A 57,671-nucleotide genomic window follows, 5' to 3' on the forward strand; every position below is an offset into this window, starting at 1 on the left:
ACCGCGGCTGCTGGCACAGAGTTAGCCGGTGCTTATTCTGTCGGTAACGTCAAAACATCAACGTATTAGGTTAATGCCCTTCCTCCCAACTTAAAGTGCTTTACAATCCGAAGACCTTCTTCACACACGCGGCATGGCTGGATCAGGCTTTCGCCCATTGTCCAATATTCCCCACTGCTGCCTCCCGTAGGAGTCTGGACCGTGTCTCAGTTCCAGTGTGACTGATCATCCTCTCAGACCAGTTACGGATCGTCGCCTTGGTGAGCCTTTACCCCACCAACTAGCTAATCCGACCTAGGCTCATCTGATAGCGTGAGGTCCGAAGATCCCCCACTTTCTCCCGTAGGACGTATGCGGTATTAGCGTCCGTTTCCGAACGTTATCCCCCACTATCAGGCAGATTCCTAGGCATTACTCACCCGTCCGCCGCTCGCCACCAGGTACAAGTACCCGTGCTGCCGCTCGACTTGCATGTGTTAGGCCTGCCGCCAGCGTTCAATCTGAGCCATGATCAAACTCTTCAGTTCAATACTGCTTGGGTTTTGAGAAAACCCTAAACTTGGCTCAGCAATCTCAAAATGAACTATATGATTGCTCATGTAGCCACTTGTGATGCTGATAATCTTTCTGACTATCAGTCTGAGCTCACAAGCACCCACACGAATTGCTTGATTCAGTTGTTAAAGAGCGGTTGGTTGATTCTTTCGTCTCAACCGAGGTGCGCATTTTACGCTTTCCTCTGTCTCTGTCAAGCGTTTATTTTCAGAAGTTTTTCGATTTTCTCGTTTAACTTCAAACACTTGACTCGCTTCGATCTCTCGTTGCGGGAGGCGAATTCTACAGCGTTTCAAACCGTTGTCAACGACAAAAATGATGGCGGTTGCCAAGCCCTGCTCTTGCAGCTTCTGCAGCTACTTACTGAAAGCACTCTATATAGTCAGCGTTGCACTGTTCGGTTTAAACCAGGGTCGCGATGTCGCTCGGCTCAAATACTTCTAATCCGCACATGGGCCCCCCTTGGGCAGCATGATCGACTACCATGCCGCCGCCGGTTTCCAAATGGGATTAATAGGGAATCCGTGGTGCTTATGCAGCATCAAACGGAACTGCCCCCGCAACTGTAGGTGCTGAGCCTGCTCCTGAACTGCCACTGGGATTGCTTCCGGGAAGGCTGGAGCCAGGCGATGACGCATCAGTCAGGAGACCTGCCGGCCAAGCAAATCACTAACCGGCGGGGTGTCCGGGAAGGACATCCTTGCCGCGCGCGTCACCTCGGTGACCGGCCTTGCACTGCTCCTGCGGCAGCGTTCGATGATGTGTTTCCAGACTGTACACCCCCGCTCCGCGTACGCTTCAAATGGAGATTGCATCATGCTGCTGCCCCGCTTTGCCGCCCTCATCACGGGTCTGGGTCTGTCCGCCCTCGCCCATGCGGCCCCTACCCACTATCCCCTGACTGTAGAGAACTGCGGCAGCACGCTGACCTTCCAGCACGCACCAGGCCGTGCAGTGACCATCGGCCAGGCCGGCACCGAAATGCTCTATGCCCTGGGGCTCGGCGACAAGCTGGTCGGCACCTCGTTGTGGTTCAACGATGTATTGGCCAAGTACAAGGCACAGAACGACAAGGTCGAACGCCTGGCCGATAACGATCCAAGCTTCGAGGCAGTGATCGGCAAACGTCCGGAGCTGGTGGCAGTGCAGCTGGAGTGGATGGTCGGCCCGCAGGGGGCGGTCGGCACGCGCGAGCAGTTTCACGAACTTAAGATCCCGACCTACCTGATACACCAACTGCCTTGCCCGGTTGATGCCAGCCATGCCCAAAGATGATGCCGATGTGCAGGTGAACACGCAAGTCAACGTTCTGTCCGAAAAAGACGCTGCAATTCGCTTCGCCTTCGCTTTACCCAAGGCAGCGCATGAAGCTGGCATTAGCCCGCAGGAAGCCTGCAAGGCCCCACGCTGGCAGTCGCCGGACACCCTACCCGGACAGCATGCCCCTTGTCCTGCCTGAACCCGTAGACGATCCTGACCGCACCCGCTGGGCAGAAGAGTTATCCCTGACGGATGAGCAAAGGCGCGACAACGCCGTGGTCCGGCAAACCCATAGTGGCAACCTTGAAAGCTATGCCGGCTCAGCCGCCGAGCAGGCGCTGGCGCGTCGTCGTAGAGAGCTACTCTAGGCGTCGCCAGCGAGAACTAGAAAATGCATGAATGGAGTGAGCGTGTGGGATCAAAGCGGACCGTCGCGTACTAACGTGCCGCATAACCGGCTGCCAACTAAGAACAGTATAGTCGGCAGTCCGGGCTGATGTAACTGTTAGGCAGTTACGGTGGGCAATACTTCGCTTTTTGTCACCCCACCTTGGCTACAGTATCTTTTCCAAAGCTTTAGCCTGTTTGATCCAGTCTTTCACCAATTCAAAGGTGGGTGCCCTACCTACCAATTTGATTTTCTTTTGTTCAATCAATTCCTCCAACTCAGAGTGCAATTTTTCTGGCCGTTGCTTGGCAAGATCGGGAATCGCTTTCACTCCATCAATATGCTCTAATAGGTCGGATAAAACTCCTCCGACCCCATGAATACGAGCCAGATCTGCGCGATCGGCCAATGCTAAGAGCTTTGGTCTTGTCAGGCCGCAGTACTTTGCCAGTTCGCTTCTTTCGTGTGGTGTCCGACATGCGTCTAAGAGTTGATCGCTGTCATGGATGTCCTTTTCCTTCAATTTGCCCTCAGTTTCGGGGGTCATGCCTACGATTTTGCTGAGTGGTATAGCCATTTTTATCTCCAATAATGCGTTAGATGATTGTCGACAAGTGTTTGTGACCGGGCATTTCTTGCTTCCTGTCACAACACCTCCTTTCCACACATCTCGTATCACGCGTTTGGGAACGGCTTAACTGCAAAATATAATGTTGCGTTTGCTCACGACATAGACGGCAAGCCAAGGCCGCTCAATCAGCTTAGACGGCAGACCAAGCAACGCTAGCTATTTTCCACCATGCTGACTAGTGGCTCCTTCTGGCCGGACTGGGACGCCCGTGCCCAGTGTCTTATAGACATGGTACAGGTACGAAAACCCCCATAAACGCCTTAGGCCCACATCGCTGCGAGCCTAAGTAATTGATCCTATTGGTTTACCCGGCAAGACCTGAACCTGCGATCAGGGACAGGTGATCCCTGTGGGGGTGATCACCGCACTGGTTGGCGCCCCCGTATTCGCGCTGATCCTGATAGGCCGGAGGAGCTCCCGATGAGCGCCGCGGCGCCCTTTGCTGGCGAATCCGTATTGAGCTGTTCCGGCCTTGGTTTCAATGCCCGCGACGTTGCACTCCTGCACGACATCAACCTGAGCGTTCGTCGCGGCGAGACCCTCGGCATCGTCGGGCCCAACGGTTCGGGAAAATCCACGGTGGTCGAACAGCAGGCCGACACCGACGATGCGATTTGCGTGTTCGATGCCGTTGCCTTGGGCCGAACGCCCTGGCTGTCGGCGCTGAGCCCCTGGTCGGGCAATGACAATGCCATCGTCCACCAGGCTCTCTGCGACGTCGACGCTGCCCACCTGAGCACCCGCAGGTGGCGCAGCCTCTCTGATGGCGAACGCCAGCGCGTGCACATCGCTCGAGCCTTGGCCCAGCGCCCACAGATCCTGTTGCTGGACGAACCGACCAATCACCTGGATATCCAGCACCAGCTCGCAATTCTAAAGGTTGTACAGGCCCTGCCTGTGACGACGCTGATAGCCCTGCAAACGGTAATGACCGCGCGTTTACTGGCTCGAACACTAACGGCAATAGCTAGGCGCGTTGATTCGGGCCTGTTCAATGACTATCCACCAGTAGGTGGCCATGACGAACATCGTCGCCTGCTGGCACGATGGTTCGCAGGTCTAGGCGTGGACGCAGACCCTCGACGCCTGTTGTTGACCGGTGGCGCTCATCACGCGGTGTCTCTCGCGCTATCGGTGGTCTGCAGTCCGGGCGGCACACTGTTCACCGAAGCACAGACCTATCCGGGCGTGATTGCCCTCGCTCGACATCAGCGCACCCCTGTCGTCGGCGTGCGTATGGATGCAGAAGGCATCGTTCCGGAGGCGCTGGATCAAATGCTGGCTGACAGACAACCGGGCCCGGCCGCGCTCTACGTGCCGTCATGGAGCAATGGTTGACCGATGGCACCGCCGAGACCGTCAGCCAGGCGATCCAGGACGAATCGAAGCGACGCGTGGCGCTGGCTCACTCGATGCCAGGCGAGATGATGCGTGACCCGGATCATCGTGGATATCACGTGTGGCTGCCTATGCCCAGTCATGAAGCGCTACACCTAGAGCAGCAAGCCAAGGGACTGGGCCCCCGCCCGCTTCCACCGCTGCTAATCCAGAGGCCTTGGCGAGCGGTGGTGTTCGGTTGTGCCTTGGTGCACCGACGATGGCTGATCTGCGCACGGCACTTTCCTCCATCGCCAAGCTTCGGCCTGAAGGAGCACCGGCAATCTGCCCTCCCGCCCCTGTAGTGGTCAACTAATCCCGGACACGACGTTAAGTTTTTCTTCGGCCTGAGCTGGCGCCAGCCCACCGTTGAATTGATGGGGGCGAATCCAGTTGTACCGATGCATCAAGAAATGGCTGATATCGCGCTGGGCTTCTTGAGCAGTTCGGTAGCCCATGGTCGGTATCCATTCAGTTTTCACGCTGCGAAACACACGCTCCATCGGCGCATTGTCCCAGCAATTACCCCGGCGGCTCATGCTCTGGCGCATGCGATAACGCCACAGCCGCTGGCGAAATAAACGACTCCCATACTGCGACCCTTGATCCGAGTGAAACAGCAGGCCCTGAGGTCTTCCTCGTTGCTCATAGGCCATATCCAGTGCCTTGATAACCAGCTCGGCGTCCGGCTTTTCCGACAATGCCCAACCCACTATCCGGCGCGCGCAAAGATCTAGCACAACAGCCAGATAATGCCATTTCCCTTGGGCCCAAATGTAGGTGATGTCGCCGCACCACACTTGGTTGGGGGCCGAGACATCGAACTCCCGATTCAAGATGTTCGGGATATCCAACCGTTCGACCGTCGCTCGTTTATAGGCATGAGAACCTGGCTGTTTGCTCACGAGGTCAAGCTCACGCATCAAGCTGCGTACCTTAAATCGCCCCAGTTGCTCGCCGTCTTCACGCATGATCGACAAGATGCTGCGGCTGCCCGCAGCACTACGACTTTCTGTGAACAGTTCATTGACCCGACTGCGCAGCCGAAGCCGCTCAATATCAGGAGTCCGGCGCCTGAGACGCTGGGCGTAGTAACACGAGCGGGTGACTTCAAACACTTTGCACAGCCAATCAATCGGCTCGTGGACGCTAAGCTGATTGATCAGCGCGTACGCTCGTGATCTTCCGACATCAAGAGCGCGGTAGCCTTTTTTAGTATCGATTTTTCCCGTTCAAGGCGGGCGATCCGGACTTCCAGTTCCTGGATTTTCTGCTGCTCCGGGGTCAGCGCTTTGCTTAGCGGGGTGACACCTTGGCGCTCCTTCTGAACCTGCTCAACCCAGCGGCGTAGTGCCGACTCGCCGACGCCGAGTGAACGACTGGCTTCGATGTAGCTGTAGTTTTGCTTGAGCACGAGGTCGGCAGCCTCGCGTTTGAATTCAGCGGAAAAGGAACGGCGTTGTTTGGTCATTTGACACCTCGATCTGGCGAGCATTCTCGCCTAAATGGGTGTCCGGTTTCATTAGACCACTACACAGGTCTGCTACGAATATGCGGTGGAAGGTAAGTGGCCGTCACAAGGCCATGACAACGACGCGGACTGGCTGGATCTGAGTGCTTTTGTCGCGACGGGTCGAAGCTATGTTGAGCACTACGGCGCCTCACCGCCCAAGATGCTGGAAAAAACACTGGTGATGGGAGGAATTCGCGCGAGTCTCGATTCCGACAGACCTGATATCGAGGGCATTCCCGCTGCCCTGGAAGGACTCTACTCTGGATTCTTGACCTTGCTGGAGATAGCAATAATGGCTCAGATGAGCGAGAAGTCCGTAAGGAACGCAACGCTCCTGACCGCTCAAGATCGCCTCGTCACCTCAAAGCAAGGCACCCGAACAGTTGTCGAAGTCCCCGAGGCTCTCCGGTGGTTATCCGGTCGCCGAAGTTTCAATCCAACAGTGGTGGTCTGATCATGGAACTGACAAGACAAGCTGAAGCCTATTGCGCTGAGAATCTGAAACGAATTGCTGCCCCCTCCGACAAGATTGCAGGGTTTACCACCGGTACTGGACGTCAGTTGGCTCTGGAGCGGGTTCGAAATGAAATCTATTGCTGGACAGAGCTCTCAGCCCTGGGGACAGCTCCATGCTCCCCCAAACGGCGCTATAAAGCCTCGGAGACACGCAACTCGAACCTAAATCGTAAACACGCTCCACGCCTAATGCTTGGACAGGAAGTTCAGTATTGGACTTTCAATCACCTTGAAGACTTCAAGCGTTTTGTGGACTGGTATGCCTAGAGTTGTTCCCGCCAGGCAGGGGGCGGCAATCACCTCCCTCTCTCGTATGCTGGTGTAAACCAGCTTTGACGGCTCCCAGGATTGTTGGGGAGCCTTTTTTTGATCCGCGTCCGCGTCCCTTTGTCCCGACCTATGCACTCAGACCTACCTCCCCGCTCCCACCAGACAGCGCCAAAAACGGCCCTTCGCACTAGCGCGAGCACCCGCGCTGCCTCTCGAATGGAAATTCAGCTTTAGCCATAGCGGTGCACTGTCGTTGCAGCATAATGTCGCCAAATTTATTTTTAATCGTGCTGCGCACCGCATTAGCATCCGCCAAGCACTACAGGGAATTCCAAATAATGTCGCAAGCCTCTAACAATCTGGCCGCCTACATCTGGTCTTTAGCCGATTTACTCCGTGGTGACTTTAGGCAAAGCCAGTACGGTCGGATCATTCTGCCGTTCACCTTGCTGCGTCGACTCGAGTGCGTGCTGGAGGCAAGCAAGGCGGCGGTGCTGGCGGAGCATGCACGCGTCCAGCAACTCAATATTTCCGAAGAAGCCCAGGAAAAACTGCTCCTGCGTGCCAGCGGTGGGCTGTCGTTTTTCAATACCTCAAAAATGGATCTGTCCAAGCTCGGTGAATCCGGCATCAAGGCCAATCTGGAGTCCTACCTGCAGGGCTTTTCCAAAGATGCACGGGAGATTTTCGAACACTTCAAATTCACCGAATTTCTCGGGCAACTGAACGATGCCAACCTGCTCTACAAGGTTGTGCAGAAGGTACGGAAGACTGACTTAAACCCTGCTGCAGTTTCCAACCACGACATGGGCCTGGTGTTTGAAGAGTTGATTCGCCGATTTGCGGAAAGCTCAAATGACACCGCTGGGGAGCACTTTACTCCGCGTGACATCGTGCGGCTCACCACCTCCCTGGTGTTTATGGAGGACGATGATGCGCTGACCAAGCCCGGCATCATCCGAACCATTTACGACCCAACAGCGGGTACTGGAGGTTTTCTATCTTCAGGCATGGAATACGTACATGAGCTCAACCCGCAGGCCGTGATGCGCGCCTATGGTCAGGAGCTTAACCCCGAGAGTTACGCCATCTGCAAAGCCGACATGCTGATCAAGGGCCAAGACGTCAGCAACATTAAGCTCGGCAACACCCTGTCGAACGATCAGCTGGACGCCACTGAATTTGACTACATGCTTTCCAACCCACCTTTTGGCGTGGACTGGAAAAAGATCGAGCAAGACATCAACGACGAGCACACGCAAAAAGGTTTCAACGGCCGTTTTGGCGCTGGCCTGCCACGGGTTAGCGATGGCTCGTTATTGTTCCTGATGCACCTGATCAGCAAGCTCCGCGACGGCTCCCAGGGCGGCGGTCGAATCGGCATCATCCTCAATGGTTCACCATTGTTTACCGGTGGTGCTGGCTCTGGCGAATCAGAAATCCGCCGCTACATTCTAGAATCCGACTTGCTCGAGGCCATCATCGCCCTACCTACCGACATGTTCTACAACACCGGAATCTCGACCTATGTCTGGGTGCTGTCGAACAAAAAAGCCCAGGAACGTAAGGGCAAGGTACAGTTGATCAATGGCGTGAATCTTTGCGGAAAAATGCGCAAATCCCTCGGTTCCAAGCGCAATGAAATGGACGAAAGCGATATCGCCACGGTGATCCGCGCCTTCGGCAGCTTTACCGCAGTCGATGCTTACGAGCTGGACAAACAAGCCGCACAAAAGAGTAATCGGGGCCGCCAGGCTGCTAACCCGAAAGCCGAGGCAGCCAAGACCTTCGCCAGCAAGATCTTCAACAGCTATGAGTTTGGCTATCGCCGCATCAGCATTGAGCGCCCGTTGCGGCAGTCCTTCCAATTCAGCGATGCACGCATAGCTGAATGTCGCTTTGCTCCGGGTGCCATCAACACCGCCATGAAATGGCTCTACCAGGAGTACAGCGCAGTAGAGGGTGAGAGCTGGAGCGACTGTGACACCTGTAAGCGTTACGGCGACTTGAGCGCACATGAAGATGCCATTCGGCGCTACTTCAAACTGCACTTCTCCGATCTAAAAGAGAAGCACATCAAAGATCTGCTTAACAGAACAACGTGGCTGGATCAGAAGAGGCTGTTACTGAAAGCACAAAGCCTGCAGGCCATCATCGGCACTGCCCAGCACGACGACATGAACACTTTTGATGACGCGATCAAGGCCGCCTGCAAGCAACAGAGCATTGCCTTGGACACCAAAGACAAAAAGCAGATTATCGATGCGGTGAGCTGGAAGAACCCAGCCGCTGCCAAGATCATCAAGAAGGTTCACAAAACCAAAGCCAATCCCCTGTATGGCTTGTTTGCCGTCGACGGCGAGGTGCTGGAGTACCAAACAGATAGCGACCTACGCGACAACGAAAACGTCGCACTTGACCCGAGCCAGAGCGTTAACGCCATTAACGAGGCTTACTTCCTTAAAGAAGTGCAGCCGCACGTATCCGATGCCTGGATAGATGCCAGCAAGAAGGACGCTAAGGATCAGCAAGTCGGAATCGTCGGTTACGAAATCCCCTTTAACCGACACTTTTACCAGTACCAACCGCCACGGAATTTGCTTGAGATCGATGCGGATCTGGATGCCGTATCAGCCGAGATTATGGCCTTACTGCAAGAGGTGCACTCCTGATGGCAGCGCGATATAAGCCGTATTCTGAGTACAAAGACTCCGCAATTGAGTGGCTGAGAGAAATTCCGGCACATTGGGATGTTAGCAAGTTGCGCTATATGTTTTCCTTTGGCAAAGGATTAGGCATTACCAAAGAAAACTTATTAGATGACGGGGTCTTTTGCGTTAACTATGGCGAGGTTCACTCAAAGTATGGCTTTGAACTTGACCCCTCCATTCACCAGCTCAAGTGCGTCAGTGAGGATTACTTAATCTCATCACAAAGCGCTCTATTACTTAAGGGTGACTTGGTTTTCGCAGACACGTCAGAGGACATTGACGGCTCCGGAAACTTCACGCAACTAACCACCGATCATGTTGTATTTTCTGGATACCACACCATCATTGCCCGTCCCGCAGATAGGCAATGTAGCCGTTTCTATGCATATCTCTTCGACTCTCGTGAGTTCAGAGCTCAAATTAGATACGCAGTTAAAGGCGTAAAGGTTTTTAGCATCACTCAGGCTATTTTGCGAGGAGTTAATATTTGGCTTCCAACGCTTGATGAGCGTCAAAGAATCACAAACTTCCTAGACCACGAAACAGCCAAGATCGACACCCTGATCGAAAAACAACAACAGCTTATTCAGCTGCTAAAAGAAAAACGTCAGGCCGTGATTAGCCATGCCGTTACCAAAGGTTTGAACCCAAACGCCAAGATGCGTGACTCGGGTGTTTTAAGTGTCGGGCTAATGCCAGAGCATTGGACGCTGAAGTCACTGTCTTTGGCCTCCAAGAAGCTGGCTGTTGGTTTGGCAATGTCAGTAACGGATTGTTATGAAGAAGAAGGCGTTCCAATTATCAGAAATCAGAATATAAAGGAGGGATATTTTGATGGGGGCGATATGTTGTATTTGAACCCAGGCTTTGCTGAGGCGCAGGCTTCAAAAAAAGTGAAGGCTGGGGATGTTGTAATAGTTAGAACAGGCTCTAATGTAGGTTTAACCTGTTGTGTTCCTGATGAATATGATCAATGCCACACGTTTACAACATTAATCGTTACCCCTTCCGATGAGTTGGTTAAGGAGTATTTCACATACTGTATGAATTCTGCTTACGGAAAAGCAGAAGTAAATAGGCTGAAGTTTGGCTTTGGCAAAGACAATCTTAATGTTGGCGAACTCCGAGCAATGCATACATTGCTGCCTAGCGTTTATGAGCAAAAGGAAATAGTTTCTTATCTGGAGCAAGAGGTCGCCAAGATCGAGTTAATGGTTAAGAAGGCGTATGTAGCAATCGGACTGATGCAAGAACGCCGCACCGCCCTAGTCTCCGCCGCCGTTACCGGCAAAATCGACGTAAGAGACTGGGCCGCACCGCCAGCCAATCAAACCCACAAGGAAGTTGCCGCATGAATGTATCAGCTGGCGCTAAGGCCAACGAGCTGACGTTTCAGAACGATATGCTCAAGCACCTGGTGGCCAACGGCTGGTTGCAGGGCAAGACGGAACACTACAACCGTGAACTGGCCTTGTACCCTGAGGATCTACTGGGTTTTGTGCCAGATACCCAGCTTGGCCAGTGGCAGATATTCTGCGCCCTGTACCCAAGCCACCCAAAGCAGCACTTTCTCGAGTGTTTCGCCAGCCGGGCGAATAACACCAACCCCAAAGCCGGCAGCGCCATGGGAGCGTTCTGCTCGGCCCCCGCACTTGGTCGCTGTGAGCCTGCCAAGGCCCTGGCAGCGTGACTGCCCAAGACGCTGTAACAGTTGCCACGCATTCGCTGCGGGAGTTAGCCGAGCGACCGTTGGCCATCCCGGAGTACCAGCGCCGCTATTGTTGGGGGCTAGATCAGGTTGCGTCGTTATTGGCTGATATCGAGCAGCAACTCCAACCAGCGGAGGCAACCTCCTCTCAAGCACCGTTGTTTCTCGGCACGATAATCCTGCACCAGGAACCCGCAGAGATTACAGGCACTAAAGACCAGCTGGTCGATGGCCAGCAACGCTGTTTGACATTGGTCTTGCTGTTGCAAGCACTGGGGAAAATTGAACCACTGGCAGTCAAACAACTGCTTCAAGCGGAATTCCCTGACAGCCAGTCGCAGCAGAACCTGGCGGCCAACTTTCGGCAAATTGAACGCTATCTGGCTACAGAGCCCGGCAGCAAGTGGCAGATCGAGAAGCTGCTGGACAAGCTCCAGTTCGTGGTGATCAGCATCTCCTCGATTGACCAAGCATTTGCCTTTTTCGATAGCCAAAATACCTCCGGCAAGCGCCTGAGCGATTTTGACCTGCTCAAGGCCCGGCATCTTCGCGCCGTGGTCTCGGACGCCAGTGTGGGTATTGGCTGCTCTAATCTGTGGGAGGCGTATGAGCGGCAAAAGGTCGGTAACGGCCAACGCCTGGCCTATTTCTTGACCGAGCAGATTCTGGCGCGCACGCGTTTTCGCCAACGTGGTAATAAAGTGGACGACTTGCAACTGGTGAAGGAGTTCGCCGTACAGGCACCGAAACCCACAGCCGACGGCCCTAAGACCATCCAGCTATCGCCGCCGACGGCCGTGAGTTTTTATCGCGACTGGAATGTTAGCCATGACGCTAACCACGCTGAGGCCGATGTGTTCACATTCACAACGTTGGTCAATGTGAATGGCTCGCAGGTTGCCGTCGAAGAGCGCAGCGTCTCGCGTCTACCGTTACAGCTGAATCAGCCACTATTGGGCGGCGAGCAGTTCTTTTTTTATATCGCCAAATACACCGAGCTGTATAGACAGCATTTCCCGCTGGACATTACGTCAGGCAATTCAACGCTCGTTGAACCAGAGCAGCAGAATGCAACCCTACACGGGCGTTTGCTGCAGCTCCATCGTGCGGTTGAGCAAGGGCAGGATGCCGGCTATTCACGGTTAATCGAAATATGGCTGGCGATGCTAGTGTTTTATCTGGATCGCTTTGCTGAGGATGAACGCTTTGCCTCCTTTGCGACCTTGGCAGATCAATACGTGTTCAGCCTGCGCATTACCGAAGGCTCATTACGCCGCAGTACCGTAGAAAATCATTTTGCAACAAATGAAATTTTTGTAGACCTGTTGCAATGCCCATCCTCACTGCAGGCCGTGGCTCTGATCGAAAAACTGAGTGGCAAACAGGCACAAGCGCTACTGAAATTTGAGCCAGCGCAGGTGGAAACAACCAAAAAAAGGCCAGTGATACGACGTTATCTCAAGGCGTTCGCAAGCACCTACGCAGCGGGTAATAGCCCGCATTTGAATAGCCACACGTCTTTAGCGACTGTCTTGCACGCCAAGTTCTTCAAGGATGAGCAACATGCCTAATCGCGCCCATGAGCTTACGGCGAATAAATACAGTGCACAGCGTATGGTCAGCGGCAGTGAAGAGCACGCAGGACACATTCCTGCGCTGGACACACCCTTTCTGATTCCCATCTACCAGCGCCTGTACACGTGGGAGACGCAGCACGTCGAGTGCTTGCTCCAGGACGTCTGGGAGGCTTGCCAGCAGCAGTCAGACACCGAATATTTTATCGGCGCGGTGGTCGTCAGCCCAATTGATGATGGCCGTCTTGAACTCATTGACGGCCAGCAGCGCATGACCACCTTATGGCTTATTGCCTCCGTGCTGGTGACTGCACCGCTAGGTTTAAGCCTTGACTCGTTACCCAAGTGGCGAAGCTTTATGGCTGTCGGTGCCAAGCAACCACCAGTCGCCCGGTTGGATTTCTCTGGTCGCGAGCAAGACAAGCAGGCATTGGCGGCTTTCATGCGTAACTGGGGCTGCGACTGTGGTTGCGCATCGAGCACTGAATGCAATGGCTGGTTAAAAAACGAAGCTATGGTTGTTGCCCGCAAAACGATAATCAACTTCTTCAACAGACTGGCCAACCAGCCTCAGCAAGAGGAAGGTATGACAGGCGCTGGTCGAGTGCAGGCATTCAGTGACTATCTATGGGCCAAGGCCACCTTCGTCGTTACCAAGCTGCATCAAGAGACCGATAAGAATCGATTTTTTGACAGCATGAATAGCCGTGGCGTGCAGCTCGAAAAACATGAAATTCTCAAGGCGCGATTGCTCAACCAACTGCCAGAGGTAGAGCGACGGGTTTATGCTTGGGCGTGGGATCTGTGCGCCGACATTGATGGGTATGTTAAAAACAGCTTACAGGCCGAGTTCGACTATGGGCGAAGCGCACACCACATTGGAACTCACTTGCTGAGTAAGGTAACTACCCGAAGTGAGGGCGGTACAGACTCTTTAGTAGAGGGTACACGGACATTAGCGCACATACTCAATACCCCAAATGCAAAAACAAACACTGTAGACACTGACGAAGAATTATCCACGAAGTATAAAAGCTTTGTTTCATTTCCAGTTTTTTTGCTGCATGTGTTGAGAGTGTTTGTTGGTGACTCCACACCTAGCAGTGACCATGCGGGTGTTTCGGTCGATCATAAAAAACTGCTTGCTGAGTTTGACAAGCATTTTCCGAGTAACCTCGAGCATCAGCACAAACCGTTTGGTGACAAGACGCAATGCAAGGCGTTTATCCATTGTTTGCTGCGCTGTCGGCTACTCATGGACAATTTTATGATTAAAGGCCATGTTCATGAGAGCAGTCACGTGGCGACGCGCTGGGAGATTGCCTCACCATTAGCAGAAGCTTCCAAAAACAATCAGCGAACTAAGCGTACCGGCCAACACTGGGACTCCATCAGCATGCTGCAAAGCATGATGTATTTCAGTCAAGACTTGACCCGTGTGCCTTGGTTGACGGAAGCGCTGAAAGCATTATATGAGCCAGGCGCCCAACTTGATGACGCCAAGAACCTGCTGAATGGGCTAACACAGCAAGATGCACGTTATGCGCAAACGGTCGCCAGAGGCAAAAGCCTGCAGGAGATTTTGGGCGTGGGTGATACCTTTGCACTGTGTGACGGCCTAGGCACAGATACTCCGCATTATTGGTTTTACAAGCTTGAGTATTTACTCTGGGAGTGCTGGTTCAATGCTGACGATCCCGACAATAAACCTGTGAGACCAGAGATTTTGAAGGGTAGCGCCACTATTTTTCGTATGCGCCATGTTACCTCAGTAGAACATGTCAGCCCTCAAAGTAAAAACACAGGTGAAATCACTCAGCTGGATCGCTTTGGTAATCTTGCGCTGTTGTCCGTTGGCGAGAACTCGACCTATAGCGATAAAGACCCCGTTGAGAAAAAAGGAATGTTCAGGGCGGGCCTTAACAAAGGCATAATTCAATCATTGAAATTGGCGGATATATTTTCTTCGATAAATGACGATAGCGACTGGTGCGATACAGCCATGAAGAAGCACGAAACCGCCATGGCTGCGGTCTTGCTTGATGCACATCCAGAATTAGCGCAAGGAGCGACGCAATGAGCAAAGCCGGCGAACTGATGTTTCAAAACGACATGCTCAAGCATCTGGTCAGTACCGGCTGGTTGCTTGGCAAAGCCGAACACTACAACCGTGAACTGGCCTTGTACCCAGAAGACCTGCTGGGGTTTGTGCAAGATACCCAGCCCGAGCAGTGGCAAAGATTCTGCGCGCTATACCCCTCCCAACCTGGGCAGCACTTTCTTGAGCGGGTCGCCAGCCAGCTGAATAAAACCGACCCCAACGCCGCCAGTAAAGAGATGCGCACCTTCGGCACCTTAGGCGTGTTGCGTCACGAACTACGCCATCGTGGTACTCGTTTCAGCCTGTGCCAGTTCAAGCCTGAGCACGAGCTAAACCCTGACACCTTGATGCGTTATGCCAAGAACCGCTGCCGGGTGGTGCCGGAGCTGGTGTATTCACCTTGGGCCACACAAGAACACCTCGAACAAACCGGCAGCAAGGCCAAAGCCTGGCGAATCGACCTGGTGTTGTTTGTAAACGGTTTACCAGTAGCCACACTGGAGCTGAAATCCGAATTCAAGCAGGCCGTCCACAACGCCATTAAGCAATACAAAACCACCCGGCTTGCCACCGACCCGGTGACCAAAAAGCCCGAACCGCTGCTGACCTTCAAGCGAGGCGCCCTGGTGCATTTTGCCGTGAGCCAGTACGAGGTCTATATGACCACGCGACTGGAGGGGACAGACACCTTCTTCCTGCCGTTTAACAAAGGCACCTCGGTCGGCGGTGCTGGTAATGATGCGCCGGCAGACATTAACCAGTACGCCACTGATTACCTGTGGAACGAGGTGTTGCTACCCAGTAACTTGCTGGCGATTCTCGGGCACTTTGTGCACCTACAAATTGAAGAGAAGGAAGACTGGCAGGGCCGTAAATACAAAAAAGAAAGCCTGATTTTCCCGCGTTATCACCAGTGGGATGTGGTGAATAAATTGGTCACTGACGCCCGCACTGAAGGCCCTGGGCATAAATATTTGATCCAGCACAGCGCCGGTTCCGGTAAGTCCAACTCGATTGCCTGGGTCGCGCATCAACTATCTGCGCTCTACGACGAGCAGGGCTGCAAGCAATTCAACTCAGTGATTGTGGTGACGGATCGCACCGTACTGGATGATCAGCTACAAGACACCATCAACCAGTTTGAACACGTCGATGGTGCCGTTGGCCGCATCAATAATCAGGAAGGTGACGGCTCCAAATCGGAGAAGCTCGCGGCCGCGCTGGAAAACTCACAGCCGATTATTATCGTCACCATCCAGACCTTTCCTTATGTGCTGCGCGCCATCGAAAACAGCGTCAGCCTGAAAGAGCGCAGCTACGCGATCATTGCCGACGAAGCACACTCCTCGCAAACTGGCTCTACAGCGCGGCAGCTGAAAGAAGTGCTGATGATTGAGGCTAAGGCTGATGGTGAGGACGAGCTCAGCTCTGAGGACATTCTCGATGCCGCCGTGGCGTCACGCCGCGCGTCAAAAAACCTCAGTTATTTTGCGTTCACCGCCACGCCAAAAACCAAGACGCTGGAGCTGTTTGGCCGTTTGCCTAAACCCGCCGAACTACCCTCTAAAACCAACAAGCCTGAGGCCTACCATGTGTACAGCATGCGCCAGGCTATTGAAGAGGGCTTTATTCTCGATGTGCTGAAGAACTACACCAACTACAAGGTGGCCTACAACCTGGCGCAAAAAATCGACAAGGCGGATCAGGAGGTTGAAAGCAAAAAAGCCAAGGTCAAACTCAACCAGTGGGTGCGCCTGCACGAGTACAACATCGCGCAAAAGGTACAGGTAATCGTCGAGCACTTCCGTAGCAACGTAATGGGCCTATTGGGTGGACAAGCCAAGGCCATGGTAGTGACCAGCTCACGCAAAGAAGCCGTGCGCTATAAGCTGTGCTTTGACAAATACATCGTCGACAAGGGTTACCAAAAAATCCATGCCATGGTCGCGTTCTCCGGTGAGGTAGAGTTCAACGAGAAAGACCCGAACGCCGTGGCCCTAATCGGTAACAAATACACCGAGAGCAACATGAATCCCTTCCTCAAAGGCCGTGACATGCGCAAAGCCTTTGATAGCGATGATTATCAGGTGATGATCGTTGCCAACAAATTTCAGACCGGGTTCGACCAGCCCAAGCTCTGCGCCATGTACGTGGACAAAAAGCTCGGCGGCGTCGAGTGCGTACAGACCCTGTCACGCTTGAACCGGACGTATCCTGGCAAAGCAGCAGTAGGCACTTTTATCCTGGATTTCTTCAACGATCCACAAGACATCCTCGACTCGTTCCAGCCGTATTTTCAGACAGCAGAACTGGCCGACGTGTCCAATCCAGACTTGATCTTCGATCTGTTTGAAAAGCTCAATGCGGCGGGAATTTACAAGTCGAACGAGGTTGAGCAGTTCTGCGAAGCCTTCTTCGTCAAAAACAAAAGCAACGCGGCGATTGCCAACATTTGTAAGCCAGCAGTCGAGCGATGGACGAAAAGCTACAAGCTGGCGGTTGACGCCTACGCGCACTCGAAGGACATTTTTGAGCGAATTAAAAAGACGCAGGATGCAGTGTTGATCGCCAACGCTGAAAACGACCTGAAGGAATGCAAGCAAGCCAAGGACGCTCTGGACATCTTCAAAAAAGATCTCGGCACTTTCGTGCGCTTCTATGAGTTCATGTCGCAGATCGTCGATTACGATGATAAGCAGCTGGAAAAACTCAGCCTGTATGCACGCAATCTAAGCCCTATGCTGCGCGAAACCACCGTGGATGAGGATGAAATTGACCTAGACAGTATCATCCTCAGCCATTACCGGGTTTCAAAGATAACTCAGCAAGACCTGAAGCTAAAAGAGGACTCGCCTGACCATAAGCTTGTTCCAGGTGAGGGGCTGGGTTCAGCGAAGGCGAAGGACAAAAAGGAAGAGCTGCTTTCTCAGATATTGGAACGGCTCAACGAGCTGTTTGTGACTGATCAGCTTACCGACAAAGATATGGTGAACTACGCCTACACCATCCGGGACAAAGTCAGTGAAAACCAGTTGGTGATGCAGCAACTGGCCAACAATACCGCCGAGCAAGCGCTGCTAGGTAATTTTGCCAACGCGGTGGATGACGCAATTATGGACAGCGGCGATGCTCACCAGAATCAGATGATGCAATTATTATCTGACCCTGCTAAGGCTAGTAAATTTGCGCGGGTGATTTTTGACTTACTTAACTTGAAGTGACTCCAGTGGAACGTCACTTTGCGGGTGTTGAGCAATCTGTGAAACGTCGCTGGTTTGAATCTGTAGTACCATCCGCGAAAACTATGGTTCAGCAAAATTATTGCTGAGCCATAATCTCGGGCAATTCTGTTCTCGCCCCTTCACAAGGCATGGTGAATTGCGGATGGCGAAGCGCAGCTCATTTGCAGTAAACCGTCCAAAGCTGATCAACCCGCGTCGTAAAACTCTGGCTCATCATCTCCCGACGCATCCCCCATTCAGGATCAGTCGGCACACTCGCCAAGCGCATCGTCCCCCTACCCCACCGACCATTAATGGCGTCAAGAACACCCATGACCTTCTCCGTGGCAACTGGCTGAAAGATCGAAAAGAGGTCTTCCGTGTGCTCCCCTTTCTGGCAGAGGTTGACCAGGAGCACCTCAGCTTTGCTGTACTTGAACCCTGCCCGGTACACCCGATCCACGGCGTCCACCGCAGCCTTTGTCATCAAACGCACGTCGTCTGTGGGGTACGGCAGTTCCACCAACACACCATTGGCGTACTTCGCTTCCTCGGGATTGAACATATCAGCGCCTTTTCCACAGTCGCTCACCACCACGCCTTTTGAACGCAGCAGCACCGGGCGGTTTGAAACCAGCTCCTGCAAGCCGACTCCGGGAGGCCTTCTCCCATCTTTGATACAGCATCGCTGGCTTACGCCAGCGTTCGTGACACACTTCAATACAGCTGGTTCTGCGTGCACTACCGGCTCTGGGCCGCCAAGGTCGACGTGATCATGCGTCAGGAACATCGCGCCGGTGAAAAGCTGTTCGTCGACTACGCCGGCCAGACCGTGCCGGTCATCGACCGGCACACCGGCGAAATCCGCCAGGCCCAGGTCTTCGTCGCCGTCCTCGGCGCTTCCAGCTACACCTTCGCCGAAGCCACCTGGTCGCAGAAACTCCCTGACTGGCTGGGCTCGCACGCCCGCTGCTTCGCTTTCCTCGGCGGAGCGCCCGCGATCCTGGTACCGGATAATCTGCGCAGCGGCGTCAGCAAAGCGCATCGCTACGAACCGGACATCAACCCCAGCTACCGCGATCTGGCCGAGCATTACGGGGTCGCCGTGTTGCCCGCTCGCGCCCGCAAGCCGAAGGACAAGGCCAAGGTCGAAGTCGGCGTGCAGGTGGTCGAACGCTGGATCCTCGCGGCCTTGCGCAACCGCCAGTTCTTCTCGCTGGGCGAACTCAACACCGCCATCGGCGTGCTGTTGGAGCGACTGAATCAACGACCCTTCAAGAAGCTGCCCGGCTCGCGCCGCTCGGCCTTCGAGGCGCTCGACCAACCCGCGCTGCAACCCCTGCCGGAACAGCCCTATGTCTACGCCGAATGGAAAAAGGTGCGGGCGCACATCGACTACCACGTCGAAGTCGACGGCCATTACTACTCGGTACCGTACCAACTGGTGAAGCACCAACTCGAAGTGCGCCTGACCGCACAGACCGTCGAGTGCTTCCACGCCAACCAGCGCGTGGCCAGCCATGTGCGCTCGCCGCACAAAGGCCGTCACACCACCCAGACCGAGCACATGCCCAAGAGCCACCGCGAACATGCCGAGTGGACGCCGCAGCGGCTGATCCGCTGGGCGGAGCAGACCGGGCCAAACACCGCGGGTGTCATCGCCCACATCCTCGAGCGCCGAATCCACCGCTCGACGCTGGTGACCAGCCAGATGCCGGTGGACAAATGGCATGAGTTGATCGGTGATCCGACCTTGGCCGATGCGATCCTCGACCGGCTGGTGCATAACGCTTACCGCATCGAACTCAAAGGTGAATCGATGCGCAGGCGTTCGATGAAATTGACTGCAACAGGGACTTCAGACTAACAATGCAAACCTGCGTCGCTGCGCTCCAACTGCCCGGCCGGATGGCCGTGGAACAGGTGGCCGGATGTGCGTGGAATACCCGGCCGGATAAGCGTGGAATGAGTGGCCGGATAGCGTGGAATCCGCAATCGGTGCAATCTCTGTGAGACGATTGCCGAACATGCGACTGCAACAGATCTCTTGCTTGGATGGATCAGGCTCATCGAGCTCCAGGCATGGAGTGCCAGCGAGCTCACGCGCGGTCTTCTCGATCACCACGCTGAACTTTTTGCGCAGCATCCAGTGAATCGCCCCGGATTTTCTAGACACCTTGCAAGCTCATCCAGCAGCTCTCTTCCTTGGGCCAATGGCATCTGAATGTCGCAATACACAGTGTCATCTTCGTCTTTTACCATGCCCGTCACTCACTCAATCAGTTCCAGGTTTGTGTCTCGCGGCCCTATGCTGCTCCAGATGCCGCATCTCTGCTTCCCACCTAGCTAGGAATTTATCCCAGTCCGTTGCGTAAGGCCCGTCAACCAACCTGGTTGATCCGATGCTCGCCTGCAGGAAACGCTCTCTCCATGGCTGTGGATGGTCATTTCCAAGACGATATCGATGCCGCAGTGGTGATGCTGCACTGGGACAGAGTCACGAACCTCATTGAGCTCGAGTGACTCACCGGTTGAGGGCGTGCCGTTTCGCTCCTCGTCGTCGAGGTCATTAAGGATGGCTGCGAAATTGCGTTCCACTTGACCACCCATTTGCATTCGTTCTGACCAGCAATTGCATCGGATTTGACCAACACGTGTTGTAACCATGATCGGCAGAGAACGGCCAGAAGCGGCCTCTCGCCCCTCCAAACTTCGAATATCAGTTAGCCGTATCTTCCAGGGCAAGACTAGGAGCCTCGAACGAAGCGTTGATCTTGGCGCTGTTCTCTCTGTTCCAGTCGGCTTCGGGATGGCGAATTATCAGTTCTTCCTCAAGGTAATTTCTGTAGTGGTCTAATGAAACCGGACACCCATTTAGGCGAGAATGCTCGCCAGATCGAGGTGTCAAATGACCAAACAACGCCGTTCCTTTTCCGCTGAATTCAAACGCGAGGCTGCCGACCTCGTGCTCAAGCAAAACTACAGCTACATCGAAGCCAGTCGTTCACTCGGCGTCGGCGAGTCGGCACTACGCCGCTGGGTTGAGCAGGTTCAGAAGGAGCGCCAAGGTGTCACCCCGCTAAGCAAAGCGCTGACCCCGGAGCAGCAGAAAATCCAGGAACTGGAAGTCCGGATCGCCCGCCTTGAACGGGAAAAATCGATACTAAAAAAGGCTACCGCGCTCTTGATGTCGGAAGATCACGAGCGTACGCGCTGATCAATCAGCTTAGCGTCCACGAGCCGATTGATTGGCTGTGCAAAGTGTTTGAAGTCACCCGCTCGTGTTACTACGCCCAGCGTCTCAGGCGCCGGACTCCTGATATTGAGCGGCTTCGGCTGCGCAGTCGGGTCAATGAACTGTTCACAGAAAGTCGTAGTGCTGCGGGCAGCCGCAGCATCTTGTCGATCATGCGTGAAGACGGCGAGCAACTGGGGCGATTTAAGGTACGCAGCTTGATGCGTGAGCTTGACCTCGTGAGCAAACAGCCAGGTTCTCATGCCTATAAACGAGCGACGGTCGAACGGTTGGATATCCCGAACATCTTGAATCGGGAGTTCGATGTCTCGGCCCCCAACCAAGTGTGGTGCGGCGACATCACCTACATTTGGGCCCAAGGGAAATGGCATTATCTGGCTGTTGTGCTAGATCTTTGCGCGCGCCGGATAGTGGGTTGGGCATTGTCGGAAAAGCCGGACGCCGAGCTGGTTATCAAGGCACTGGATATGGCCTATGAGCAACGAGGAAGACCTCAGGGCCTGCTGTTTCACTCGGATCAAGGGTCGCAGTATGGGAGTCGTTTATTTCGCCAGCGGCTGTGGCGTTATCGCATGCGCCAGAGCATGAGCCGCCGGGGTAATTGCTGGGACAATGCGCCGATGGAGCGTGTGTTTCGCAGCGTGAAAACTGAATGGATACCGACCATGGGCTACCGAACTGCTCAAGAAGCCCAGCGCGATATCAGCCATTTCTTGATGCATCGGTACAACTGGATTCGCCCCCATCAATTCAACGGTGGGCTGGCGCCAGCTCAGGCCGAAGAAAAACTTAACGTCGTGTCCGGGATTAGTTGACCACTACATTCTGAGCGACTCAGGGTGCACTTCAACCCAAGCGATCTCTACCGTTCCACCGTCACATGCATGTGCTACAACCTGGGCCAACTTCGACCCTGTCTGCTCACTCTTTCGGAAGAAATGGTTCCTAATCCTTTGCCGCGCTAGCTTCTTAGTTGTTTTTCCAAAATACCTGAGCGAGCGTTCTGTTTCACCGCATGCACCGGTAAAGATGGCGTATAGGTTTGCGGATCCTGCAACGCTTTCCAGTATCGACAAATTGGCGCGAGCTAGCGCATCACTGTCCCAGGGTGTAGTTGCGGTAGGTGGAAACGACACGCTCACTCGCCGTTCGGGCTCCAAAAGGCGTTTTTCAACTTGAGAAAGAAATTCTTCCAATGACGAAATCTGTTCGTAGCGCATGGCGAAAATGAAGTTTCCTGAGGTCTGATTATCAAGCTTAGGGACAGGGCAAAAGCCCTCTCCCGAAGGCCAGCTATGGGTCGTTCTCTGCCGGTCATGTCCACGAATCGTGCTGGTCAAATCCGATGTAAATGACTGGTCAGGTCGAATGCAAATGGGTGAGCAAGTCAGTGCATTTACCCAGATGAGGATGAAAGCCCGCCAGGGCCAAACCCCGGCGCTTCCGGGGCTTGGTTCACGACAGCCGTCCCCCGAAAGCGGGGAAAGCCCAAAAAACAACGATGCGGCGTCTACTGGAGGCGACGAGGCGTTGGAAAATACCGGTCGCCCGCTACACGCATGAACTCACGCAAGCTTCGCCGTCCTACATCACGCGGGAAGGTGGCAATCACATACTTGGAGTTGACCGTGGTGATCACCCAGAACCTACCTTCTTTCGTCACAGACTGAATGTCCGACGTCCGGATCAAACGACCATCCGCAAGTTGCTGATGTGGCCCAGGGCAAAGGTGACCAAACACGACGCCGACTGCACTGCATGCGTGAATATGTACGCTCACAAGGTATGCGGTGATCAAGCCTTCGTACTCTTGGCTCACCGCCTTGGCGATACGAAGCAGGTCAAAGTCGGAGTAACGCTTCACGTGCAAATCAACCGCTACGGTGTTGATCTCTGACATTGCTACACAGCCTCCAGCGCGGAAGGCACTGCGGTGGTCGCACTACTGCGCCGATATAGCTCCTTCAACCCAATCAGTGAGGCAACATCCAGATCGCGCTGGTGGGTATTGACGTACACATCACCACTCTCGACCTGCAGGATGCAGATCGGCACCTCTGCCTTGCTGAATCCCATGGACAGCGAGGTCAGCTTTTCCATCTTCCAGCTTGAGTCCTTATTCATCCAACCTGGCGTGACTACCTGAACTTCTTGGACAGCCATAGTCTCATCTTGAGAGATCAGCAGCTCAACTAGACGAGGTTCGTCGTTCAGCATTTCCTCGTAAGCCACAAACCGATCCTCATGTCGGCGCTTCAGGCTTACGTGATACCAATGTGTGGCTAAGGATCGCGAAATCGCGTGAAAGTGGGCGAGACCGTCGCCAAACATACCCACGGGGCCAGCCTGGTCTTGCATGCTAATGCGAAACATCGTGAATCCTATGTGGGCAGGCACGCTTGGTGGCACCTGCGATTAACATAAACCGAATATTGTCTTGAGCGATGCGGTCATCTCACGCCCCTTCCCCACAAGCACGTACACCGTGTTGCGCGTCTCAAACAGGCAATCACCATCGAACGACTTGCATAAAGTCGAGCGTACCCAGCCGCCAGGGGGAAACCGTCCATGCCCGTCAAAGATGACGCAATGGGAATACAGGAACATCGGCTCAAGCCCAGAAGCCCGAACCTTAGCCAGCGACTCCTGAGGCTCGTCGACGTGGAAAATGAGCCAATCCTCAACCAAGCAATATGCCTTGCGAGGGAATCGCTCGGCCACCAACGCCTCAATTTCAACTCGAGAAAATTCCGTCCCAAAGGACGAGATCTCACCCTCCTGCAGCAGCTCAAGCTCAGAGGAATTACCCATAAATTGCAAATCCTCGAGGTAACGAAAAAACAGCGGAGATTTCGACGGGTCTAAATCACTGAGCGACCAGAGCTTTAGAGCCATCGCAATGACTATATACATTTGTTTGGCCCCAATCAAACCCGGCATACCGTCCTCTTTTCTGGGGAGGTTGCTTCAATGTCTTTGCGAAAGGCTTACGCAGCAACGCTGCAGTGGCTGAGAGTGCGGCGTGGCTTATCGCAAGCTGATCTTCAAGGCCAGGCTGACCAGGGTCATATCAGCCGACTGGAGGCGTCAAATACGTCCGCCAGCGTTGACCTCAGCGCAGATCTAGCTCAGGCGTTGAGCCTGACGCCGCTGTCGTTTCTCACACTGGTGGCAGCTGCACATGAGGGCAAGACTCCCCGCTCTGCCTTGAATGAAACGCTCGCCGAGTTGCTGCACCTTGGCGTCCTTGATGAGGTTCTACCAGGCGAGCCAACGAAGCTCACACCTCCCCAATCGGCATCTGCCGCAGAGAAGCTGAGAGCAGTACAGGATTTGAAGAAGGCCGGGCTCTCGCAGGCGGAGATCTGCCGGCAACTGGGATTGCCAAAGAGCACCGTGCGGCGGCTCTGGCATGCTGTCGCATAATTGATCAGGGTGCCCGGTACAAGCACGCGTTCTCAGCGAGACCGGGGCGGTGTGAACCTACGTGATATTTTGCAAATCGCTATCGAGCAGCACCAGAGAATCTGGCCAAGAGTAGTTTTTCTTAGCTTGGACAAAGTGCGCAACTAACAATTGGTCGCTCGCATGTTCATGTCGCACGTCCAGAACTTCAAACCGGTTGCGACAAGCTAACCGGTGAGGCCACATTCACCAGTGATTACCTAGACTCCCTCATGCCATCTTCAATACGATCCCGAATTGACTGCAGATGCTCCATCTCCTCATGGGTTCGGATCTGATTGAACGGGCCGTGGATCCCCGCAGGCCTACCCGACTCCTCACCTGGCAAAACCACTTCAACCATATCCTCAAACGAATCGCGAAAATCGTCGAGGAAATCCAGGAGGTATTTTGCATCTTGGAGTGCCTGCTCGGTGTCAGAGGGATTTCTAACCGGATCCGCGTTGTACTCAAGTCCCTCCTTACTATCCTGATTCACGACCATTTGCTTGAGCAACTTGATCTGAGACTCCAGGGAGCCACATTTGAGCTGCAGCGCCCTGTGGGATTCTAGATCAACAGTATTTTCGACCAATTTTCCTGAAGAAAAATCAAAGTAGCTGTCGAGAATTTCTCGGTAATGAGCATTTTTGAGAAGGGTGATGTGGCTCATGGGAGCCTGCTCATCCTCACGGCCTACACCATCAGCAGCCCATGAAGCCGCTTCAGCATCAGTGACCAAATTCGCAACGCTAATTGCCAGCCTGGTGACGTTCTTGAAAGTGGCATCCTTCAACAACCTCAACGCATTTTCGATGTGATCGACACGCGTTTTCCGGGCAGCTTCTCTGAAATTCAGGAAAGGATCGTGCCTTGATTCCGTCATTCGACTTTCCTCAGTGACACACCGATCCTGTTGGCGATGACCAAGCTCGGCTCCTGCACATCATGAAGCAGTTCAGCACTCTTCTTGATGCGAAGCACATCGTTTACATGGAGAGCACCTGAGCTAAGCATGCTGCCAATCTGAGAACCGAGCTTGTGGGCAGGCGAGCGATCATCCACTTTGAGCAGTTCCTCGATTTTGCTTTCCTTAACGAGGAGTGCCGTCCGCATGTAAGCAAATTTGGTATTGAGCTCTGGACTGGTTGCATCAGGAAAATTCTGAACATCAATCAACCGCTTCAACAAGTGCTCATCTTCGGTGAGCTGGATTTTCTGATAGTGGCTAACGACCCCTTCTTTGTCATTGGCATAGAGGCTCTGAAGCTGCCCAGACTTGGCCATCAAATACAGCTGCTGCTCGATGGCTTCAAGCGCGAACGCCTCACGCGCATGACGATCATGTTCAGCATTCAATTTCTCAATAGCCTGGATGTTTTGAGACGACTTCTTCAGCGCTCGGTGCTCTTTGATATGCTTCAACACACCAGCCATCATCTCCTTAGCCTTGTCCTTCTCCACACTGATGGCGCGCAGATGATCCACACCACGAATGGCGTAAGGACAGAGTGCACAGGGCTGACCGGCGCCAAACTGCTCCACCACCTCTTTAGGACAGTGGTTACCGAAGGGGCAGATATGGCAATTATTGAACGCCAACTGGGTGTACCGCTTGGCACGCAACACCTCAACGCCACTCTCGCTCTCTTTAACCCCCGTCAGGCTGACCAACCCATGATCCTGAACGGCTTTCACTGGATCCTTTCGGATGCTACTCATCAAACGGGCGTTCATCTCCATGACAACCTTAGCGAGTTCAGGAGCCTCACCCTGCCCCAAGGCCTGCATGTTCTTTTGGAGATAATCGGCGAGCAGCTTCTGATGATCAGGCATATTTTTGCCGTCAAAAATTGCGTAGTACCACACCAGCTCCTCGGTTTGCCCGGTCATAAACTGGCCAATAATTGATGGCGGAAGAAAACGGATTGCTTCCGACACGAACCCGGCCCGCAATGCATGGGGAGTGTGAGGACTCGAGAGAGAATTCCTGGACACCTTGTTCAAAAATTCCACGCTGTAATCATCTACAGGAATCTTACCACCTAAACTATCTTTATAATAAACGAGTGCGTCGCCGCCTGTGTCACCCATAGTTTCTCGGATAAAATGCTGAAGCATCAACAGATACACAGGAAACAATTTATAATTCTTCCACAGGGCATCAGCCCTACCATCCCCTACCCCTCTAAACAGGGGCTTATACTTACCAAACTTTGCACCCTCCACGCCGCCATACCATATATCTTCGTTATAATGTGCGAACGAGCATTCATTATAAAAATCACGTTGACGATCAAAAAGCCTCATCACATGTCGCGCAACAATTGCCGTCCACTCACCATGAGACTTGTCGCTATTAACAAATAGAGGGGCTAACTGACTCTTGCTATACTTATCCATTACACAGTCAAAACGATCTTTATCAAGCCATACAATGTGATGTTGTCGAAGCCCGGTTTCGCACATTGCAATGGTGACACGAAGCTGACTCGGAGAAATACGCTTAACCAACGTGCCACTCACCTCGTAGTCCATCAGCGTAAAGAATCGAGGAACGTACGTCATCCGATAAATTTTTCCTGCATGGAAAAAAATAGGGCAATAGTTCACAAGATCCAGATTTACCATGCCTATGCCATTGGCACCCTGCGCATGCTTAGACATCAAACCAGACCATGCATGACTATCTTGTAGATCATAAATATTGACTTTACACAGACGCCCATTAAGGATTCCGCAATTCCTTCCGGCTGCCATGTCATTGATATGCATTACGAGATACTCAAGACTATATAGCATACTTAGGAAAGTAGCAAAATAGTCACGAGGAATAACTTTTTTTACCGTCCCAGTTCTTCTTTGAGTGGCAGGGAAGCAGGAAGCAGTGAAATTATTGACAAAACTCTCAGCGCCTTTTAGTTCATTGCGATTATCTTGAATGTATGTACAAAAATCCTCACACACTAAAACACGAGCATAATGTGTATCATTATGCCAACCCTGTGCTTTTGCATACATATCCATGTAAGTCAAAAATGTAGGTGGTGGCTCCTTCTCATAATTCAACACCCCATCAACGAAGATGTGCTGCCGCGTAAACAGGATCGTGCAGTTCAGCGCCTCAAACCCTTTTGGATGTTCATTAAGCGAACCATCACGACGCCTGATGAAATTCGGAAGAAAGCAGGCCAGGTAACTGAGCAGGAGATTCAATACCAAAACGTGACCATGCTCTTTCAGCAGTTTCTTGGATTTTATAAAAGACCTGAACAGTGCGTTAATCAGCATCACGAAATCTTGGACTGCAGGATGCATGGACTCGTAGATCGGATCGTAATCGTAATGCGTTTTCAGATCAAAAATTCGCTTAAGCTTATTGGGCTTAAAATATGTTTTTAGAATATCCTGAAAATTGAACTCTTCACCACTGTTAGAAATTTTTGCTGCCAGGTCGTAGGACTCATCAACCGAGCTGAAGCGAGATTTACCTTCAGCGATACGCTGCTCCTCCTTCGCTTGCTTCGCAAGTTCGAGCTCAGTCTCTCGGGCCTGATCGTAAGCGCCGAAGATGCAGTTCACTACCTCAGATTTGCCTGGATCGGCCTTCGTCAGCATCAACAGGAAATCTTTTACGTAATACCTGCGAAGCCGCTTCTCTCCAGTTCCATACGCGTTGTCGAAAAGCTCTTGGCAATCTGCCGCCTCAACGTCAGCCAAAGTATAGAACGTCGTGCAAAACAACGTCCTAATCCAGAAATTGACCCGGCTACTGTTGTCGTTTGTCTCAGCCCGCTTATACTGACTTGGAAGGGAAGAAAGTGGGTGGAGTCCCCTGATGCTTGATAAACACTCGACATTCAATTCGACACAGAGATGATCGAAAATATCGTGATTGCTCGTGACCGTTTGAAAGTCCAAGGCGGTGACAAGAACCTTGCGTGCCCATAAAGCGATGAACACCATCTTCAAAAATGACGACATGACGGAGTTGTACGAAGCAGGAAGTTCAGCGAACTTTCTGTCGATATCCCCCAGCTTTACTGAAGAATCTCGCGTGGTAAATGAGTAAGCCTCCTCAATCTGCAAGAGACTCCAATGGTTAAAGCTGACCCCATAGGAAAATGCGTTTCGAAGCTTCCCGGCAGCCTCGCCTTTTGCCATGGCGCCAGGCCTTACAGCGGCATAGACCTTTCTAACGAAGGACACAGCTCTTTTAAACTCGCTTACTACCTCTTGGTCACTGGCCAACCATTGAAGTTTTACATCATCAAGATTCAACATCAGAGTTTCCGTCTTTAAGCTCTGCCTTCAGAGCTTCCACTTCATTTTCCAGGTATTTGATCTGCACCTGCTGAACGTTAAAATTTGAAGCCGACATCCTAAGCATATTGATTGCCGAAAATGTCGCTTCCAGCATCTTGGCATCTCGCCTAGCGTAGCGCTCAGTCGACTTAATGGAGCCATGCCCCATCAATTGCTGGACGGTCTTCAGATCCATCCCAAACTTCCGGATGTTCATTGGATTCGGGCAATGGTTCAGCAGGTAGTACGCATACATGTGGCGTAGTGAGTGAAAGCCATAATTTTGACCCGTGACTTTAAACGCTGCCGTCCTGAACCTTTCCCATACCGCCTGGTAGGAAGTTGGCATCGGTTTCCCGTTTCGGAGGTTTCGAAACAGAAAGTTATGGAACACCGGCTGACGCCGCTTCTTCTCCAGCCCTTGTTGCTCCTCCACATACTCATGGAGGCAAACCCAAAACATCGAAGCGAAGGGTTCAATCAGCCAAGTCTCAGTCGTGCTACGGCCTTTATGCGAAATTTCGTTGATGGCGCGCTCCGGAAGGTGTTTGCTGAGCAAATCGCGACGGCTTGCCGGGTCTACGATGTAAACCTTCTTCAGGGACGTAACTTCGAACTCGAGGACAATGTCGTCTCGCTGGAGCGTCAACGCCTCAGAGATACGGCAACCCGACGCGGCCAAGAACGACCACAGCACTGCATCTCGGAGACAGGTCGCACCAGCAATTAGCTCCGCGCACTTATCAATTGGAAACGCCTTCTCATCTCCCCCCGAACGATCAGTGTGAGCCAATGAGGATGGTTTCGAAACGGCGGTCAAGTGAGTGCTTTTTACCTTACGTGCACCGCCAGCCACACATCCGGCAAACCAGCTTTTGGATTTGATCGCAGCCCGCTCCAAGGAAGTCGTAGGCCTACTACTGACCGCATCGGACAACGGTGATATGTCCACATCGGCAATATAGCCACCTTCAAACAACTGACTCATACCAACGTGTGCACTTTCGCTAGCGGCCAGGAATGAATTGACTGCTGCAAAGTACGTCCGTACCGACGACCCCTTGAGCTTTTTTGGATGCAGAACCTTTGCAACAGCACTAGCGATCTCAGATTCACTGTCAGCACCAAAGACCAGATAGCTTTCATAGGCGTCGAGGGCGTCGGCGTACAGCTTTGGAGTCAAGCCACCCAACAGCTGGTCTACAGTTTCAATGTAGTTAATAAAGCCCTTTGCGGCGTAAGCGTAAGTTTTCGGACGCTTTCTTTTTTTCGACTTAGACCGTTTGTAAATCCAACCATCAAAACAAGCCCTCAACATCGAATCCCCACAGATAAGCCTGTACGTGGAAATCCCATTCCTGGAAGTCTCCATCAACTCCGAATAATTCAGCATAACCACCAACACAATTAACAAACAATAGGCGCAGAGGTACGAAAACACCAACTAGCGGTGCACGCCATTGATATAGCCTTCCGGCCAATAAGAATTAACGCCCTGCGAAACAAGGATGATCAGCACATCAACACCAATCGAAAGCGCAGCGCGGCCAAGATAAAACCCGAGCACAAGCCAACTTAAACCAGGATCAAGCCTTGATAAAATGAAGCGTAAGCCGGGCGAAAAACAGACAAAAGCCAAGAAAACACTAAGGACTTAATATTTAAATCTCTACACAACTATCAGACCAGAGCATTAATCCAAGAAATATATACCCGCAGAAATTCTTTTCGGGACTCACCATGAAGCACTGAATACTTATGCATAAGAGCCAAAAGAATATACCGCTGACAAATTTATGACTCTCGGCTTGAGTGCACTTGGTTGCACTGCTGCCTTTGATCCTACCTGGATACTTGGGCTGTGATGGCTTGAAATACTCCATGACCAAATCTGTAACTTCCGCATGGTCTGCAATCTTCGTCAAACTCAAAACCTCACGACCTACCGTCACTACCCACAAGCTTTTTCCAATGTCTGAGCATCACGACGCCATGCCGTGACCTTTTAAAGGTTGGCATACCCCAAGAGGTTCCTGCAACAAAAAAACCGCCAACCTGATGTTAATTTAAGTCAATACTCAGTTAAATATTAAGCCATAAGCAACTGCAGAATAATATTTCCAGCAACTCTAATCACTTAAATAAACACCTGCTTATTCAGCCTCCTCAACTATGCCCCTCCGCGAGGCACGCGGCTTCCAGCCAACCCCTCCAAAAACCGCCGTTTCTGAACATTGGGTGAATAGGGTATTTCTACAGAATATTCTGATCAAACTGGTGATTGGCCAAAATACTCGCTCTATATAACAGAAAAAAATTTTGGTTAACCAGGCCAAAATACTCGCTAGCCGGCCAGATGCAGCCTCCACACTTCGCATCCCCGCCCGCCCACGAGCGGACTCCCGCAAGGCTTTCTTCCTATGAACGGTGGAAAATGATCTAAAATCGACCACCGTCTTGGCCTAGATCAGGGTGCATGGCCCCAATACTCAGCCCTCGCCTGCTCAGGGAGGTTCGAGCTGTCACCGGGTTACGCATACCCCTTTTGAGTGATGACCAACGCTTGATAGCCCCTCTTTCAAAACAATAGAAGCATTGATTCAAACTACCCATCGCGTCCTAGCCCGGAAGGCACCATCTCCGGCAACCGATCTCACCGGGGGATGGGCTAAAAAGGAAGGGATCGATACTTGGGGTTGCAAGCGGAGACTGAAGATCTAGGAATCAGGCAAGCACCGGTACTCATTCCGCGAGCGGCAAGCTACTTAACCCTGCGCAATGCAGATAGCTGGTGTTGTAGCGGCAACTTACCTCAGGGCGGGCTCCCTTTAGTTCGGCTGGGCCTGAACTGGATATCGCCGGTGTTATCGGGATGGGGAGCGGAACGTGACATGGGTACGGATATGAATACGGGTGCGGTGCGGGAATGTGGGAAGGGTTGCCGTTACTGACAACAACGACAAGTTCAGAGACTGCTGAAATTCACGTTGCGTCAAATACCAATTGGAATGCTTAAGGCAAGTTGGCCGGCGAGAAAAGTGCTGATTAGCCTCGGTGCATCGCGACGACTCTTGGAGGATACTTACATACCGAATCGGTGATCTAGGCTGATTTTGGTCGGCATCTTCGAAAAATCAGCACGCATGCTTATAAGAAGACAGCGCTGATGTAACCATGCTTTTCGATTGCGTCATTTGAGGTCACCAGCGTCAGGGAGTAAATTTGGTATGTGAAATCATGCGCCGACAAAATATTTCCACCTACAAACCAATGGCCAAGGATATTCCAAAGGAGAAACAACCCAGATGACAGACTCAGGTGCTGGCGACTAAGCAAGAAGAATAGACCAGGGATACTCAGGTTGATAGGGAGTGGTAAAACACTCACCCACAAGCAGTGAGGAAGCACAAGTGGAAAATGCCACGTGCCAGCTTTCCAGAGCGATCTGATCCTCCATACGGCAGGTTCACTATTCTGCGTCAGTTTACATAGTGCTTGATTGAGATCGGCCTACGTCGCCGTGCAATAACTTCTCTCAACCTACTTACCTACTTATAGGTGCAGATCAGCAACCTTGGAAATTCGACGCCGCCGGAATCACCATCACCACTGAGCATGTGCAAATCAATTCTTCTGGCAAGAGCGGATGGTGGGCTTGGGCTGGTGAATGCTCACCGGCTCGCAGCGAGGCTGGCCAAATGCTCCTCTCTAAAAACCGCAACGACCTTTTCCTGTTGAGAAGCACTGGCACTATAAGAGGCAACAAAATCGCTGCACCTTATAAAACGATAATCACGGCCAGGCTCCCATGAAAAATCGTCGGTGACGCAGACGAAAAAAGGGCATAGCCTAAGCATATGCCCTTGATTTCACTGATGTTTGGCGGGAAACCAGGGATTCGAACCCTGGGTACGCTATTAACGTACGCCGGTTTTCAAGACCGGTGCATTCAACCACTCTGCCAATTTCCCGGATGCTGCTGGAGGATGCTACGTAAGGTGCTACGACTGGCTACCTTAGATAAGAACTCTGGGACCTGTTACAGTCGGCAGTTTTCAAGACTGCTGCCTTAAACCACTCGGCCACACCTCCATTGCATTGCGGGCGCCATAATACCGTAATGAAACACACTGTCAAACTCTCTGTGTAGCCGTTTACACCGCACCTGTTATGATCTTTGCGACTGAACGTTTCAAACCCACAGGAGTGTCGCCATGCGCGAACAGGATTACGCAGTTAATAACAGCCTGCAGGCCGCCGAGCAGCTAGAAGTTGGCCGCGTCCTGCGCAACACCTACGGCCTCTTGGCCATCACCCTGGCCTTCAGTGGTGTGATGGCCTACGTGGCGCAGCAGATGCGGGTTGGCTATCCGAACATTTTCGTCGTACTGATCGGTTTCTACGGCCTGTTCTTCCTCACCAACAAGCTGCGTGATTCGGTCTGGGGCCTGGTGTCCACCTTTGCCTTGACCGGTTTCATGGGCTTTCTGCTTGGGCCGATCCTCAACCGTTACCTGGGCATGCAGGGCGGCGCGGAAGTGGTCAGCTCGGCCTTTGCCATGACGGCACTGGTGTTCGGCGGCCTGTCGGCCTATGTGTTGATCACCCGTAAGGACATGAGCTTCCTCGGTGGTTTCATCACCGCAGGTTTCTTCGTGCTGATGGGTGCGGTGCTGGCCAGCCTGTTCTTCCAGATCAGCGGCCTGCAACTGGCGATCAGCGCAGGTTTCGTGCTGTTCTCCTCGGTCTGTATCCTGTTCCAGACCAGTGCGATCATTCACGGTGGCGAGCGTAACTACATCATGGCGACCATCAGCCTGTATGTATCGATCTACAACCTGTTCGTCAGCCTGCTTCAGCTGTTCGGCCTGATGGGGCGCGACGACTGATTGTGCGCTGAATGAAAAAGCCCGCTTCGGCGGGTTTTTTTTTGCGTGTCCGATAGCAGCTCCGTAGAATTGCGCTCTTTTTTTCCAAGGCACCCCCATGAGCGTTATCGAACCGCCGCCTGCAGCCCTGCCCCAGGCCAATGAATTGGTGCTGGGCCTTGAAGACAAGCCCCGTCTTTGGATCGGCCTGCTGGCTGCCTTTCAGCATTTGTTGGCGATCATCGTGCCGATTGTCACGCCCGGGCTATTGATCTGCCAGGCGCTGGGTGTGTCGGCGCGCGATACCAATCTGATCGTGTCGATGTCGCTGGTGATTTCCGGCATTGCGACTTTTGTTCAATGCCGCCGCTTCGGGCCCTTTGGTGCGGGGCTGTTGATTGTTCAGGGTACCAGCTTCAACTTCGTCGGGCCGCTGATTGCCGGAGGTGCCTTGATGGTCAAGCAAGGGACGCCGGTCGAAGGGGTGATGGCGGCGATCTTCGGCGTGGTGATTGCCGGATCGTTCGTGGAGATGGGTATTTCGCGAATTTTGCCCTTCGTCAAACGCTTGATCACGCCTTTGGTGACCGGCATCGTGGTGCTGATGATTGGCCTGACGCTGATCAAGGTCGGCCTGATCAGCATGGGTGGCGGCTTCTCGGCCATGGCCAACGGCACCTTCGCCAATGGTGAGAACCTGCTGCTGTCCGGGGTCGTGCTGGCGATTATCGTCCTTCTCAACCGTACCCCGCTGGTGTGGATGCGCAGTTGCGCCATCGTCATCGCACTGGCGGTGGGTTATGCCCTGGCGGGCTATCTGGGGCGGCTGGACTTCACCGGCATGCATCAGGCCGCGTGGTTGCAGTTGCCGGTGCCATTGCATTTTGGCCTGGGCTTTTCCTGGTCGTTGTTTATTCCGATGCTGGTGATCTACCTGGTCACTTCGCTGGAAGCGATCGGCGATGTCACCGCCACCAGCAAGGTCTCGCGCGAGCCGGTCGAAGGCCCGGTATGGATGCAGCGGATCAAGGGCGGCGTACTGGTCAACGGCGCCAATTCCCTGCTGGCCGGGGCGTTCAATACCTTCCCCAGCTCGATCTTTGCCCAGAACAATGGGGTGATCCAGCTGACCGGCATTGCCAGCCGGCACATTGGCATCTGGATTGCCGCAATGCTGGTGCTGCTGGGGTTGTTCCCCAGTGTTGCCGGGGTGATTCAGGCGGTGCCGGAGCCGGTACTGGGTGGTGCAGCCATGGTGATGTTCGGCGCGGTGGCGGCTTCGGGTATCAATATTCTGGCCAGCACCACGCTGGATCGCCGTGCCCTGTTGATTATCGCGGTGTCGCTGGCGTTGGGCCTGGGGGTGGCGCAGGTGCCTGAGTTCCTCGCGCACATGCCCGCTGCGATTCGCACCGTGCTGGAGTCTGGGGTTGCTACCGGCGGCATCTGTGCGCTGGTGCTGAACTGGTTTTTGCCGGAGACGGGCAGGACCCAGGCCGCTTGAATTGAAGACGGTGGGCTTTTTTGAGCGGCAGGCTTTATCATTCCGGCAGATTTGCTGACAGAGTCGACCATGAAGTTCGCCATCGCCGTTTTTTCGCCCGCCCATGCGCCCTCCTCGCGCCGTGCCCTGCTGTTCGCCCAGGCGGCGCTGGCCGGCGGGCACGAGGTTGCCCGCCTGTTCTTCTACCAGGACGGTGTCCACAGCGCCTCGAGCAACATCGTCACGCCCCAGGATGAACTGGATGTGCCGGCGCTGTGGCGCGATTTCGTCAGCCTGCATGGCCTCGATGCCGTGGTCTGCATTGCCGCCGCCTTGCGCCGGGGCGTACTCGATGAACAGGAAGCCCAGCGCTGGCAGCGTACGGCGGTGAACCTGCCGGCGCCCTGGGAGCTGTCGGGTCTGGGGCAGCTGCATGAAGCGGCGCAACTGGCTGATCGGCTCGTCTGCTTTGGAGGCAATTGAGATGGCCAAGTCACTGCTGATCATCACTCGCCAGGCGCCCTGGTCTGGCCCGGGCGCCCGCGAGGCACTGGACATTGTGCTCGCTGGCGGCGCCTTCGACCTGCCGTTGGGCATGCTGTTTCTTGACGATGGTGTGTTCCAGTTGCAGGCGGCCCAGCAACCCGGCCAGGTGCAGCAAAAAAACCTCGGCGCCAACCTGCAGGCCCTGCCGATGTTCGGCGTGGACGACCTTTTCGTATCCAGCGTGAGCCTGGCCGAGCGGGGTATCGACCCGCACAGCCTGAGCCTCGAGGTCCAGGCGCTGGATGATGCCGCGCTGTCCGCGCTTGTCGACCGCTATGACCAGGTGATCACGCTCTGATGGCTACTTTGCACGTATTGTCCCACTCCCCTTTCAGCGACAACCGCCTGGGCAGCTGCTTGCGCCTGCTCGGTGATGAAGATGCCATTCTGTTGACCGGCGATGCCGTGTACGCCTTGCAACCGGGCAGTGCGCCCCTGCGCCAGCTGACCGAACGCAATCTGGCGGCACGGCTGTTCGCGCTTGAAGAGGATCTGCAGGCTCGGGCCATTGACCCGACCGGCGTGGCCCGAACCGTCGACTACCCGGCCTTTGTCGAGCTGTCGATTCGCTACGACAAGGTCAACAGCTGGCTATGAGTACATTGACGGTGGGTTCACGCAGCATCGCGCTGGACAAGGATGGTTACCTGCAGGACCTTGGCGACTGGTCGAGCGACGTCGCGCAGGCACTCGCTGCCCAGGAAGGCCTGGACCTGAGCCCCGAACACTGGGAAGTGCTGGAGGTGCTGCGTCAGTTCTATCAGGAATTCCAGCTTTCGCCTGCCACGCGCCCGCTGATCAAGTACACCGCTCTCAAGCTCGGCCCCGAAAAGGGCAACAGCCTGCACCTCAACCGACTGTTCAAAGGCACTCCCGCCAAACTTGCCGCCAAGCTGGCGGGCCTGCCCAAGCCGACCAATTGCATATGACCGAATACAACCCCCTGATCACCGAAACCCCGGCCGAACACCCATTCGCGCAATTCGTGCGCATCCTCGGCAAAGGCAAGCGCGGCGCCCGCAGCCTGACCCGCGAAGAGGCCCGCGAGGCCATGGGCATGTTGCTCGATGAGAAGGTCGAAGACACTCAGCTCGGTGCGTTCCTGATGCTGCTGCGGCACAAGGAAGAAAGCCCGGAAGAACTCGCAGGCTTCACTCAAGCGTTGCGTGAACGCCTGCAAGCACCCGCGATAGCGGTCGATCTGGACTGGCCGACCTATGCCGGCAAGAAGCGTCACCTGCCCTGGTACCTGCTCGCGGCCAAGTGCCTGGCAGGCAATGGCCTGCGCATTTTCATGCACGGCGGCGGCGCGCACACCGCCGGGCGCCTGTACACCGAACAGTTGCTCGAGGCCCTGCAAATTCCGCTGTGCCGCAACTGGTCGGCGGTCGGCGCTGCCCTCGACGACCAGCACCTGGCCTTTATGCCGCTGATGGACTGGGCACCGCAATTGCAGCGCATGATCGACTTGCGCAACACCCTTGGCCTGCGCTCGCCGATCCACTCGCTGGCGCGGATTCTCAACCCGCTGGGCGCACGCTGCGGCCTGCAGAGTATTTTCCACCCCGGCTACCAGGCCGTGCACCGCGATGCCAGTGGCCTGCTCGGCGACTGCACCATCGTGATCAAGGGCGATGGCGGCGAGATCGAGATCAATCCCGACAGTGCCAGCCACCTTTATGGCACCCGGGGCGGCGAGAGCTGGGATGAAGAGTGGCCCGCACTGACGGCCCAGCGCCACGTCAAACCGGCGACGCTCGACCCCGCCCAACTCAAGGCGGTTTGGCGGGGCGACAGCGAGGACAGTTACGGCCAGTTGGCCCTGCTCTCGACCATGGCCCTGGCCCTGCGCGGCTTGGGCGAACCCCGCGAAGCCGCGTTCGAAAAGGCCCGGCAGTACTGGGATGCCCGCGGCCGATCGATTTAACCGATCATATCGGCCCACCCTTTGCGCTTTTAGTTCGAACCTGACGACCTACACTGAACTCCAACGCTTTATCTAGCCAAGGAGTTCAACGATGGGCCTGTTAGTCAAAGGGCGCTGGCATGACCAGTGGTATCAAAGCAGCAAGGACGGCTCCTTCCAACGCGAAAGCGCTCAGCGCCGGCAATGGATAACCGCTGACGGCCAGGGTGGTTTCGCCGCCGAAGCCGATCGCTATCATCTGTATGTCTCGCTGGCCTGCCCCTGGGCCCATCGCACACTGATCCTGCGCAAACTCAAGGGCCTGGAAAACCTGATCGATGTGTCGGTGGTCAGCTGGCTCATGGGCGAACACGGCTGGACCTTCGATACCGCCTTCGGCTCGACCGGCGACAAACTCGACGGCCAGACCTTCCTGCACCAGCGCTACACCCGCGACGACCCGCATTACTCCGGTCGCGTGACCGTGCCCCTGCTCTGGGACAAACAGCAGCAGCGCATCGTCAACAACGAGTCCGCGGAAATCATCCGCATGTTCAACAGCGCCTTCGACGGCTTGACCGGCAACCACCTGGACTTCTATCCAGAACCCTTGCGCCCGGTGATCGATCAATTGAATGAGCGGATTTATCCGGCGGTCAACAATGGCGTCTACCGCGCCGGCTTCGCCACTTCGCAATCAGCCTATGAGCAAGCCTTCGATGAACTCTTCGCAGAACTGGGCCATCTGGAGCAGCTACTGGCCGAGAAGCGCTACCTGGCCGGGGAATACCTGACCGAAGCCGACTGGCGCCTGTTCACCACCCTGATCCGTTTCGATACGGTGTATTACGGCCACTTCAAGTGCAACCAGCGGCGCATCGTCGATTACCCGAACCTTTCGAACTGGTTGCGCGAGCTTTACCAGTGGCCGGGCGTGGCCGAGACGGTGAACTTCACCCACATCAAGCACCACTACTACGCAAGCCACCACACCATCAACCCGACCGGCATCGTGCCCAAGGGCCCGATGCTGGACCTTACCCCGGACCACGACCGCGAACGCCTGGCCGGGCGTGGCATCTGGCACCGCAGCGGAGCTTGAGCATCAGGTGGCACCGGACATGCCGGTGCCGCCTGGCCTGCGTCAGTTCAACTGCAGGGTCGAGTTGATCTGGCCGATGGCATCGACCACATGCCGGGAGCCCATCTGAATCTCGAGGATCACCTGCCCCGCCTCATTGGCCAGCTCCACCCCCTGGCCCGTACGGCTCAGGCTCGACTGCATGCTGGCCACGGCACTGAGCGACAGATCGTGGTTCTGGCGCACGACATCGACGATTTCCACCGTCGCCTGGCTGGTGCGTGCAGCCAGGCTGCGCACCTCATCGGCGACCACGGCAAACCCGCGACCGTGCTCACCCGCCCGCGCCGCTTCAATTGCAGCGTTGAGCGCCAGCAGATTGGTCTGGTCGGCGATGCCGCGAATGGTCTGCACGATTTTGCCGATGATCTCCGACTGCTTGTTGACCGCATCGATACTGCGCGCCGCCTCGCTGAGGTTGTTGGAGATTTCCTCGATCACCTGCACCGTTTGCTGAACCACCTCGGAGCCCTTCTGCGCGCAGACATCATTCTGCACCGAGGTGGCATGAGCGGCTTCAGCGGCAGACTGTTGTGTATTGACCTGGCTGGTAATATCACTGGCAAACTTCACCACTTTATACAACCGCCCCTTGGCGTCGAAAATCGGGTTATAGGACGCCTCGAGAAAAACCACTTGCCCCATCTTGTTGACACGCTCGAAACGACGGGAATGAAACTCACCTTTATTCAGCGATGCCCAAAATGCCTTATAGGTTGGCGAGTCTCCCTCACCGCGCCGGCAAAACATACTGTGATGCTGGCCGACTATTTCATTCAAGTGATAACCCATGGTCGCCAGGAAGTTTTCATTGGCAGTAATGACCTTGCCTTGCGGAGTGAACTCGATCATTGCCATCGACCGACCGATTGCATTCATCAGGCCCTGGCTTTCGTGTTCTTTATTGACGCGCTGGGTGATATCGGCGGCGACCTTGATGACGCTGCTGACCTGCCGGTCGGCGCCCAGCACCGGCATATAACTGGCTTCGAGCCAGATCTCCCTGCCATTTTTATCCAGGCGCAGGAACGTCCCGTTCGAAGGCTCGCCCCTGGCCAAATCACGCCAGAAACGCGCGTAATCGTCGCTGCGCGTGTAAGCGTCCTCGCAGAACATCCGGTGATGCTTGCCGCGAATGTCCTCCACTGTGTAGCCCATGGTGGTGCAGAAATTCTCGTTGGCTTCGAGGATAGTACCGTCCGGCGTGAACTCAATCATGGCCATGGAACGGCTGACGGCCGCCAACTTGGCACTGGCGCTCGACAGCGCCCTGGTGCAACGTTCAATTTCGGCCAGATCGGACTTGCGATGAAAGTCAAACATGGGGCGACCACTCCTTGTGCGAATTCTTTAATTAACGGATGTCAAGTAACTTGATAATGCACCGCAACTTTCACCCACGACGAAACAGCGCCGGACAGAATCGACGTCAATTATTGATGTATGGAAAACACTGAAAAAGCCGGGAAGGGTCGTCATGTCCCAGCCTGGCTACGGATATGTCCATCAGAGCATAGCGAGTGATCGCAAGACTGCAAGCACTTTGATATCACTTAAGACACTCTTCTGGCGATTACCGATTCCGGGCGATCGCGCAAACGATTGAACGCTGTAAATGCGCCCAGCGTGAAAGCCCCAGCAACCATAACATCGGCCAGGCGTCGCCATTCTGAAGGAGTCCCAACAAGGTTTTGCTCACCACCTGCAAGGCGCCAAGGGTGGCATCCAGTTGCTCGCGGGTTCGCGAGCCGAGTATCGGGATCAAACCCGTGCTCGAGCGCTCGGCCTTGTGCCGCAGCCAGGTAATCGCACCGCCCGGTGGTCGGCTGGCTTTCAGGTGCTTTCGCGCACCATCAATTCAAAGCCCAGGTCTTGGGTATGGCCGCTGCCAGGCTTGCCGTCGAGCATACCCAGCAACATTTGCGCTGCGCGCCGACCGATGGCGGCTCGCGGAGTGCGGATCGAGGTCAGGCGTGGCACCAGATGTGCCGAGGCCGGCAAGTCGTTGAAGCCGATCATCGCCACCCGCTCAGGCACTGCGATGCCCTGGCGCAGGGCCTGGAGGATGGCGCCCTGAGCCAGGTCGTCGTTACAGAAGAAGATCCCGTCCACATCCGGATGCCGCTGCAGCAGGTCGGTGAACAGTTCGCCGCCCAGGCCGATCGAGGACGGGTCCGGCACCATCACTTCCAGCGAAGCGTCGTAAACACCGGCCTCACGCAAGGCGCGGCGAAAGCCTTCGCCACGCTGCATCACCCGTGGGTCGAGTTGTGCCGCCACGTAGGCGAGTCGGCGTCGGCCGCGTTCGAGCAGGTGCCTCGCAGCGACGATGCCGGCCTGCTCCTGGGAGAAACCGACCGAGGTCACGCCCGGCGCCGAGACCAGCTCCATCATGTGCACGCACGGCACGCCACTGGCAGCCAACATGCGCCGCGAGCCTTCGGTGCGGTCGAAGCCGGTCAGCAGGATGCCGCGCGGCTGATGGCCCAGGTAGTTGCGGATCAGGTTTTCTTCTTCCTCGATGTCGTAGTGAAAGTTGCCGATCAGCACTTCCAGGCCACGCGGGCGCATGACTTCGTGAATCGCTTCGAGGGTTTCGACGAACAACTGGTTGGACAGCGACGGGATCAGCACCACCACCGACTGACTCTGCGCCGAGGCAAGCGCGCGGGCCGCCGGATTGGCGACATAGCCGAGACTCAAGGCTGCTTCCTGGACCTTTTGCACCAGGTCCGGCGCCACCGTGGCCACGCCTCGCAAGGCGCGGGAGGCGGTAATGGGAGAGACCCCGGAAAGGCGAGCAACTTCCGCCAGGGTGGGGCGACCGGTAGTACGAGAGCCGATGCGGGTCATGGTCTGATTATTTTCGACTTGCAAAGAATAGGGAACGGGCACTAAGGTAGCGCTGTCTCAGGCTGGGAGCAATTCAAAATTGCGTAACAACCAGTGACGAGATGCACGAGCTGCAACTACAAAACCAATAAAACACGGAGCTAGCGTCATGGTCCGGTCGACTGCCTCGACAAAGACAGCGCTATCTTCCTGCAGGAGGTACCGATGAATTTCCCTCTGCCCGCGTTGGTAGTCATGGGTGTAGCTGGATGCGGCAAGAGCTGCATCGGTGCCGCCATTGCCAAACGAAGCGGCGGCCGCCTGATCGAAGGCGACGCATTCCACTCCGCTGCCAACATCGAAAAGATGAGCGCCGGCATCCCCCTCGACGATGACGACCGTGCCGGCTGGTTGATCAGCCTGGGCAACGAGTTGAGCGCGACCATCAAGGCCGGTGAGCGGCCGATCCTGACATGCTCGGCACTCAAGTTGCGCTACCGCGAAACCTTGCGCGCTGCTGTACCGGAACTCGGCTTCGTGTTTCTTGAACTCAGCCCCGAGGAAGCTGCGCGCCGGGTCACCGCCCGCCCTGGGCATTTCATGCCCGCCAGCCTTATCGAAAGCCAGTTCGCGACCCTCGAACCCCCCCACGGTGAGCCACTGACCCTGGCGCTCGATGCCACCCTGCCGATGCTGACCCTGGCCGAACGCGTCGATGCCTGGCTCATAAGCCATGGCGCGGTCACCTTGTCTCAATCGGCCTGACGGAAGTTTCCGCCGGGCCCGAAAGATAGCGCTACCTTTACTAGATTCGCCCACAATAACGACAAAATACGAGGCACTGAACCATGCTGGGTTTAGCCACTGATACTTTCTTGCTCCTTGATGCGCTAGTCACCATCGTCGGTCTGGTGGTGTTGATCACGCAGTTCAAGGTCCACCCCTTCGTCGCCCTGACCCTGGCAGCCATTTTCCTCGGCCTGACCTCCGGCATGCCGGTGATCAAGGTCATGAAGTCCTTCCAGGACGGTTTCGGTGGGGTGCTGGGTTTCGTCGGTATCGTGCTCGCCCTGGGTACCATGCTCGGCAAGCTGATGGCCGACTCCGGCGGTGCCGACCAGATCGCCCAGACCCTGATCCGCGCCTTCGGCAAGCAGAAGGTGCATTGGGCGATGATGTTCTCGGCCTTTCTGGTCGGGATTCCGCTGTTCTTCGAAATCGGCTTCGTGCTGTTGATCCCGCTGGTATTCATCGTCTCTCGGCGTTCCGGCGTTTCGCTGATCAAAATCGGTATCCCGCTGCTGGCCGGCCTGTCGGTCGTGCATGGCCTGGTGCCGCCGCATCCGGGTCCGCTGCTGGCCATCGGCATCTTCGACGCCGATATCGGCAAGACGATTTTCTACGGCCTGATCGTCGGTCTGCCGACCGCCGTGATCGCAGGTCCCCTGTTCGGTAACTTCATCTCCAAGTACATTCCGGGCCACGCCTCCCAGGAGTTGATGGACCAGATTGCCAAGGAATCGGAAAACCGCAACCTGCCGAGCTTCAGCATCACCCTGATCACCATACTGCTGCCGGTGTTCCTGATGCTGCTCAAGACCTTTGCCGACGTGGCATTCGCGCCAGAGCACATCTTCCGTCAATGGATGGACTTTATCGGCCACCCGATCAGCGCCCTGCTCGCCGCACTGCTGCTGGCCTTCTACACCTTCGGCGTGGCACGCGGCTTCAACCGCAACCAGCTCATGAAGATGCTCGACCAGAGCCTGGCACCGACCGCGGCGATCGTGCTGATCGTCGGTGCCGGCGGTGGTTTCAAGCAGATGCTGGTCGATACCGGCGTGGGTAACGTGATTGGCCAGATGGCCGTGCAAGCGCAGATCTCGCCGATCATGCTGGCCTGGCTGGTGGCGGCGGTGATCCGTATCGCCACCGGTTCCGCCACGGTTGCCACCATTACCGGTGCCGGCATCGTCGCGCCAGTGGTGGGCATGATCCCGGATGTGAACCGTGAACTGCTGGTGTTGGCGACAGGCGCTGGCTCGCTGATTCTGTCCCACGTCAACGATGCCGGTTTCTGGCTGGTCAAGCAGTACTTCAACATGACCGTGGCAGAAACCTTCAAGACCTGGACCATGATGGAGACCATCCTTTCGGTGGTGGGCATCATCTTTATCATGCTGTTGTCGTTGGTGGTCTAAGCCCCCTCCGACCTCGTTCCCACGCGCGTGGGAACGAGGTCAGGCAACCGACTCGATACCATTGCCCCTCTTCAACGAGCGCCAAGCCACTGCCATCGTCAATGCAGTCAGAGTAACCGCCAGCCAGCCCACCTGGACGACGGCAGAACCGAAGGCCAACCCGGCCGCAACCATCACCGCGTTACCTGTCTCACCAATACCGGCAGCCACCACATGAGCCCCGGCCAACGTCTCCGCCGAAAGCCAGGCCTGCTCCCCGGTCAAGCTATCGGGCAGCACCAGCGCACTTCGGTACCCAGCCGCCAGCAGTCCGCCGAGTACCGTGGTCCCAAACACCACGCCAACTTCATAAGCGGTTTCACTGATCGCCGACGCAGCCCCCGCCTTGGCCGGCGGTGCGGCGGACAACACCAGGTCGGTCGATACCGAGGCAATCGCAGCCACCCCGATATTGAGCAGTGCAAACGCCACCACCAATGTCGTCAAGCCACCCCCGGCCACCGCCACCAGCAAGAACGCGGCACCGGCAAACCCCAACAGCACCGGCACCAGGCGATGGGCCGGCACCCGCTGGGCAATCGGCACGATCGCCATGCCGACCACGATCGCCAGGATCTGCCCGGGCACCAGCGCCAGGCTCGCAGCCAACGGCGCCATGCCAAGGATGATCTGCAGCGATTGAGTCGCGAAAAACACAAAGCCGACCAGCAATGCCAGGCTCAACAGATTGACCAGGATGGCGCCGGTAAAGGTGGCGTTACGCAAGAGCGAAAGGTCCAGCAGTGGCACCGCAAGACGCAACTGCCGACGCACAAACGCTACCCCTGCTACCAACCCGACCAACAACGCCGCCGCGGCCACCGGCTCGGCGCCCACACCGGCCAGATGCTTGATCGCATAGACAATGCCGGTCAGGGCGACCATCGACAGCATCACGCTTTGAAGATCGACTCTACCTGCCAGGTCTTTGGCCGACTCGGGCAACAGGAACGGACCGAAGATCAGCAGTGGCACCAGCACCGGCACCGCCAGCAAGAAAATCGAACTCCAGCTGAAAAACTGCAGCAACACGCCGCCGATCAATGGACCCAGTGCCGAGCCGACAGTCAGGCAGGTTGCCCAGACGGCCACGGCGACCCGACGCTGCTCGCGATCCTCGAACAACGTACCAATCAACGCCAGGGTCGAGGGCATCAGCATGGCGCCAAAAATCCCCATCAGCGCCCGTCCGCCGATCAATTGTCCGGGCGTGGTGGACAGCGCAGTGAGCACCGACACAACGGCAAACCCCAAGCCTCCCAACAGTAACAGCCGACGGTGGCCAACCCGGTCACCGATACTGCCCATGGTCACCAGCAACCCTGCCAGGACCAGCGAGTAGGCATCGACCATCCATAGTTGCTGGCTGGCATTGGGCGCCAGGGCTTCGGCGATTTTTGGCAGGGCGAAACCGAGGATTGTGTTGTCGATGGTTACCAGCAGGACTGGCAGCATCAGTACCAGGAGGCCGAGCCAGTGTTTGAGGCTGGCACGCGAGCCAACCGTCGCATCCCTGTTTGTTAACATGACTCAACTCCTTGTAGGTGCATGGGGCTTTTAGTCGTTTTGCCTCGTTCTGTTGTTTCCCGGTCCAAATTCGTTCAGAAGAGAAAACAGCCGCTGACATTCGCTAGCCCCACTAGCACGATGCGCCCCCAACTGTTGAGCTACATCGATCAGCTGGTTGGAAAATGCTTTTTGATCATTGTTATGCATCCAACCTCTGAGTTGCGTCAGCGCCTCTACCAATACGTCGCGCTGCTCGGCGGCATATGGATTTTCATACTGGATATCCCAATACACCTCCATCGGATTTGACAGAATTCGCGACAACAGAGCCATCATCGTTCGCATTGGCGGTGGCGCGACATCGAACAGCGTTTCCAGGTTGGCACCGCTCTTTACCAGCGCCATCCCGAATGCGATCACTGCGGCATGGGGTAATGCCTGACAAGGAGCCATGGTTTGGTCGTGTTGCTTGACAGCCATCCGCCTGAGCGACATACCTGCTTCGCTCAAAAGCCTCTTCAACCTAATCCATATGCACACTCTCCAAACGGCCATCCCTGCTGTAAGAAACAAACCAGATATTCGTCAGCGAAAACCTGTTTTATTCCAACCCGCGGACAGCACTCAACAGTGCACATATTTCATTTTGTATCAAGAAAGAACATCTTCCTACAGCATTCCTACAAAAAAACAATCTAATTAACCGCGCAGCATCCGCCTCGCCACCACCACAATCAATTGATTAAAAGCGCTTTATAAAACCAGGTTAAACACCGCCCCTCCAATCACCAACCGTCATAAACATTTTGTTCACCCTTGGTCATCCAGCCATAACTAAAAAATCGACCCCCTAAAGAGGGCCGATAATTACTTCATTCAGGCGTTAAAGAGCTGCGTTGCAGCATTTGGGCTCATCGAAAGGGCGAACAACTTTTTCGATTACACCCCCAAAAACAACCGATACGCCGGATTCTCCGTCTCATCCCACCAGCGATACCCCATGCTGTCCAACAACTCCGGCAACAGATGCCGCTCCTCCTGCGGCACATCCAGCGCCGCAAACACCCGCCCCTCCGCCGCACCATGATTGCGGTAATGAAACATCGTGATGCTCCAGCGCTTGCCCAGCCGTTCCAGAAAATTCAACAAGGCCCCCGGCCGCTCCGGGAATTCGAAGCGCAGCACTCGCTCGTTCGCCCCCGGCCCTGCATGCCCGCCCACCGTATGGCGAATGTGCAGCTTGGCCAGTTCGTTGTCGGTCAAGTCCAGCACCGGAAAACCCTGCTCGCCCAGGCTGCTCAGCAGCTCGTCACGCGGGTCGGTCAGTGGATGGGTCTGCACGCCGACGAACAGGTGCGCGTCCTTGCCGCTGTGGTAGCGGTAGTTGAATTCGGTGATCTGGCGCTTGCCCAGTGCCTGGCAAAACGCCTTGAAACTGCCCGGCTGCTCGGGGATGGTCACGGCGATGATCGCTTCGCGCTGCTCGCCCAGCTCGGCCCGTTCGGCGACATGGCGCAGGCGGTCGAAATTCACGTTGGCGCCGGAATCGATCGCCACCAGGGTCTGCCCGCGTGCGCCCGTCTGGGCCACGTACTTCTTGATCCCGGCGACCGCCAGGGCGCCGGAAGGCTCGGTGATCGAGCGGGTGTCGTCGTAGATGTCCTTGATCGCAGCACACAACTCATCGCTGCTGACGGTGATCACCGCATCCACATGGTGCCGGCAGATGTCGAAGCAGTGAGCGCCGATCTGCGCCACCGCGACGCCCTCGGCGAAACTGCCCACCTGCGGCAATACCACCCGCTCGCCCGCCATCATCGCCGCCTGCAGGCAGTTCGAATCGTGCGGTTCGACACCGATGACCTTGACCTCCGGGCGCAGGTATTTCACGTAGGCCGCAATGCCCGCGATCAGCCCACCGCCGCCCACCGGGACAAAGATCGCATCCAGTGCACCCGGCTGCTGACGCAGGATTTCCATGGCGACCGTGCCTTGGCCGGCGATCACATCCGGGTCATCGTAGGGTGGCACGAAGGTCGCGCCCTGTTCTTCGGCGAGGGCCAGGGCGTGGACCAGCGCCTGAGGGAAGCTGTCGCCGTGCAGCAGCACGTTGCCACCGCGCGAGCGCACGCCGCCCACCTTCAACTCCGGGGTGGTGGTCGGCATCACGATGGTCGCGACGATCCCCAGCTCACGTGCAGCCAGCGCCACACCCTGGGCATGGTTGCCGGCAGAAGCGGTGATCACGCCGCGAGCACGCTGCTGCTCGCTCAACTGCGCCAGACGCGTGTAGGCCCCACGGATCTTGAAGGAGAAGGTCGGCTGCAGGTCTTCGCGCTTGAGCAACACCTGATTGCCCAGCTGCTCGCTGAGCATCCGGGCCGGTTGCAGTGGCGTCTGCTGGGCCACGTCGTAGACAGGCGCGGCGAGAATCTTCTTGACGTAGCTCGAGAGCAATTGGAGCTGCGCAACGTCGGTGCCCAGATCAGTGGGGCAGGCTTGGAAGAGGGTCATGAAGCGCTCCTGAAGTCTTGAAAATGCCCAGGAGCGGGAGAGAAAAAACCCGCCTCCAGGGCGGGTTGGGTACAGATGCCAGCTAGCCCGCCAAATGAGGAATGGCGGTAATAATGCTGCTTACAGGCAAATGCATTGAATAAGTCATGGCTGGAAATTATCCGAGGCGGCGCTGCAAGTCAATGCCGGGGCACACCGGCCCAGGGGCATTTTCTTCAATACACGCCCTCGCCCTGCCCCTACCTTCTTCGTCAAACCCACCACTGACAGAAGGTCTGTATGAGCCTGATACTTTCCATGGCCGCCTTTGCGCTGGCCTCCTCCATCTCCCCCGGCCCGGTCAACATCGTCGCCTTGAGCAGCGGCGCCCGGCATGGCCTCAGGGCAAGCCTGCGACATGTCACCGGCGCAACCCTGGGTTTCACCCTGCTGCTGGTGCTGATTGGCCTGGGCCTGCATGAAGTGTTGGTGTATTGGCCGTGGCTGACCCAGGCGATCAAATGGGCCGGGGTCCTGTTCCTGCTCTACATGGCCTGGAAGCTGGCCAGCGATGACGGCCGGCTCGGCAACGACGAGGCCATCAAGGCACCGTCGTTGTGGTACGGCGCAGCGATGCAATGGCTCAACCCCAAGGCCTGGCTGGCCTGCGTGGCCGGCATGGGTGCGTTCGCCGCCAGTGGCGAAGCGGTGCTGGTGTGGCAATTTGCGTGGGTGTACTTCGTGATCTGTTATCTGTCGATCGCCTGCTGGGCCTTCGCTGGCACCTTCGTGCGCCACTACCTGAACAATGCCGCTGGCGTGCGCTTGTTCAATCGGCTGATGGCCGTGCTGCTTGCGGGCTGCGCGTTGTACCTGCTGCTGGCCTAACCGCGATAGTGCCCGGGGGTCGCCGCCAGGTATTGCTTAAAGGCCCGCTGAAAATGCGCCTGATCGGCGAACCCGGCTTCGAGCGCTACCTCGGCGATCAAGCGCCCCTGGCGCAGTTGATTGCGGGCAAACTGAATGCGCCGGTTGATCAAGTAACCATGGGGCGTCATGCCGTAATGCTGCTTGAAGGCACGGATCAGGTAGGAAGGCGAAAGGTCCGCTGCCCGGCAGATATCGTCCAGCCTGAGCGTATCGGTGCAGTGCTCATCAATGAACGCGGCGGCGCGTTCCAACTTGTGATTCGGTTCCTGCAACTCGGACGGTGCCGGGGTGAGGGACTGCAGCACCTGCGTGAAAAACGCGATCGCAGCGTTGTGCTTCTGCACCGGCTCGACCTGCGCATCGATCAGCACTTCGTACAATGCGTTCAAGCCGGCAAATAAGCCGGGGTCGGTCGTGTGCGTCGTGGCGAATGGGCGAAACCGTGAGTCCGAGGCGATACCCAGCTTGCATTGCAGCTCGGTCAGCCACGGCGTGTCGACATACAGCATGCGGTACGACCAGGGCTGATCGGCAATCGGATTGCAGGCATGCACATCGCCCGGGTTCATCAACACTACGGTGCCGGCGGCGACCTCATACCGGGCATCGCCGTTATGGTACGTGCTGCAGCCAGCGGTGATAGCGCCGATGGAAAACGTCTCGTGCGAATGCCGCGCATAACAGAACTTGCGGCCATCCTCGACGCCACGCGCTTCGATGAAGGGCACCGAGTCATCGTGCCAGAACTGAGAAACCTTGTCCTGGCCAAGCTTGGTGTAAGTGTTTTTCATCGACCAACTTCCTCGTACGCAGGTTCAGAACCCCAAGAAATGTAGCAGTTGCCGAAGGCTGCGTTAAGGTCGAAAGAACTTTCCTGTGACCCAGAACCAGGGCCGAACGGCGGCGCGCAGAGCATTACCCGCCGCCCTGCCACTGCTTGCGATGCTCAAGCAAAAAGTCGATGAACACCCGCGAGCGCAGCGGCAGATGGCGGCCATGGGGGTACAGCAAGGTGAACGGGCGCGAGCATCCGGCAAAGGGCGCCAGCACTTCAATCAATGAGCCATCGGCCAGTTCTTTCTCGACGATGAAACGGTAAGTCTGGAACAACCCCGCCCCATGCCTGGCCAGTGTCACCCCTCCGAGCACGTCATCGGAGCAGGTGTAGCCGCCCTCGGCAAAAATCTCCCGCACCTTGCCCTGTTCATTGAACAACCACGAAATCCGCCGACCACTGCTTGGCAATTCGAACTGAATGCATTCATGCCGGGCCAGGTCGTCCAGTTCGGTCGGTACACCCGCTCGCGCCAGGTACTCAGGTGCAGCGATGACCACCAACGGCGCATCTTCCAGCAGCCGGGCGGTCAGGGTCGAGTCTGGCTGCGCGCGCACGCGAATCGCCAGGTCATAGCCCTCTTCGACGAAATCGATATTGCGATTGCCCAGGTGGATGTCGACCTTCACCCGCGGGTAACGCGCCCGGAAGGCCGGCAATAGCGGCAGGATCCGGTGATGCCCATAGGTCGTGGGCAGGCTGATGCGCAACAGCCCGGTTGGTTCGAGCTGTTGGCCGCTGACCTCGCGCTCGGCCTCGACCAGTTGGCTGAGCGCCTGCCGGCATTGCTCGTAATAGCCGCGCCCGCCTTCGGTCAGGCGAATGCTGCGGGTGGTACGCACAAACAGCCGGGCGCCCAGGCGCTCTTCCAGCCGCGCGACCGAACGACTGACCGCCGCTGGCGTCACCCCGGCCGCCAGGGCGGCGGCCGTGAAGCCACTCAATTCCGCGGCCAGGCAAAACAGCTCGATGCTGCCCAATTGAATGTCGTCGAATTGATGCCGCATGACTCATTACACCACGTATCAAGTGAAGTGCCTGAAGGCTGATTTATCAATCAGTTTGACAGCAATATAGTCCATCTCAACAGTGCATCATCTCTCGCTTTTTGCGCAACGCCTGCTCTGCCGAAGGCCTGGAGGCTGCTGCCACTTGCCGTGGCCGGCGTGGTTTCGGGAGATGTGCGCATCGACCATGCATCAACGCAAAGGAGTGCTAGGCTCAAACGCCAACCGACCGTAAGGAAGTGAAAGGATGAATACTGCCAAGCACTGCAACAACATCGCCGAAGTCCGTGCTCACATCGACCGGCTCGACAAGGAACTGGTAGCCCTGCTCGCCGCGCGCGGTGGCCTGGTCAAACAGGCCGCCCGTTTCAAGAAAACCGACGACGACGTCAAGTCGCCTCAACGCGTCGAGCAGGTAATCTCCAGGGTCAAGGCGTTGTCGCTGGAGCTTGGCGCCAACCCCGGCGTCACCGAGCAGGTGTACCGGACCATGATCGGGGCTTTTATCGAGCTGGAGCGGCATGAGCATGCGGTTATCAGTGCTCGCGGGGAGGGCCAATAAACGCAATCGCCCCACAAATGTTGAAGCTTAGAACGTCATCTCAACCACGTCGTCCGGCACGATCAACTTGCCGGCCGTCTTGGCAACGATCTCTTCAACACTGACCCCCGGCGCCGTCTCACGCAGGATGAACGCGCCATCCTGGATCTCCAGGTAAGCCAGATCAGTCAGCACCTTGCGGATGCAGCCCGCACCGGTCAGCGGCAGGCTGCACAGCGGCAGCAGCTTGGACTCGCCGTCCTTGGACGCGTGGGTCATGGTGACGATGATGTTATCGGCGCCAGCCACCAGGTCCATCGCCCCGCCCATGCCCTTGACCAGTTTGCCAGGGATCATCCAGGAGGCGATGTTGCCTTGCACGTCGACCTCGAAGGCGCCGAGCACGGTCAGGTCCACGTGGCCGCCACGGATCATGGCGAAGGATTCGGCCGAGTTGAAGATCGACGCGCCGCGGCGAGCCGTCACGGTTTGCTTGCCGGCGTTGATCATGTCGGCGTCCACCAGCGCTGCGGTAGGGAACTCGCCCATGCCGAGCAGGCCGTTTTCCGACTGCAACATCACGTCGATGTCGTCGGGGACGTAGTTGGCGACCAGGGTCGGAATGCCGATGCCCAGGTTCACGTAGTAGCCGTCTTTGAGTTCACGGGCAACGCGCTGTGCCATTTGTTCGCGGGTAAGTGCCATGGTCAGGATCTCTTGTTGTTCTGTCCGGGTGAGTCACGCAACTGCAGCAGGCAGTCAGTCCTTGACGGTGCGTTTCTCGATGCGTTTCTCGAACGTGCCGACGATCACCCGATCGACATAAATGCCCGGGGTGTGGATTTCGCTGGGCAGCAGTACGCCCGGCTCGACGATTTCCTCGACCTCGACCACGGTGATCTTGCCGGCGGTGGCGACCAGCGGGTTGAAGTTCTGCGCAGTGTTGCGGTACACCACATTGCCGTAGTGGTCGGCCTTCCAGCCCTTGACGATGGCGAAGTCGCCGGTGATGGCTTCTTCAAGGATGTAGTGACGGCCGTTGAAATCGCGTACTTCCTTGCCCTCGGCCACAGGGGTGCCATAACCGGTCGCGGTGTAGAACGCCGGAATGCCGGCGCCGCCTGCGCGCATTTTCTCGGCCAGGGTGCCTTGCGGGGTGAGCTCGACTTCCAGCTCGCCATTGAGCAGCTGGCGCTCGAACAGGGCGTTCTCGCCTACATAGGAGGCGACCATCTTGCGAATCTGGCGGTCTTCGAGCAGCACGCCCAGGCCGAAACCATCGACGCCGCAGTTGTTGGACACCACGGTCAGGCCGGTCACGCCACGGCGCTTGATTTCGGCAATGAGGTTTTCCGGGATACCGCACAAACCGAAACCGCCGGAGAGTACCGTCATGTTGTCGGTGAGGCCTTCAAGCGCCTCTTCGTAGGTTTTAACTCGCTTGTCGAGTCCTGCCATGCTGATTCGCCTTTTGTAGTTGTAGGGCCGACATTAGGCTGTCGGAAAGCGTGGGGGCATCTTCACCCGGCTGGAATAATTTGTTAATTTTGTTTTTTTGATTGATTGATTGGTATTTCAAATCAATGAACGTCAAACAGCTACGCGCCTTCGTTGCCGTCGCCCAAGCCTTGAGCTTTGCCCAGGCCGGCGAGCGGCTGCACCTGTCACAACCGGCCCTGAGCCTGACCATCAAGGCGCTGGAAGACGACCTGGGCGGCCCCTTGCTCAGCCGCACCACCCGCAGCGTGGCCCTCACCCCCGAGGGTGAAACGCTGTTGCCGCTGGCCCGGCAGTTGCTGGCCGACTGGGACAACACCGAAGAACTGCTGCGCCAGCGCTTCACCCTGCAACTGGGCAAGGTCGCCATCGCCGCCATGCCGGCCTTTGCTGGCAACCTGCTGCCACGGGCGCTGAAGGTCTTTCGCAACCGCTACCCACGGGTCAACGTGGCGGTGCATGACGTGATCAACGAGCAAGTGCTGGAACTGGTGCGCCACCGCCGCGTCGAACTGGGGGTGGGCTTCGAGCCGGAGCCCAGCGACCCGCTGGTGTTCAAGCCGCTGTACCTGGACCGCTTCGTCGCGGTGGTACCCACCGACTCACCCCTGGCGCAAAAGGCCCAGGTGAGCTGGCACGAACTGCTGGCCGAGGATTTCATCGCCCTGCAACGCCCGTCGGCCGTGCGCCTGTTGCTGGAACAGCATTTGCTGGCTGAACATGGCAAGTTGGCGGTGGCGTTCGAAAGCCATCAACTGTCGACCATCGGCCGCATGGTGGCCAACGGGCTGGGGGTAAGCGCCGTGCCGGCGTTGTGTGTGCAGCAGATGCAGGAGTTGGGCGCCTGTTGCGTGGCGCTGGTGGAGCCGACCATCGAGCGCCGCATTGGCGTCGCCATGCTGGCCGATCATAAGCTCTCGGCGGCGGCGCAGGCGTTGTTGGAGGTGATTGTGGAGTGCAGCAGGGACCATTAAGGGCCTCGCTCCCTAGTCGAACGCAACCTTAGGCAACGACGCAATCCCATGTAGCCGCTGCCGCAGGCTGCGCTCGCCTGCAACGCAGGCGCAGGATTTCAAGATCGCATGGGAGGCCCTGCGGACCTCCAGCGTCGCAGCGGCGCACCGAGCCTGCGGCAGCGGCTACAGTTATCGGCGGTGAACACACATCCGAGTCTGAATACAGAGGTTGTCGCATGCGTACGCTTGAACTAGGAGGCAAACAAGTCCCCGTAATCGGCCAAGGCACCTGGCACATGGGTGAAGACCATCGCCAGCACGACGCCGAAGTCGCCGCCCTGCGCCTGGGCATCGAGCTGGGCATGACCCTGATCGACACCGCCGAGATGTACGCCGAGGGCGGCGCCGAAGAAGTGGTCGGCCAGGCCATCGCCGGGCGGCGCGACCAAGTGTTTCTGGTCAGCAAGGTCTACCCGCACAACGCCAGCCGCAAGGGCATCCCGGCGGCCTGTGAACGCAGCCTCAAGCGCCTGGGCACCGACTTTATCGACCTGTACCTGCTGCACTGGCCCGGCCAGTACCCCCTCGAAGAAACCGTCGAAGCCTTCGAACGCCTGCGCGCGGCCGGCAAGATCGGCCGCTGGGGCGTGTCCAATTTCAATCAGGACGAGATGCACGCCCTGCCCTCACCCGCCTGCGCCAGCAACCAGGTGCTGTACAACCCCGAAGAGCGCGGCGTCGAGTTCGACCTGCTGCCCTGGATGCAAACCCGTCACATGCCGTTGATGGCGTACTGCCCGATCGCCCAGGGCGGGAGTTTGCTGCGCCACCGGACTCTACTGGAAATCGCCGAACACCACGGTGCAACTCCGGCCCAGATCTGCCTCGCCTGGGTGGCGCGTCAGTACGGTGTCATCGCCATTCCCAAGGCAGTCAAACCCGAGCATGTGCGCCTGAACGCGGCCGCCGCCCTGCTGACGCTACGAGCCGAAGACCTGCGCGCCATCGATCGCGCCTTCGCGCCGCCGTCGCGCAAGCACCACCTGGCGATCATTTGAACTCAATGGAAGTCGCGGCTGCGTATATCCAGCCCGGTCAACAGGGGCGTCAGGTCCTCTAGCCGCCGGGCGATCACATGGCGCACGCCGTCAACCGTCTCGAAGCGCCCATGCACCTGCAACAGGCGCGACTCGATCAAGGCCCGCCGCTGGCGTTCGGCCAGGGCCTTCCAGACCACCACATTGAGCATGCCGTGCTCATCTTCCAGGGTGACGAAGGTCACCCCGCTGGCGGTCTGCGGACGCTGGCGACCGGTGACCAGCCCGGCAACCGTCACGGCATCGCCGTGATCAGCCGTGGCCAATGCCAGGGAGCTGCGACAACCGCGCGCATTCAACTGCCGGCGGATCAGCGCCAACGGGTGCGGGCCCAGGGTCGTGCCCACCGTTGCATAATCGCTGTACAGATCCTGGGCCACGCTCGGCACCGGCAGCGCCACCGCCACTTCCGGCTGGCGTTCCAGACCGGCGAACAACGGCAATTGCTGCTCGACCGCCGCCACCTCCCAGCGCGCCAGATGCCGGTGCCCGGCCAACCCGACCAAGGCGCCGGCATCGGCCAGCAACTCACGGGCACGGGCATCGAGGCGGGCGAGCTCGCTGAGGTCGACCACATCGCTGAAGGCGCCCTCCCCCCGAGCCTGCTCGATGCGCCGGGCATCGTCCTCGCGAAAGCCACGGACCATGCGCAAGCCCAGGCGAATGGCCGGCTGCTCGCCCGCACTCGGCTCAAGCGTGCAATCCCAGTCGCTGTAGCGCACATCCACCGGCCGGTTTTCGATACGGTGGCGGCGCGCATCCTGGAGGATCTGATCCGGGCTGTAGAAACCCATCGGCCAACTGTTGATCAGCGCGCAGGCATAGGCCGCCGGCTCATGGCACTTGAGCCAGCAACTGGCATAGGTCAGCAAGGCGAAGCTGGCGGCATGGGACTCGGGAAAGCCATAGCTGCCGAACCCCTTGATCTGCTCGAAGATCCGCGCAGCAAACTCGGCACTGTAGCCCCGTGCGAGCATGCCTTCGGTCAAGCGCTGCTGGTGCGGCTCCAGCCCGCCGTGGCGTTTCCAGGCGGCCATGGCCCGACGCAGTTGGTCGGCTTCGCCGGGGCTGTAACCGGCGGCGACGATGGCCAGTTCCATCACCTGCTCCTGAAACAGCGGCACGCCGAGGGTGCGCTCGAACACCTTTTTCAGTTCTTCGGAGGGGTACACCACCTCCTCTTCGTTATTGCGCCGGCGCAGGTACGGGTGAACCATGTCGCCCTGAATCGGCCCGGGGCGCACGATCGCCACCTCGATCACCAGGTCATAGAAATTCTTCGGCTTAAGCCGTGGCAGCATCGCCATCTGCGCCCGCGATTCGATCTGGAACACGCCCACGGTGTCGGCCCGGCCGATCATTTCGTAGGTGCGTGCATCCTCGGCGGGAATGGTCGCCAGGCTCAGGTCGCGGCCACGGTAGCGGCGCAGCAAGTCGAAGCTGCGGCGCAAGGCGCTGAGCATGCCGAGGGCGAGAATGTCCACCTTCAGCAAGCCGACCAGGTCCAGGTCGTCCTTGTCCCATTGGATGATAGTGCGCTCGTCCATGGCCGCGTTTTCCACCGGCACCAGGGTGTCCAGCGGCTGCTCGGAAATCACGAAGCCACCTGGGTGCTGCGACAGGTGCCGGGGGAAGCCGATCAGTTCGCCGGTCAATGCCAGCACCCGGCGCAGCACCGGGCTGTCCGGGTCGAAGCCGTTTTCGCGCAAGCGTTCGGGCGACGGCAAGCGATCGCTCCAGCTGCCGCAGCAATCGGCCAGGGCATTGATCTGATCGCCCGGCAGGCCGAGCACCTTGGCGATATCACGCACCGCCCCCGAGGCGTGGTAGGTGCTGGCCACAGCAGTGAGCGCGGCGCGGTTGCGGCCATAGCGCTGGAACACATACTGCAGCACCTCTTCGCGGCGCTCGTGCTCAAAATCCACGTCGATGTCCGGCGGCTCGTTGCGCTCGCGCGACATGAAGCGCTCGAACAGCATGTTCATCCGCGCCGGGTCGATCTCGGTAATGCCCAGGGCAAAACACACCGCCGAGTTCGCCGCCGAGCCCCGGCCCTGGCAGAGAATCTTTTGGCTGCGGGCGAAGCGGACGATGTCATGAACGGTGAGGAAATAACTTTCGTAGCCCAGCTCGGCAATCAGCGCCAACTCGCGCTCGACCAGGTCCCGGGCCTTCTGCGGCGCGCCCTCTGGCCAGCGCCAGCACATGCCCTCCTCGCTCAAATGGCGCAACCAGGAGGTTGCCGTCTGCCCTTCGGGCACCAGCTCGCGCGGGTATTGATAGCGCAACTGGCCGAGGTCGAAATGGCAACGCCTGGCGATGTGCAGCGACTCCTCGAGCAAAGCCGCCGGGTACAACTCGGCCAATTGCTCCAGCGGCCGCAAGTGGCGCTCGCCGTTGGCGAACAGCAAGTGCCCGGCCTCGGCCACGGTGGTGTGATGACGAATCGCGGTCATGGCGTCTTGCAATGCTCGCCGCCCGCGCGCATGCATGTGCACATCGCCCGTGGCCACCGCCGGAATATCCACGGCAGCGGCCAACGCCAGCAACTGCTGCAAGCGCTGACGATCATCGGGGCCACGGTGCAATTGCACCGCCAGCCACAAGCGCTCGCCGAACACCTCGCGCAACCAGCGCCCCGGCGCCGGGTCGGTACAGCTTTGCGGTACCCACAGCGCCAACAGCCCGTCGAGCGGGCCGTTGAAGTCCTCGCGCAACAGCTGATACTGGCCCTTCTTCGCCCGGCGCCGGCCCAGGGTAATCAACCTGCACAGCGCCTGATAACCGACCAGGTTCTCCGCCAGCAACACTACCTTGGGGCCCTCGTCGATCTGCATTTCACTGCCGACGATCAGCGGCAGATCGATCTCCCTGGCCACCTGCCAGGCCCGGACGATCCCGGCCAGGGTGCACTCGTCGGTGATCGCCAGGGCTTCGTAACCATGCCGCTTGGCCCGCTC

At 56.6% G+C, this 57,671-nt stretch carries 43 protein-coding genes, 2 tRNA genes, 1 rRNA gene, 10 pseudogenes and 1 riboswitch (2 of these 57 only partly in view); of the genes and pseudogenes, 31 read left to right on the forward strand and 25 right to left on the reverse strand.

Annotated features, from left to right (window positions below):
* Positions 1-527 (reverse strand): 16S ribosomal RNA (locus tag NVV94_RS15395) (it extends 1,012 nt beyond the left edge of the window).
* A gap of 505 nt (positions 528-1,032) precedes the next feature.
* Positions 1,033-1,228, forward strand: a riboswitch (cobalamin riboswitch).
* 143 nt (positions 1,229-1,371) lie between these two features.
* Here NVV94_RS15395 and NVV94_RS15400 point away from each other — a divergent pair.
* Positions 1,372-1,785 (forward strand): annotated as a pseudogene (locus NVV94_RS15400) (ABC transporter substrate-binding protein); the annotation flags it as partial.
* A gap of 134 nt (positions 1,786-1,919) precedes the next feature.
* On the forward strand, positions 1,920-2,183 hold the full coding sequence (locus NVV94_RS15405) for a hypothetical protein (protein WP_258443253.1): 264 nt from the start codon (positions 1,920-1,922) through the stop codon (positions 2,181-2,183).
* 186 nt (positions 2,184-2,369) lie between these two features.
* Here the strand turns inward: NVV94_RS15405 and NVV94_RS15410 are convergent, their stop codons facing one another.
* Positions 2,370-2,780, reverse strand: a complete 411-nt coding sequence (locus tag NVV94_RS15410; RefSeq protein WP_258443254.1) for a DUF4332 domain-containing protein — start codon at positions 2,778-2,780, stop codon at positions 2,370-2,372.
* Between the two features lie 376 nt (positions 2,781-3,156).
* Between NVV94_RS15410 and NVV94_RS26930 the strand changes: the two are divergent.
* The 3 pseudogenes from NVV94_RS26930 to NVV94_RS15420 all read left to right on the forward strand — a co-directional run.
* Positions 3,157-3,258 (forward strand): annotated as a pseudogene (locus tag NVV94_RS26930) (iron ABC transporter permease); the annotation flags it as partial.
* A pseudogene (locus NVV94_RS15415) lies at positions 3,255-3,770 on the forward strand (ABC transporter ATP-binding protein); the annotation flags it as partial. The pseudogenes NVV94_RS26930 and NVV94_RS15415, both read left to right, overlap by 4 nt.
* A 69-nt stretch (positions 3,771-3,839) precedes the next feature.
* Positions 3,840-4,172 (forward strand): annotated as a pseudogene (locus tag NVV94_RS15420) (aminotransferase class I/II-fold pyridoxal phosphate-dependent enzyme); the annotation flags it as partial.
* A gap of 347 nt (positions 4,173-4,519) precedes the next feature.
* On the opposite strand, the gene NVV94_RS15425 reads toward NVV94_RS15420, so the two are convergent.
* Positions 4,520-5,682 (reverse strand): IS3 family transposase gene (locus tag NVV94_RS15425; protein ID WP_258443255.1). Its coding sequence is split into 2 segments (ribosomal slippage): positions 4,520-5,427 and positions 5,427-5,682, totalling 1,164 coding nucleotides; the frame shifts between segments, so codons are not numbered across the junction.
* Between the two features lie 85 nt (positions 5,683-5,767).
* On the opposite strand from NVV94_RS15425, the gene NVV94_RS15430 reads away from it, so the two are divergent.
* From NVV94_RS15430 to NVV94_RS15465, 8 genes are all read left to right on the forward strand, one after another.
* Positions 5,768-6,178 carry a hypothetical protein gene (locus NVV94_RS15430; RefSeq protein ID WP_258443256.1) on the forward strand — a complete coding sequence of 137 codons (411 nt, stop codon included), beginning with the start codon at positions 5,768-5,770 and terminating at the stop codon, positions 6,176-6,178.
* Between the two features lie 2 nt (positions 6,179-6,180).
* Entirely contained in the window at positions 6,181-6,507 is a 327-nt protein-coding gene (locus NVV94_RS15435) for a hypothetical protein (protein ID WP_258443257.1), read from the forward strand.
* 338 nt (positions 6,508-6,845) lie between these two features.
* Positions 6,846-9,182, forward strand: a complete 2,337-nt coding sequence (locus tag NVV94_RS15440) for an N-6 DNA methylase (RefSeq protein ID WP_408733509.1) — start codon at positions 6,846-6,848, stop codon at positions 9,180-9,182.
* A complete protein-coding gene (locus NVV94_RS15445) occupies positions 9,182-10,576 on the forward strand; it encodes a restriction endonuclease subunit S (RefSeq protein ID WP_258443260.1) in 1,395 nt (464 codons plus the stop codon). The genes NVV94_RS15440 and NVV94_RS15445 overlap by 1 nt, the downstream gene beginning before the upstream one ends.
* Entirely contained in the window at positions 10,573-10,911 is a 339-nt protein-coding gene (locus NVV94_RS15450) for a hypothetical protein (RefSeq protein WP_258443261.1), read from the forward strand. Before NVV94_RS15445 ends, NVV94_RS15450 begins: the two co-directional genes overlap by 4 nt.
* Positions 10,908-12,500: a DUF262 domain-containing protein gene (locus NVV94_RS15455; protein WP_258443262.1), complete on the forward strand. Its 1,593-nt coding sequence runs from the start codon at positions 10,908-10,910 to the stop codon at positions 12,498-12,500. Before NVV94_RS15450 ends, NVV94_RS15455 begins: the two co-directional genes overlap by 4 nt.
* Positions 12,493-14,583, forward strand: a complete 2,091-nt coding sequence (locus NVV94_RS15460; RefSeq protein WP_258443263.1) for a DUF262 domain-containing protein — start codon at positions 12,493-12,495, stop codon at positions 14,581-14,583. Before NVV94_RS15455 ends, NVV94_RS15460 begins: the two co-directional genes overlap by 8 nt.
* Entirely contained in the window at positions 14,580-17,825 is a 3,246-nt protein-coding gene (locus NVV94_RS15465) for a type I restriction endonuclease subunit R (protein WP_258443264.1), read from the forward strand. The genes NVV94_RS15460 and NVV94_RS15465 overlap by 4 nt, the downstream gene beginning before the upstream one ends.
* Before the next feature lie 178 nt (positions 17,826-18,003).
* Here NVV94_RS15465 and NVV94_RS15470 read toward each other — a convergent pair.
* Positions 18,004-18,390, reverse strand: a pseudogene (locus NVV94_RS15470) (DUF4113 domain-containing protein); the annotation flags it as partial.
* Between the two features lie 153 nt (positions 18,391-18,543).
* Here NVV94_RS15470 and istA point away from each other — a divergent pair.
* Positions 18,544-19,512, forward strand: a pseudogene (istA, locus tag NVV94_RS15475) (IS21 family transposase); the annotation flags it as partial.
* Positions 19,498-19,692 (forward strand): annotated as a pseudogene (locus NVV94_RS15480) (ATP-binding protein); the annotation flags it as partial. The pseudogenes istA and NVV94_RS15480, both read left to right, overlap by 15 nt.
* Before the next feature lie 117 nt (positions 19,693-19,809).
* Here the strand turns inward: NVV94_RS15480 and NVV94_RS15485 are convergent.
* A pseudogene (locus NVV94_RS15485) lies at positions 19,810-19,974 on the reverse strand (DNA polymerase V subunit UmuC); the annotation flags it as partial.
* A gap of 759 nt (positions 19,975-20,733) precedes the next feature.
* Between NVV94_RS15485 and NVV94_RS15495 the strand changes: the two are divergent.
* A protein-coding gene (locus NVV94_RS15495) for an IS3 family transposase (protein WP_258443255.1) occupies positions 20,734-21,896 on the forward strand; the annotation gives its coding sequence in 2 pieces (ribosomal slippage) (positions 20,734-20,989 and positions 20,989-21,896; 1,164 coding nt in all).
* A gap of 695 nt (positions 21,897-22,591) precedes the next feature.
* On the opposite strand, the gene NVV94_RS15500 is transcribed toward NVV94_RS15495, so the two are convergent.
* From NVV94_RS15500 to NVV94_RS15510, 3 genes are read right to left on the reverse strand one after another with little or no spacing between them, the layout of a single operon-like run.
* Positions 22,592-22,981, reverse strand: coding sequence for a hypothetical protein (locus NVV94_RS15500; protein ID WP_258443265.1), 390 nt, complete (start codon positions 22,979-22,981; stop codon positions 22,592-22,594).
* Positions 22,982-22,983: 2 nt separating this feature from the next.
* Positions 22,984-23,454, reverse strand: a complete 471-nt coding sequence (locus tag NVV94_RS15505; protein WP_258443266.1) for a hypothetical protein — start codon at positions 23,452-23,454, stop codon at positions 22,984-22,986.
* Between the two features lie 42 nt (positions 23,455-23,496).
* Positions 23,497-23,892: a DUF6957 family protein gene (locus NVV94_RS15510; RefSeq protein WP_309304299.1), complete on the reverse strand. Its 396-nt coding sequence runs from the start codon at positions 23,890-23,892 to the stop codon at positions 23,497-23,499.
* A gap of 159 nt (positions 23,893-24,051) precedes the next feature.
* On the opposite strand from NVV94_RS15510, the gene NVV94_RS15515 reads away from it, so the two are divergent.
* Positions 24,052-24,507: a helix-turn-helix domain-containing protein gene (locus NVV94_RS15515; protein WP_258443268.1), complete on the forward strand. Its 456-nt coding sequence runs from the start codon at positions 24,052-24,054 to the stop codon at positions 24,505-24,507.
* A gap of 235 nt (positions 24,508-24,742) precedes the next feature.
* Here NVV94_RS15515 and NVV94_RS15520 read toward each other — a convergent pair whose 3' ends face one another.
* The 5 genes from NVV94_RS15520 to NVV94_RS15540 form a co-directional block, all read right to left on the reverse strand.
* Positions 24,743-25,411, reverse strand: a complete 669-nt coding sequence (locus NVV94_RS15520) for a hypothetical protein (protein WP_258443269.1) — start codon at positions 25,409-25,411, stop codon at positions 24,743-24,745.
* Positions 25,408-28,809: a hypothetical protein gene (locus tag NVV94_RS15525; protein ID WP_258443270.1), complete on the reverse strand. Its 3,402-nt coding sequence runs from the start codon at positions 28,807-28,809 to the stop codon at positions 25,408-25,410. Before NVV94_RS15525 ends, NVV94_RS15520 begins: the two co-directional genes overlap by 4 nt.
* Positions 28,796-30,223, reverse strand: a complete 1,428-nt coding sequence (locus NVV94_RS15530; protein WP_258443272.1) for a site-specific integrase — start codon at positions 30,221-30,223, stop codon at positions 28,796-28,798. Before NVV94_RS15530 ends, NVV94_RS15525 begins: the two co-directional genes overlap by 14 nt.
* Before the next feature lie 2,487 nt (positions 30,224-32,710).
* Positions 32,711-32,801: transfer RNA gene (locus NVV94_RS15535), tRNA-Ser, on the reverse strand.
* Positions 32,802-32,810: 9 nt separating this feature from the next.
* Positions 32,811-32,922, reverse strand: a tRNA-Ser gene (locus tag NVV94_RS15540).
* A gap of 122 nt (positions 32,923-33,044) precedes the next feature.
* Between NVV94_RS15540 and NVV94_RS15545 the strand changes: the two genes are divergently transcribed.
* From NVV94_RS15545 to NVV94_RS15580, 8 genes are all read left to right on the forward strand, one after another.
* A complete protein-coding gene (locus NVV94_RS15545) occupies positions 33,045-33,719 on the forward strand; it encodes a Bax inhibitor-1/YccA family protein (protein WP_258443273.1) in 675 nt (224 codons plus the stop codon).
* Between the two features lie 97 nt (positions 33,720-33,816).
* On the forward strand, positions 33,817-35,202 hold the full coding sequence (locus NVV94_RS15550; RefSeq protein WP_258443275.1) for a nucleobase:cation symporter-2 family protein: 1,386 nt from the start codon (positions 33,817-33,819) through the stop codon (positions 35,200-35,202).
* A gap of 69 nt (positions 35,203-35,271) precedes the next feature.
* Positions 35,272-35,664, forward strand: coding sequence for a sulfurtransferase complex subunit TusD (tusD, locus tag NVV94_RS15555; protein ID WP_258443276.1), 393 nt, complete (start codon positions 35,272-35,274; stop codon positions 35,662-35,664).
* A 1-nt stretch (position 35,665) separates the two neighbouring features.
* On the forward strand, positions 35,666-36,025 hold the full coding sequence (gene tusC, locus NVV94_RS15560; protein WP_258443277.1) for a sulfurtransferase complex subunit TusC: 360 nt from the start codon (positions 35,666-35,668) through the stop codon (positions 36,023-36,025).
* Positions 36,025-36,324 (forward strand): sulfurtransferase complex subunit TusB, encoded by a 300-nt coding sequence (gene tusB / locus NVV94_RS15565; RefSeq protein WP_258443278.1) that lies wholly within the window; start codon positions 36,025-36,027, stop codon positions 36,322-36,324. The genes tusC and tusB overlap by 1 nt, the downstream gene beginning before the upstream one ends.
* Positions 36,321-36,656 carry a TusE/DsrC/DsvC family sulfur relay protein gene (locus tag NVV94_RS15570; protein WP_258443279.1) on the forward strand — a complete coding sequence of 112 codons (336 nt, stop codon included), beginning with the start codon at positions 36,321-36,323 and terminating at the stop codon, positions 36,654-36,656. Before tusB ends, NVV94_RS15570 begins: the two co-directional genes overlap by 4 nt.
* Positions 36,653-37,654 carry a glycosyl transferase family protein gene (locus NVV94_RS15575; RefSeq protein WP_258443280.1) on the forward strand — a complete coding sequence of 334 codons (1,002 nt, stop codon included), beginning with the start codon at positions 36,653-36,655 and terminating at the stop codon, positions 37,652-37,654. The genes NVV94_RS15570 and NVV94_RS15575 overlap by 4 nt, the downstream gene beginning before the upstream one ends.
* A 91-nt stretch (positions 37,655-37,745) precedes the next feature.
* On the forward strand, positions 37,746-38,735 hold the full coding sequence (locus NVV94_RS15580) for a glutathione S-transferase family protein (protein ID WP_258443281.1): 990 nt from the start codon (positions 37,746-37,748) through the stop codon (positions 38,733-38,735).
* A 42-nt stretch (positions 38,736-38,777) separates the two neighbouring features.
* Here NVV94_RS15580 and NVV94_RS26935 read toward each other — a convergent pair whose 3' ends face one another.
* From NVV94_RS26935 to NVV94_RS15595, 4 genes and pseudogenes are all read right to left on the reverse strand, one after another.
* Positions 38,778-39,350: a methyl-accepting chemotaxis protein gene (locus NVV94_RS26935; RefSeq protein ID WP_408733510.1), complete on the reverse strand. Its 573-nt coding sequence runs from the start codon at positions 39,348-39,350 to the stop codon at positions 38,778-38,780.
* Between the two features lie 12 nt (positions 39,351-39,362).
* A pseudogene (locus NVV94_RS26940) lies at positions 39,363-40,097 on the reverse strand (PAS domain-containing protein); the annotation flags it as partial.
* 376 nt (positions 40,098-40,473) lie between these two features.
* Positions 40,474-40,584, reverse strand: a pseudogene (locus NVV94_RS15590) (aldo/keto reductase); the annotation flags it as partial.
* A 23-nt stretch (positions 40,585-40,607) separates the two neighbouring features.
* Positions 40,608-41,627: a LacI family DNA-binding transcriptional regulator gene (locus NVV94_RS15595; protein WP_258443284.1), complete on the reverse strand. Its 1,020-nt coding sequence runs from the start codon at positions 41,625-41,627 to the stop codon at positions 40,608-40,610.
* 204 nt (positions 41,628-41,831) lie between these two features.
* Between NVV94_RS15595 and NVV94_RS15600 the strand changes: the two genes are divergently transcribed.
* Complete coding sequence (locus tag NVV94_RS15600; protein ID WP_258443285.1) at positions 41,832-42,371, forward strand: gluconokinase; 540 nt, start codon at positions 41,832-41,834, stop codon at positions 42,369-42,371.
* 83 nt (positions 42,372-42,454) lie between these two features.
* A complete protein-coding gene (locus tag NVV94_RS15605; RefSeq protein ID WP_258443287.1) occupies positions 42,455-43,807 on the forward strand; it encodes a GntP family permease in 1,353 nt (450 codons plus the stop codon).
* 39 nt (positions 43,808-43,846) lie between these two features.
* On the opposite strand, the gene NVV94_RS15610 is transcribed toward NVV94_RS15605, so the two are convergent.
* The 3 genes from NVV94_RS15610 to ilvA all read right to left on the reverse strand — a co-directional run bounded on the left by NVV94_RS15610 (position 43,847) and on the right by ilvA (position 47,812).
* Positions 43,847-45,373 (reverse strand): MFS transporter, encoded by a 1,527-nt coding sequence (locus NVV94_RS15610; RefSeq protein WP_258443288.1) that lies wholly within the window; start codon positions 45,371-45,373, stop codon positions 43,847-43,849.
* Between the two features lie 30 nt (positions 45,374-45,403).
* The gene (locus NVV94_RS15615) at positions 45,404-45,865 is read right to left on the reverse strand and encodes a prephenate dehydrogenase dimerization domain-containing protein (RefSeq protein ID WP_258443289.1); all 462 of its coding nucleotides are present in this window, start codon (positions 45,863-45,865) and stop codon (positions 45,404-45,406) included.
* Positions 45,866-46,294: 429 nt separating this feature from the next.
* Positions 46,295-47,812, reverse strand: a complete 1,518-nt coding sequence (ilvA, locus tag NVV94_RS15620) for a threonine ammonia-lyase, biosynthetic (RefSeq protein WP_258447715.1) — start codon at positions 47,810-47,812, stop codon at positions 46,295-46,297.
* A gap of 336 nt (positions 47,813-48,148) precedes the next feature.
* Between ilvA and NVV94_RS15625 the strand changes: the two genes are divergently transcribed.
* Positions 48,149-48,736 (forward strand): LysE family translocator, encoded by a 588-nt coding sequence (locus NVV94_RS15625; protein WP_258443290.1) that lies wholly within the window; start codon positions 48,149-48,151, stop codon positions 48,734-48,736.
* Here NVV94_RS15625 and NVV94_RS15630 read toward each other — a convergent pair.
* Positions 48,733-49,569, reverse strand: a complete 837-nt coding sequence (locus tag NVV94_RS15630; protein ID WP_258443291.1) for an AraC family transcriptional regulator — start codon at positions 49,567-49,569, stop codon at positions 48,733-48,735. The genes NVV94_RS15625 and NVV94_RS15630 overlap by 4 nt on opposite strands.
* A 124-nt stretch (positions 49,570-49,693) precedes the next feature.
* Positions 49,694-50,620 carry a LysR family transcriptional regulator gene (locus NVV94_RS15635; RefSeq protein ID WP_258443292.1) on the reverse strand — a complete coding sequence of 309 codons (927 nt, stop codon included), beginning with the start codon at positions 50,618-50,620 and terminating at the stop codon, positions 49,694-49,696.
* 247 nt (positions 50,621-50,867) lie between these two features.
* Here NVV94_RS15635 and NVV94_RS15640 point away from each other — a divergent pair, with 247 nt between their 5' ends.
* The gene (locus NVV94_RS15640) at positions 50,868-51,182 is read left to right on the forward strand and encodes a chorismate mutase (RefSeq protein ID WP_258443293.1); all 315 of its coding nucleotides are present in this window, start codon (positions 50,868-50,870) and stop codon (positions 51,180-51,182) included.
* A gap of 27 nt (positions 51,183-51,209) precedes the next feature.
* On the opposite strand, the gene NVV94_RS15645 is transcribed toward NVV94_RS15640, so the two are convergent.
* A complete protein-coding gene (locus NVV94_RS15645; protein ID WP_258443295.1) occupies positions 51,210-51,866 on the reverse strand; it encodes a CoA transferase subunit B in 657 nt (218 codons plus the stop codon).
* 54 nt (positions 51,867-51,920) lie between these two features.
* Positions 51,921-52,619: a CoA transferase subunit A gene (locus NVV94_RS15650; RefSeq protein WP_258443296.1), complete on the reverse strand. Its 699-nt coding sequence runs from the start codon at positions 52,617-52,619 to the stop codon at positions 51,921-51,923.
* A gap of 125 nt (positions 52,620-52,744) precedes the next feature.
* Here NVV94_RS15650 and NVV94_RS15655 point away from each other — a divergent pair, with 125 nt between their 5' ends.
* Both NVV94_RS15655 and NVV94_RS15660 read left to right on the forward strand, forming a co-directional pair.
* Positions 52,745-53,632, forward strand: coding sequence for a LysR family transcriptional regulator (locus NVV94_RS15655; RefSeq protein ID WP_258443297.1), 888 nt, complete (start codon positions 52,745-52,747; stop codon positions 53,630-53,632).
* Between the two features lie 218 nt (positions 53,633-53,850).
* A complete protein-coding gene (locus tag NVV94_RS15660; RefSeq protein WP_258443298.1) occupies positions 53,851-54,672 on the forward strand; it encodes an aldo/keto reductase in 822 nt (273 codons plus the stop codon).
* 2 nt (positions 54,673-54,674) lie between these two features.
* Here NVV94_RS15660 and NVV94_RS15665 read toward each other — a convergent pair whose 3' ends face one another.
* A protein-coding gene (locus NVV94_RS15665; protein WP_258443299.1) for an error-prone DNA polymerase crosses the window boundary here: on the reverse strand, positions 54,675-57,671 show its 3' portion. The gene runs 96 nt beyond the window's last position; only the last 2,997 of its 3,093 coding nucleotides appear in the window; its start codon lies off the right edge, out of view — the gene reads right to left on this strand; it ends in the stop codon at positions 54,675-54,677.

This window comes from Pseudomonas sp. LS1212 (genome assembly GCF_024741815.1).
Taxonomy (GTDB): domain Bacteria; phylum Pseudomonadota; class Gammaproteobacteria; order Pseudomonadales; family Pseudomonadaceae; genus Aquipseudomonas.

What these genes read in the sequence shown, in the direction of transcription:
- NVV94_RS15405 (WP_258443253.1), top strand. Translation starts at nt 1,920, where the DNA reads ATGAAGCTGGCATTAGCCCGCAGGAAGCCTGCAAGGCCCCACGCTGGC.
- NVV94_RS15410 (WP_258443254.1), bottom strand. Translation starts at nt 2,780, where the DNA reads ATGGCTATACCACTCAGCAAAATCGTAGGCATGACCCCCGAAACTGAG.
- NVV94_RS15435 (WP_258443257.1), top strand. Translation starts at nt 6,181, where the DNA reads ATGGAACTGACAAGACAAGCTGAAGCCTATTGCGCTGAGAATCTGAAA.
- NVV94_RS15445 (WP_258443260.1), top strand. Translation starts at nt 9,182, where the DNA reads ATGGCAGCGCGATATAAGCCGTATTCTGAGTACAAAGACTCCGCAATT.
- NVV94_RS15450 (WP_258443261.1), top strand. Translation starts at nt 10,573, where the DNA reads ATGAATGTATCAGCTGGCGCTAAGGCCAACGAGCTGACGTTTCAGAAC.
- NVV94_RS15460 (WP_258443263.1), top strand. Translation starts at nt 12,493, where the DNA reads ATGCCTAATCGCGCCCATGAGCTTACGGCGAATAAATACAGTGCACAG.
- NVV94_RS15465 (WP_258443264.1), top strand. Translation starts at nt 14,580, where the DNA reads ATGAGCAAAGCCGGCGAACTGATGTTTCAAAACGACATGCTCAAGCAT.
- NVV94_RS15500 (WP_258443265.1), bottom strand. Translation starts at nt 22,981, where the DNA reads ATGTCAGAGATCAACACCGTAGCGGTTGATTTGCACGTGAAGCGTTAC.
- NVV94_RS15505 (WP_258443266.1), bottom strand. Translation starts at nt 23,454, where the DNA reads ATGTTTCGCATTAGCATGCAAGACCAGGCTGGCCCCGTGGGTATGTTT.
- NVV94_RS15510 (WP_309304299.1), bottom strand. Translation starts at nt 23,892, where the DNA reads ATGGGTAATTCCTCTGAGCTTGAGCTGCTGCAGGAGGGTGAGATCTCG.
- NVV94_RS15515 (WP_258443268.1), top strand. Translation starts at nt 24,052, where the DNA reads ATGTCTTTGCGAAAGGCTTACGCAGCAACGCTGCAGTGGCTGAGAGTG.
- NVV94_RS15520 (WP_258443269.1), bottom strand. Translation starts at nt 25,411, where the DNA reads ATGACGGAATCAAGGCACGATCCTTTCCTGAATTTCAGAGAAGCTGCC.
- NVV94_RS15525 (WP_258443270.1), bottom strand. Translation starts at nt 28,809, where the DNA reads ATGTTGAATCTTGATGATGTAAAACTTCAATGGTTGGCCAGTGACCAA.
- NVV94_RS15530 (WP_258443272.1), bottom strand. Translation starts at nt 30,223, where the DNA reads ATGCTGAATTATTCGGAGTTGATGGAGACTTCCAGGAATGGGATTTCC.
- NVV94_RS15545 (WP_258443273.1), top strand. Translation starts at nt 33,045, where the DNA reads ATGCGCGAACAGGATTACGCAGTTAATAACAGCCTGCAGGCCGCCGAG.
- NVV94_RS15550 (WP_258443275.1), top strand. Translation starts at nt 33,817, where the DNA reads ATGAGCGTTATCGAACCGCCGCCTGCAGCCCTGCCCCAGGCCAATGAA.
- tusD (WP_258443276.1), top strand. Translation starts at nt 35,272, where the DNA reads ATGAAGTTCGCCATCGCCGTTTTTTCGCCCGCCCATGCGCCCTCCTCG.
- tusC (WP_258443277.1), top strand. Translation starts at nt 35,666, where the DNA reads ATGGCCAAGTCACTGCTGATCATCACTCGCCAGGCGCCCTGGTCTGGC.
- tusB (WP_258443278.1), top strand. Translation starts at nt 36,025, where the DNA reads ATGGCTACTTTGCACGTATTGTCCCACTCCCCTTTCAGCGACAACCGC.
- NVV94_RS15570 (WP_258443279.1), top strand. Translation starts at nt 36,321, where the DNA reads ATGAGTACATTGACGGTGGGTTCACGCAGCATCGCGCTGGACAAGGAT.
- NVV94_RS15575 (WP_258443280.1), top strand. Translation starts at nt 36,653, where the DNA reads ATGACCGAATACAACCCCCTGATCACCGAAACCCCGGCCGAACACCCA.
- NVV94_RS15580 (WP_258443281.1), top strand. Translation starts at nt 37,746, where the DNA reads ATGGGCCTGTTAGTCAAAGGGCGCTGGCATGACCAGTGGTATCAAAGC.
- NVV94_RS15595 (WP_258443284.1), bottom strand. Translation starts at nt 41,627, where the DNA reads ATGACCCGCATCGGCTCTCGTACTACCGGTCGCCCCACCCTGGCGGAA.
- NVV94_RS15600 (WP_258443285.1), top strand. Translation starts at nt 41,832, where the DNA reads ATGAATTTCCCTCTGCCCGCGTTGGTAGTCATGGGTGTAGCTGGATGC.
- NVV94_RS15605 (WP_258443287.1), top strand. Translation starts at nt 42,455, where the DNA reads ATGCTGGGTTTAGCCACTGATACTTTCTTGCTCCTTGATGCGCTAGTC.
- NVV94_RS15610 (WP_258443288.1), bottom strand. Translation starts at nt 45,373, where the DNA reads ATGTTAACAAACAGGGATGCGACGGTTGGCTCGCGTGCCAGCCTCAAA.
- NVV94_RS15625 (WP_258443290.1), top strand. Translation starts at nt 48,149, where the DNA reads ATGAGCCTGATACTTTCCATGGCCGCCTTTGCGCTGGCCTCCTCCATC.
- NVV94_RS15630 (WP_258443291.1), bottom strand. Translation starts at nt 49,569, where the DNA reads ATGAAAAACACTTACACCAAGCTTGGCCAGGACAAGGTTTCTCAGTTC.
- NVV94_RS15635 (WP_258443292.1), bottom strand. Translation starts at nt 50,620, where the DNA reads ATGCGGCATCAATTCGACGACATTCAATTGGGCAGCATCGAGCTGTTT.
- NVV94_RS15640 (WP_258443293.1), top strand. Translation starts at nt 50,868, where the DNA reads ATGAATACTGCCAAGCACTGCAACAACATCGCCGAAGTCCGTGCTCAC.
- NVV94_RS15645 (WP_258443295.1), bottom strand. Translation starts at nt 51,866, where the DNA reads ATGGCACTTACCCGCGAACAAATGGCACAGCGCGTTGCCCGTGAACTC.
- NVV94_RS15650 (WP_258443296.1), bottom strand. Translation starts at nt 52,619, where the DNA reads ATGGCAGGACTCGACAAGCGAGTTAAAACCTACGAAGAGGCGCTTGAA.
- NVV94_RS15655 (WP_258443297.1), top strand. Translation starts at nt 52,745, where the DNA reads ATGAACGTCAAACAGCTACGCGCCTTCGTTGCCGTCGCCCAAGCCTTG.
- NVV94_RS15660 (WP_258443298.1), top strand. Translation starts at nt 53,851, where the DNA reads ATGCGTACGCTTGAACTAGGAGGCAAACAAGTCCCCGTAATCGGCCAA.